This window comes from Fructobacillus broussonetiae (assembly GCF_018437275.1).
Taxonomy (GTDB): domain Bacteria; phylum Bacillota; class Bacilli; order Lactobacillales; family Lactobacillaceae; genus Fructobacillus; species Fructobacillus broussonetiae.
The window spans coordinates 1-57,671 of sequence record NZ_JAAMFK010000008.1; the positions used below are offsets into that span (position 1 = coordinate 1).

Genomic DNA, 57,671 nt, shown 5'->3' on the forward strand with positions numbered 1-57,671 from the left:
ATTAGCCAATCAGCAAGCTGACTGGCCGTTCCTCGTAAGGAACAATAATTAGTATACGGATTTTAGGTGGTTCCGTCAACAACTTTTCTAAAAAGATTGAAAAAGTTACAGTTTACAGACTCTAAATAAGAAGAGCGGGGAAATATTCGCTTCCCCGCTCTTTGATTAAACAAATTTGTTTTAAATGTTCGGTTTTATGATGACCATTCGATTGATTGGCCATCTCGACCATCTTTTACCAAGATTCCCATTTCCTTTAGACGGTCACGGAGTTCATCAGACTTCGCGAAGTCTTTTTCTTCTCGTGCCGCCTTGCGCTCTTCCAAAATCGCCTTTGCTTCTTTTGGTAATTCGCGTTCTTCTTCAAAGTTATCAATTCCGAAGATGTGTAACCATGAAGCAAGTTCGTCCTTGACCCGAGAAATCGTAGACGCAGTAGCCGATGACGTGAGCATCTTATTTCCAAGAGTGATCAACTCGAACATTACCGTCAGGGCGTTCTCCACGTTGAAGTCGTCATCCATCGCTGCAACAAAACGTTCCTTTAATAAGAGAACTTGCTTTTCAACATCAGAATCAACATCCCCGTTGTCATCCGCCTTCGCAATAAGGCCGCGCATCGTCCGGTAAATTTTATCCATCTCCGCTTGGGCCTGATCCAGACGATCACGGGAGTATGCAACCGGACGGCGGTAGTGCGTCTTCGTCAGGAAGTAACGCAAACCTTGTGGATCAATGCTGTCATCTTCAAGCAAATCGTGAATCGTCACGAAGTTGCCGAGGGACTTCGACATCTTCTCATCGTTTACGTTCACAAACCCATTGTGCAACCAGTAGTTCACGAAGCGTTCGTCGTGGTATGACTCGGACTGCGCCAATTCGTTTGTGTGGTGTGGAAAGGCCAGGTCGATTCCACCAGCGTGGATGTCGATGGTGTCACCGAGAAGCTCGTCAATCATAACGGAACATTCGAGGTGCCAGCCCGGACGCCCAGGTCCCCAAGGTGATGGCCAGGCTGTCACATCCGGACGAACTTCCTTTTTCCACAGTGCAAAGTCTGTCGGATCGTGTTTTTCATCCTGGTCGTCGTCTTCCAAACGGCCAGCCGCATTCTTTTTCAACTCATCCATGTTTTGGTGAGAAAGCGTGGCGTAGTTTTTGAACTGGTTCGTCTTGAAGTAAACATCCCCGTTCACTTCATATGCTTGGCCTTCTGCCATCAACTTCTCAACGAAGGAAACCATTTCTTCCATGTACTGTGTTGCACGCGGGCGAGTGGTAGCAGGTTCCACGTTCAAAGCGGCCGCATCTTCCAAGAAAGCGTCGGCGTATTTGTCTGCCACTTCTTCTTCCGTGAGCCCCTCCTTTTTCCCTTGGTTGATCACCTTATCGCCAAGATCCGTAAAATTGGACACGAAGTTTACGTCCAAACCACGCCACTCGAAGTACTTACGAATTGTATCGAAGGCCACCGTCGAGCGGGCATTTCCGATGTGAATGTAGTTATACACTGTCGGACCACAGAGGTACATCGTCACCTTACCGTCTTGAATGGGCGTAAACGTTTCTTTTTCTAAGCTGTAAGTGTTGTATACCGTCTGCATAAACATGAGTCCTCCAATGTTTTCTACATTATAACAAAAAGTGGCTGTTCTCACGGATCAAGAAAGCGAAAAACAGCGTTCCTTTTGACTATTTTGGAAAGTTCAAATTAATATCCGTTCGTATTATTAGTTATGATATACTGTTACTTACCATATATATTAACTAACACCTTGCTATTATTTCGATCATACAAGTTTTAAAGAACAACCTTAATTCATAGGTAGATCATAATAAAAAATAGATCAGTAGATAGTTATAAAAGAGATCATTTGTTAATAGCCATTATGTTCACACATGATTCGAAATAAAAGCAAAAGAAAAAACCACCTGTAGTTTGAGCGCTTAGGTGGTTTTTTTGATTTATTCTTCCGTTGAATTTCGTTCAATATACAAGAGGATAAGTCCTGCTAGTACAGCAAATTCGAAGTTCACGAAAGCCAAAAACAATTGGTCTGCCATATATACTAACCTTCACCTTTCCGAAGAAGGTAAGTACGTTGACCATTATATTCTATTGATAGCATCGCCCGTTTCCCTCTCTGCTAAGGCTAACTACCAATAAAAACTACTATACCTCGTTAATGTAACATTCGCAATATTTCAAATTGTACTCTTATAATATACAAAAGCAGCTCGCCGAAGCGAACTGCTTTTCTTCTATATAAACTTATGCGAGGTACTTTGCCTTCACATCTGCCATCGTCTTCAAGACGTCATCCTTGTTCAACAAAACAAGCAATTCTGGCAAGTTTGGTCCCTGAATTTGGTGTGTCGTTGCAATTCGGATTGGGTTCCAAAGGGGACGTCCCTTGATTTCCAATTCGTTTTGGATGGCACGAATCGTTGCCATGTAAGTGGCCGCGTCCGTGTCTTCAGGCAATTCCGTGTAGGCCTTTTCCCATGCGGCAAAGACCTTACGTCCATCTTCAGAGGTCAAGTATTCGACCATTTCGTCGGTAATATCACCCAATTGGAAGAATGGTTCGCGCATCAAGTCAACGATTTGGTGCGTATATGAAATACCGTCAACACCGGCAACGTCGATGGCTTGAACGAGCCAGTCGTGCTTCGTCTTGGCTTCGTCTTCGGTGATGAACCCTGCCTTGACCAATTCTTCGATCAATTGTGGCATGATCTTATCCTTGTCACGACGAATCCATTGGTTGTTAATCCATTCCAACTTCTTTTGGTCGAACTTGGCGTTGGCCTTTGACAAACGGTGTTCGTCAAACATGTTCTTGAATTCTTCCAATGAGAAGATTTCGTCTTCACCCTTTGGTGACCATCCCAAAAGGCCGATGAAGTTATCAAGGGCTTCTGGTTGGTAACCGAGTTCACGGTATTGTTCGACGAACTGCAAGATATCGTTGTCACGCTTTGACAACTTCTTACCAGTTGCGGCGTTGATGATCAAAGCCATGTGCCCGAAGTGTGGGATGTCCCAACCGAAGGCATCGTAAATCATCATCTGCTTTGGCGTGTTTGAAACGTGATCGTCTCCACGCAAAACGTGGGTAATCTTCATCAAGTGGTCGTCGACCGTAACGGCAAAGTTATAAGTAGGCATACCGTCGGCCTTTTGGATAACCCAGTCACCACCGACTTCTTTTCCACCGATTTGAATTGAACCCTTCACGATGTCGTCCCACTTGTACATCTTGTCTTCTGGAACACGGAAACGAACAACTGGCTTCAAGCCTTGGGCTTCGAATTCAGCGTACTTGGCTTCACGTTCTTCCTTTGACATGCCTTCGTATTCGTAGACGTAGTGTGGTGCTTGCTTAGCCGCTTGTTGGGCTTCACGTTCAGCAGCCAATTCTTCTGACGTCTTGTAGGACTTGTAGGCCAAACCACGTTCGAGCAAATCGTCGATGAATGGTTGGTAGATGCCCTGTTCGTTACGTTCTGATTGACGGTATGGTCCGTATTCACCTGGGTTTGCAGGTGATTCATCCCAGTCCAAGCCCAACCACTTCAAGTTGTCGAGCTGTGACTTTTCACCATCTTCAATGTTACGTGATGAATCGGTATCTTCGATACGGATTACAAACGTTCCGTTGTAATGGCGGGCAAAGAGCCAGTTAAAGAGCGCCGTACGGGCGTTTCCAATGTGTAAGTACCCCGTTGGTGATGGGGCATAGCGGACGCGAAAGTCGTCAGTCATGTGTACTTATCTCCTAAAGTCAGCTTGCGCTGTAATTTTCTCTTAATTAGTATACAACAAAGTTTTTTGTCTTTCAGGGACAATCCCTGATTTCTCTAAGGCTACTTAGCCCAAAGCAATCTTCAATGCCTCTTTGATGGTGGATACACCGATGACTTCGAGGCCGTCGGGTACTTTCACGGAGGCTAAGTTATTCTTTGGAACAACGGCGCGCGCAAATCCGAGCTTGCGCGCTTCCTTCAAACGCCCTTCGAGGTAAGACACTGACCTGACCTCACCGGTCAGACCAAGTTCACCGACGAAGACGTCCGAGGCCGGCGACTCTTTATCTGAATAGGACGAGGCAATCGCCACGGCGATCGCCAAGTCAATGGCTGGCTCGTCTAACTTCACACCACCAGCCGCCTTCAAGTAAGCGTCTTGGTTTTGCAAAAGCAAGTTGGCCCGCTTTTCAAGTACCGCCATGATCAAAGACACGCGGTTGCGGTCCAAACCAGTTGCGGTCCGCTGGGCGTTCCCAAAGACAGATGGCGTAACCAAAGCTTGTAATTCAACCAATATTGGCCGTTCACCTTCAAGCGTGGCGACAATAGCCGAGCCGGTCGCTCCGGCGAGGCGTTCTTCCAAAAAGATCTCAGAAGGGTTGGCCACCTCGGCCAATCCCTTATCACGCATCTCAAAGATTCCCAGCTCATTTGTCGCTCCGAAACGGTTCTTCACCGCCCGCAGGATTCGATACTTGTAGTGCCGGTCACCCTCGAAGTAAAGCACCGTGTCGACCATGTGTTCCAAAATCTTTGGACCGGCGATTGCGCCGCCCTTCGTCACGTGACCAACGATGAAGACGGAAATGTTATTCGTCTTTGCAATTTGGAGAAGGTCCGCCGTCACTTCCCGAATCTGAGCAACCGATCCAATTGGCGACGTCAAATCCGGTTCCTGCATCGTCTGCACGGAATCGATGATCAAGTAGTTTGGCTGCAGGCTTTCCACCTGCTTCTTGATGGCTTCCATGTCCGTTTCCGGATACAAGTAGAAGTCATCCCCACCGACGTCCAACCGGTCGGCGCGCATCTTTACCTGCGTGGCCGACTCTTCACCGGTCACGTAGAGCACCTTTCCGTGGTTGGCCAACTGTCCTGAGACCTGGAGTAAGAGCGTGGACTTTCCGATTCCCGGATCACCACCAATCAAAACCAGCGTTCCTGCAACGACCCCGCCACCAAGCACACGGTTCAATTCCTTCAGCTCGGTTGTCACCTTTGGCGTTTCTTCCAAAGACACCTGGTTGATCTTTTCAACCTTCGCGGCTTTTCCGTCGATTCCCACGCGGCTCTTGCGCGACTGCGTTTCGGGTTGCACCTTTTCTTCAACGAAGGTTCCCCACTCGCCACAGTTTGGGCAGCGGCCCAAGTAACGGGCCGAGATGAAATCACAGTTCGAGCAAATAAATTGTGTTTTTGATTTCGCCACTTAACTTAGGCCTCCCCAGTTGAACCAAAGCCACCGGAACGAACCGTCTTGATGGCGTCTTCGTCCTGGTCGGCAAGCAAGAACGGCAAGAAGAGTCCCTGACCAATGCGGTCACCCTTCTTGATTTCAAGATCTTCGTCTCCGAAGTTCAAGAACTGGAAGAAGATGTGCCCTTCGTTCTTTTCGTTGTTGTAGTAATCACCGTCGATGATGCCGACACCGTTTGACATGATCAACTTCTTCTTCATTGGGCCAGATGAACGGGATACTAATTGCAAGTATTCCCCTTCTTGCATGTAGGCCTTGATTCCAGTCGGCACCAAAGTTGGCTTTGCTGATTGTTGCAATCCCTGTGCCGGAACCACGATGTCTTCTGCGGCTTCAAAGTCATAACCGGCCGCCTGCATCGTTGAACGCTGTGGCAAGTTGATTCCTTGCCCCTCGTACTTGCTTACAATTTCAAATCCGCGTGCTGCCATGTCTTATCCACCTTTTTCTGATAAAATTTTATTTAATAGCTTTATTATACGTTAAAAGTTGTCATTCAAAAAGGAGGGATTCCATGGCGATTATTCAAAGGCCCGGCTGGTTTTACTACGAAAAAAACGGTGAACGTTTAGGTGAGGTTTCCTACCTAAAAGAAGGTCACGGACCGATTTTGACCCTTAACCACACCTACGTCGACCCATCCCTGCGTGGCCAATCGATCGCCCGCGAATTAGTCGATGCCGTCTGTGACCTGGCTCGTTCTGAAGGCAAAAAAGTCAAACCCGACTGCCGCTATGCCGCCGTGCTCTTCAAACGTTTTAAAGACGAGTATGCAGACGTTGCTTTAGAACCGGGTGACAACGCCAATTCCTGCCCAATCAATTAAATCATTTACGTGTCCTAACCCGACAGAAAAACGCCCTGGAAAACAGGGCGTTTTTTGTTGGTCTTTTTATTTTTCCTTCTATATTTAAATACGTAACGCGAGCCCTTTTATCACATTCCTAAACGGAATATTTTTAGCCGAAATACCTGCTATATTAGGCTTAGTTAAGCACGTAAGAACAAAATAAGAAGGAGAAAATAATGAACAAAACAATCAACCTTAAATTTTCATATCCCAATGAAAGAGCAGTTGTTGGAGAAAAACTCGGTAAGCAAGTATTCAAAAAGCAAATCGATGCAGTGATGACTGAAGAGGATTGGGAAGGAAACATTACCATCCGCTTTCCTGACTCAGTTATCATTATTGGTCTTTCTTTTTGGGATGAATTTGCCAAATTACTGCTCGATAAAATTGGATACACCGCAGTAATGGACCGCGTCACCTTCGTCACGTCATCCGATAAATTAACGTCCGATTTATACCGGGATCTTATCTAATAACACTTTATAAGAAACGGAGAACACTAAAACATGGAAACAGTAATTAATCTAGAATTTGATTGCACGAATATCAGAGGGCTAGCCGGTGAGGAAGAAGGAGAGCAAGCCTTCAAAGAACAGGTTGAACCAAGATTGACCGAAGAGGCTTGGGAGGGAAACATAACCATCCGCTTCCCGGAGCCCATAATTATTATCGGATCATCTTTTTGGGAAGGGTTTGCACATCCTCTTGTGGCAAAAATTGGTGTTAAAGGTGTTAACGAACGAGTAACTTTCGTCACCTCATCCGAACGACTCACGCAGGAGTTATACCAGTTCCTCATTTAGCAATCCTAAACACAACATAAAACCCGAATAAAAACAAAGGAGAATCAGCACAATGAACTTATACAACCTTTTAACTTTTTTACCGACATTCATCATCTGCATCGCAACATGCATGACACTCTACCTAGCGGAAAAACGATTGAAATCGAACCGAGAGATGGATTTTTCACGCCCCCTTTACCAAAACTACCTTCTAAGTGAGCTGCCTAACGCTCTTACTGAGTATGAAATTGGGCAATACAGCAAGTTGTCGGTGGAAACGTTTTCCACTAAGTTAAAGCATTTTAAGAAAGATATTCGCTATTTTCAATATGCTCACAATAAGATCTATCAAGACGTGTCCAATTCCATCGCTTGCATCGATCGAATTCTCAGCCAAGAACCCGGTTCAAAAAGCATCGGTAAGACAAGCAGTGAAATCTCAGACCTGCTCCACAAAATCTACAAAGCCTTTCTCTTTGACCTGCCCGATGACCACATCGACTCCTACTTCAGGTTAAAGTGAGCAAATAAAAAAGCCCCAGCTAACACTGGCGCTTTTTTGATTAGGCTTCCAATTCTTGGACGCCCTCGGATTGGACTTTTTTATCTGCCAAAACAATAACAATGACCGCAATAATCGCAACCGGAACGAACATCAGCAAAACGTTTCCCCATGAGTCCGCCACCAGGTCGTCGTTAATCGAGTCCTGCAAATCAAAGAGGAAGTGCAGAATCGCTCCCGCCCAAATCGTGTTCGACAGGATACGGATGGCTGCAAAGAGCAAGCCGAAGCAAGTCGCGTAAAAGACCTGCTGGAAGATGGCTTCGTTTGGCCCCTGACCGAAGTTCGTGAAGTGCAGGCAGCCAAAGAGCAAACTCGTCACAAAGGACACGTAAAGCAAGCGGTGCTTCTTCACATCGTAGCGGTTAAAGATACGTTGAAACAAGTTAAAGAAGTAGCCGCGAACGAGGTATTCTTCAAACACACCGGCACCAAGAGCCACGAAGACGCAGGAGGCCATTTTATTGGCCGAGAGGTGGGCAATTTTGCCCAAACATTCGACGTTTCCGTTCACCACGTACATCACGAGGTAGACGAGGACAATAGCGATGACCGACAATTGCATCGCTTTGGACGACCAGGTAAAACGGCGATCAAATAGTCGCTCCTGATTCGTCGCGCGACGAACGAAACGGACAACGAAAAACATGATAATCAACATCACGGCTGCCATGCGAAGCGTCCACTTCAGAGACATCATATCTGGGTAGGCTGGGTAAAAAAGCATCCCCAGTAGCGTCAGGAAGAAAATGGCCAGACCGTGGTATTTTTTGTCTGGATTGGTTGCAGTATATTTGGGCATAAAGTTCTCTCTTATTAATACGCATCAAAAGCGTAATTCTCTTATCAATACCAAACTATTCTAACAGAGTTCATTTAAAAGATGGGCCGTTTTCGATTCCAGTCGAGAATAATTCGCTGCCATTCGCGCAGAAAAACAAGCCATTATCTGAAAGCAAAATAAAAAGCCCCAGCCTTCCATCTTAGAAAGCCAGGGCTTTTTAAACAATTATTGTTCGGTTTTGACTTTGCCCAAAGTAGCAATCAACAACCAGCTGACAATCAAAAGACCGCAAGTCACCAAGAACGTCTGGCCATAGGCCGAAACCAAGATTGCCTTCATGTTCGCGCCGGCCTTCATGCCCTTCATCTTGTCTGAGATATTCAAAGACAACACGTTCGTCAGCAAGACAACCGCCATCGAGTTCACCAGCTGCATCGCCGAGTTCACCATTGGCGTTACTCGTGACACCGCAGACTTTGGTGCAACACTTAAGTTATACGTGTTCACCTGCATCATGGTCATTCCCTGTCCAAAACCAAGAACGATAATCATGAGGACCAATTGCTCTATGGACGTGTCCAAGCTTACTTGTGACAACAAGGCCATCGCGGTGAACATCATAAATACACCAGGCAAAGCAGCCGCCCGAACGCCCCACTTATCGAAAAGCTTTCCTCCGATAATCATACCTGCAAAAGAAGCCAACGCCTGTGGCGCTAACATCTCACCGGCGTGCAGAGCAGAGAAGCCCTTTGCCGTTTGAAGGAATAGAGTCAATAGCAACCCGCCACCAAAGTAAACCAGCTGGTTCAACCAAGTTGCCGTAATTCCGCGGGTAAACTTGGCCGAAGAAAAGGCTTGAACCGCCATCAACGGGTCATCTTCCTTCTTTTCGTTGAAGTAGAAGAGCACGATCAAAATCAAACCGGCAATCAATAAGCCGCTTGTTCCAAAATCCGTTAAGGCATGGCTCTTCAGACGGTAAATCCCGTCCAAGACAGCTAAGAAACCTGAAGGTGCTAAAAGCATCCCCTTCCAGTCCAACTTCTTATCGGCAATCACTTGCCCCTTTGGAATGAACTTCAAAACCATCAAGAACGCCAACGCCCCGAATGGTAAGTTAATCAAGAAGATGGCGTGCCATGAAGACACGTCAAGCAAGTAACCACAAAGCAAAGGACCGGCAATTGGTGCCACAACCATAGGCAAGCCAAGCAGACCCATCAAAGCTCCGCGCCTCTCATTTGGCACAATCTTCCAAACCAAAGCCATTCCAATCGGTCCAACGAGCCCTCCGGCAATTCCTTGCAAGACGCGGAAAGTAATTAACCACTCAATCGAGTTCGCCATCGAGCATAAAACGGACGTGAGAACGAATAGGGAAATTGCTGAACCAAAGGCAACCTTAGCCGTCAAGCGGTCTGAAAGCCAACCTGATAAAGGCGTTACGGCGGCGATGGCAAAGGTGTAGGCCGTGATGGTCCACTGTGCGCTATCAAGGGTTACGCCAAATTGATTTTGCAGCGTTGGCAAGGCAATATTCATGATGGTGGTATCCATCATAACAAGCAACATACCCAAAGAGACCGTGAGGACACTTGGAATGATTTTTAATAATGAAAATTCTTCTTTTGTTTCTGTCATTTTCTTTTCCTTTCGCTGACCTTTGCCAGCAAAGTTATCAAATTAGTCATCTGGGTGCCTTTAAACTAACACCGTTAGATAACTACGAAACAAACTCTAACACCGTTAGATAGAAATGTAAATAAAAAACGATAAATTATTTATCGTCTTCTTCAATCTTCTTTTCAATTCCGTCAGTGATCGAGGACAATGCCCAGTTCAGCATGTCTTTTGACCCCATTTTACCGAGTATTCCTTCTTTGGACATGCGCGCCAAGATATCAAATTCCGCAAAACGATCAATCGCACCCTCATCATACTGTTCAGTGCTTTGACGCAGGTAATCTTTTTCAAAGGTTTGCACATAGTCTTGAATCAAGAGAATGGCGTACAACTTTTCCTGGTCAGATAGCGGCAAGGGCTCAACGACCGACAACAATTCATTTGTTAACTTCAAATAGCTTCTCGTGTGTGGCGGAATAACGTTTAAGAGCTCGACTGAATAGGGGTGTTGGCGCACCTTTTCAGACAGGGCCTGCGCGTTTTGCTTCAACCGACTCTTCCAGTCGCCATCTTTTGCAAAAGAAGAAAGCGACTCTTCGATGACTCGGTTAGCCATTTCTTCTAAGAGGGCGCCTTTGTTTGGGATGTGCCAGTAGAGTGTGGCAGCTTTGATGCCCAGGACATCGGCTAGCTTTCGCATGGACAAACCAGCCAAGCCATCTTTTGCCAGCATATCCAATGCCACATCAACAATCTTATCCTTTGTCATCCGTTCGGCCATCGAGTCCCTCCTTTCTAACATTTAAAGCAATGATTTACTAAAAAACATCATAACACAGGCACAGAAAAAAGCCCCAGCCTTCCATCTTAGAAAGCCAGGGCTTTTAAAATTAAATCTTACTTCTTGTCTTCTTCAATCGCTGAGATGACGACCTTGCCGTCGACCATGTCGGCAGACAATGCCTTCTTGTCAGGGTTGTCGAGGTAGAAGTCCGTGACTTGGTCACGAATCTGTTGTTCGATGACGCGGCGGAGTGGACGAGCCCCGAGTGCTTCGTCGTAGCCATCGTCAATCAAGTGTTCTTTGACTTCGTCAGAAATGGTCAACGTCAAATCCTTCTTAGCCAAAGTCTTGTTGACGTCGTCCAACATCAAGTTAACGATTTGCTTCAAATCGTGCTTCGTGAGTGATGAGAATTCAACCACACCGTTGAAACGGTTCAAGAATTCTGGACGGAAGAAGTTGGACAAGCGGTCCATCAATTCTCCTGATTCGGCGTTCTTGTCACCAAAGCCAGCGTTAGAAGTTGCAATGACCACCGTGTTCTTGAAGTTGACCACGTTTCCTTGACCATCAGTCAAGCGTCCGTCATCCAAGACTTGCAAGAGCAAAGTCAAAACTTGTGGGTTAGCCTTTTCAATTTCATCCAAGAGGACAATTGAGTAAGGGTTACGACGAACCTTTTCAGTCAACGTGTGGGCGTTATCATCGTATCCAACGTATCCGGCAGTAGCACCAATCAACTTCGAAACAGCCGTTTGATCAGAGTATTCTGACATGTCCAAACGGATGATGGACTCCTTCGTTCCAAAGAGATCCTTTGCCAATTGCTTTGCCAATTCCGTCTTACCAACACCAGTAGGTCCAACAAAGAGGAATGATCCGATTGGACGGTTTCCTTCATCGAATCCTGCACGGTTACGACGGATGGCACGAGCCACCATGTTAACGGCTTCATCTTGTCCGATAACCTTACCAGCCAAGCGCTTGTCGATTTGCTTCAAGTGTTCAATATCTGAGGCACCCATTTGTGATACTGGGATACCCGTCAAACGTTCAACGGACTGGGCAACATCGTTTGCCGTTGCTTGAACTTTCTTCGCTTCCTTCGCGTTTTCAAGTTCGTGCTTGATGTCTTTAATTTGCTTCTTGATTGACAAGGCCTTCTCGTAGTCCTCTTCTTGAACCACACGGTCTTGTTCAGCCTTCAAGTCATCCAAACGCTTTTCCAAAGAAACCTTATCGGTTGCTGGGTTTTGCGCTGACAAGTGAGCGGCCGTCATATCGATCAAATCGATGGCCTTATCAGGCAATGAGCGTTGTGGGATGTATTGAACGGAGTAGTCCACGGCGGCCTTCAAGACATCGTCAGGTAAGGTTACGTTGTGGTGCTTTTCGTACAATGGTGCGATTCCCTTCAGAATCTTCAACGTGTCTTCTGCAGAAGGAGCGTTGACCTTCACTTCGTTGAAACGACGAGCCAAAGCTGCGTTCTTCAAAATGGTATTGCGGTATTCGTCCTGGGTGGTTGCACCGATAAGTGACAACTCACCACGTGACAAGGCTGGCTTCAAAATGTCGGCCAAGCCCTTACCACCTTCTCCGTCACCGGTTGAACCGGCACCTAAGATTTGGTGAATTTCATCGAAGAACAAGACGACATTTCCGGCCTTCTTTACTTCGTCAATGAGCTTTTGAACGTTTTCTTCAAAGGCGCCACGGTACTGCGTACCAGCTTCCAATTGTGAAATATCAATGGAGTAAATCTGCTTGTCTTGGATTGCTGCTGGAACATCCCCAGCCACAATGGCTTGTGCCAATCCTTCGATGACAGCAGTCTTACCAACACCGGCATCTCCGACCAACACAGGGTTGTTCTTAGTACGGCGTGACAAGATTTCAGCAGTTTCTTGAATTTCCTTGTTCCGGCCAATGACTGGATCAAGCAAACCATCCTTTGCTTCTTGTGTTAAATTGCGACCGAGCTTTGAAAGCATGCCGTCCTGCTTGATCTTGCCCTCTTGGTTTGAAGCACGACCGTTACCGGCAGCTTGTGCTTCTTCCATGTTTGGCAACTTTCCGGTTTGCTTGTAGTATGCAAACTCTTCAGGAGTGACTTCGCGGCCGTTAATTAAGTAGCGGCGGTTTTCTGAATTCATGCCTCCCAGGTTGCCCATCATATTATCGAAAATATTGTTCATATCGGAACCGAAGTTCTGATTGTTAAACGGATCGTTTTGGTATGCCATATTCTTTTACCTACCTTTATATAGTTTTAGTGAATGTTATTTTGGCAACAGCGCATTCATGAATCGGTTACGAGTCGTCCTCATCGAGCTGGTATGCGTTTTCCAACTCTTTAAGTACCTGCCACATCGCCAGGTGCTGTGCCTGGGCGAGCGCGTCCAAATCGCGAAGATTCATCGACGTCGCTTTGGACTGGTCCTTATTGAAAGAACGATGGATGGTTGTATAACCATAGCCGGAGTTTTTGGAAACCCGGTAAATCGTAAGGGATTTGTCTGCTAAGTAACGTTTAATATTAAAGCGGACCATATCTTTCCTCCTTTGATTCTGTCATTTTCTTTACCATCCTGTAACCTCCTCGACATATAGTATAGCACATCTATGGTATAACACAAGTGTGCTATATCTATTTTTTCAAAAATCCCTTAAAATAGGTTATAACAACGCCAGGCAAAGCGCATTTCCTGGCTTTTCTTTTTTAAAAGTCAAACCCGCACCACCAAAAAAACTCCAGCTCCAACAAAGGATAACCATGGCCAATCAACGTTTTGAAATCGAATTACCCGACAAGGTGGTATCAGACCTTGAGCTAAAAGACGGCGAGCAGATTGATTTGCAGTTGAGCAACCATTCCTTTAAGGTGCTCCCCCGCCGCGATGAACACCAGAATCAGCAGCTGTCGATCCGACGCTTCATCCTGCCATCCGTGCTGGCAACGGCCTGCTTTATTTTCTACACCCTTTGGCAGCAGGATAACCTCGTGGCCTTGACCGGACGCGACTCCATCGCCACCTGGGTGATTCTCTTCGGGGAGTTGACCGGTATGGGAACCTTTATGTACACCCACCTTGTGTCGGTTAAAAACGAGGCGGACCCATTAAAGAAGAAAACGGCGTTACGACTCACGCCAACCCTCTTTGTTTCCTTCGCTCTTATCCAGGCCTTTTCGATGCTGGCCTTCTTTTGGGTGATTGGCTACCTGTTTCAGGCCGTTTACTTTGATTCACTGACTGCTTCGCTTCTATTCTTCACCTTCGTTTCGGTTGTGAACTACGCGATGATTTATTCGGCAATGTTGGTGTCGACCACCTTCATGATGGCAACGCTCATCGTTACCATCTGTTGTGGGGTGCTTGCTTCGATGGTGACGAATTCAAGCTTGCTGTGGTGGCAACACAACTTCTCCTTCTTGGGAACGGCGCAAGCACAATTTTCATGGACGTTCAATGCAACGCTCATGATTTCGGGCTTGCTCTGGGGAACGTTGATCGACTACCTCTTCGTGCCGATTCAAAAGCGCCTGCCCAAGAACTGGCGGTTGATTGCACTGCGCGCGTTTTTGACTTTTGACGCCATCTGCTTATTTGCCATTGGCGCATTGCCGAACAACCCAGGCGTGTTGCACATCGCACACGACACGGCGGCCAACCTTCTCATTTTGGGAACGGTGCTGCCGATGGTGATGATGCACGTCCTCTTGCCGAACGCGACGAAGGAATTCAACCTCTTCTCCATCGGTACGGCGACGGGAATCGCGATCGCCTGTGCGCTCTTCTACCTCATCCGCTACTTGTCACTCACGGCCTTTGAAATCTTCGTGTTGACGATGGGAATCTCATGGTTGTTACTGCTGATGCAAAACATCCACGAGCTGTTCGAGCTGAAGGAAAATACTTATACAATTAATCTGAAATCTGTCTCATAGGAGAAAACATGTCAGAATACCAAGCAAAGAAAAAGGGCTTTAAGTCTTCATATAAAAAGCACGATGATGACCATCGGGGTGGATACCGAGGCCAAAAACGTGACGGTTTTTCTCACGGGAAAAACGGCCGCAAGCCTTCCGGCCAGCGTCCTTACCAAAAGAACCAACAGCGTGACGTCCTCGTCAAGATTGGCCAGAAGTTCCCCCTCACGATTAAGCGGATTGGGATTAACGGTGAGGGAATCGGATACTTTAAGAAGAAGATTACCTTTGTGCCCGGCGCTCTACCTTGTGAAGTGATTACCGCCAAGGTCACCGCTGTGACCGACAAGTTCCTGGAAGCCCGCGTGGTCACGGTTCGAAAACCGAGCCCGGACCGTGTGGAGCCAAAAGACCCTGCCGCCAACCTCGTTGGTGGCTTCGAACTCGCCCACTTGGCTTACCCAGCACAGCTTGCCTTCAAGAAGGACTTGATTGACCAAGCTTTGGAAAAATTCCAACCCAAGAACTACGAAAACATCAAGATCTTGGACACGCTTGGAATGGAAGACCCTTACCACTACCGAAACAAGGCATCCTTGCCAATCCGCAAGCTGAAGGGAGAACTCACGATTGGTCTCTACAAGCGTGGCACCCACGACCTGGTCGACCTGCCAGAGATGGCAACCCAGGACCCGGCTTCATTGAACTTGATTCGTGCCCTTGGTCAAATCTTGGACAAGCACTCCCTTCCTTTCTATAACGAAAAGACGAAGAAGGGCTTAATCAAGACCCTGGTCGTCCGCACGAACCAGGAAGGCTTGGCGCAGGCAACCATCGTGACAACGGAAGATGAATTGCCATCCCGCGATGAGATTGTGGCTGACATTCAAGCACACCTTCCCGAAATCACCGGGCTCTTCCAAAACGTGAACGAGGGTGGCAACTCCCTTATCTGGGGTGATGAAACAAAGAAGATTTGGGGTTCTGACTACCTCCAAGAAGACATCTTGGGTCTGACCTTCAACTTCTCGCCACGCGCCTTCTTGCAGTTGAACTACGAGCAGATGGAAAAGACCTACGAGGTCGCCTTGAACGCGCTTGATCTGCAAGCAGACGACACCTTGGTCGACGCCTACTCCGGTGTTGGAACCTTGGGTCTTTCCATGGCCTACAAGGTCAAGGAAGTGCGCGGAATGGAAATCATCCCCGAAGCCGTAGAAGACGCCAAGTTGAATGCCGAAGAAAACGGCATCGAAAACGCCTTCTACGAAGTTGGTTCGGCTGAAAAGGTCTTTCCTAAGTGGGCCCGCGATGGTTTCAAGCCAACAGCCTTAGTCGTTGATCCACCCCGTCCTGGTTTGGACGATGCGTTGAAGCGCGCCATCCTGAAGACGAAGCCAAAGAAGTTCGTTTACATCTCATGTAATCCATCCACTTTGGCCCGCGACCTGAAGGACTTGGACTCCGCCTACCACGTTGACTTCATTCAACCCGTCGACATGTTCCCCCAAACGCCACGTTGGGAAGGGGTCGTTAAACTCACCTTGCGCTAGGTCTTAAAGCACGTTATTCTGTCTTTAACACCCCATCACTTGCAAATAAAAAAGGAGGCAACATGCACCATCGCAATGGACAGTTCTACGAACTGACAACAACGCAATTCTTGTTCTATTTCATCTTTTCGTTGACCTTGGATGGATTGGGAAACGGAATGTCTGTCTCCACGAATTTGGGTTCCGCCCCATGGACGGCCGGTTCTGCGAACTTGGCTCACTGGACTGGATTACCCATTGCCCTCTTCTTGGCATTGACCTCCGTTCTGGTGGCTACCGCGAACATTTTCTTCTCGCGCAAGTTGGACTGGAAGCGTTTCTTCGGAAACATCCTCTTCGGTGTGATGTTCTCCTTCTTGGCAGGTATCTTCACGACCCTCTTCATTAACGCCGGCATCCCAAAGAGTCCACTCTGGTTTAAGGTGATTTTTGACATCGTGGGGCTCACCATCGTTGGGGTTGGAATTTCCATCTACCAGCGGGTAAACGTCATTCTCCACCCAATCGATGATTTGACCAACATCCTGCGCTTCTCCTACTTTAAGGGATCCGCGCCAAAGGCTCAGATGAGCAACTTCATCGTGGCCATCTTCATCTCATTAACTTGCTGGTTATTCTCTGGAACGATTGTGGCCCTGAACTTCGGAACGGCCTTCGCCTTCTTCTGCCAGGGTTCCATCATCGCCTTCTCCGACCGCTTTGTTTTCCCAAGCCTCGTCCACGGAAACATGGCGAAGTCTCACAAGGACATCCCACAACAATAAGCTGGGCGCCAACAAATAAACAATAAAAAAGCAAAACAAAAAGCCGACTCGCTTGAGTCGGCTTTTCTTTATGCTATTCAATTATGCTTTAAAAAATCGCTTTGAAATGTCATGAACGACTGGATTGTTTAACACAAAGTAGGTCATCACCAATTGAATTGGGAAGAAGATGATGTTCTTCGGCAAGCGGGTCGCCATCATCGAAAAGTAAACGGACCAGGATTTGTGGGCCGAATACAAGATGGTCAACGCCGCTGTATTGATGATTAAATTAACCACAATCGTGATTAACAGCACGGCGAGAATAACCTTCCACCAAGCAACCTTTGCGTCCTGCTTTTCCTGGTAGAAAAGAGACCCGTAGATTAGCCCGGCAAGAAGTACTCCGATGGCCATCACCGGTGACCAGTGACCGCCACCAAAGAAAGTGGTTTTGACGAAGTCCAAAAGGACCATCGTCATGGCTGTCCACAGCGGGCCGAAAAACTTTCCCATCAGGCTGGAAGCCAGAAAGACAAAGGAAATCCGAAGAATCTGCGTCGTGATGGAAAGCCGGCCCAAGATAAAGGACATGGCAATCAAAACCGACAGCAAGACCAGCTGTTGGACGGTGAGCTTGGGCAGCGCCCAAACCTTAAAAGACGTGCGTGTCTGATTGTTCATATGATTGAACCTCCTCAAAGAAGCGTCCACCTATTGTTGGTGAATGCGGAACTCGCACCGCACATTCCTGTTTCGTCGCTTGTTCACATTCCGTTCCAAGCGCACTTAACGCACGAGTTCCTACCCCATAAATTTTATGTGTTGCATCTGCAGCTGCAACTTATTTATTATACCAGTTTTTAGAAGGCCGTTTCTGTCTTAAAAAAGTGTTATTCAGTTTTCGAATAAGGATAATAAAAAAGTCAAACCCGGACCGGGTCTGACTTTTCCGTTTCTATTTAATGATACAAAATCAAAGCCGAAGCCTTCGTCATGGACTGTGCGTACTGCACGTCAATAATTTCGTGGTCCTGGTTTTGTAACTCTTCGAGTGCCTGGTTCAACTTTTGCGTGAACTCTTCTTCAGACACTTTTCCTACAACGAGTTTGCTTAGCATGTTCTCGCCTTCTTTCTATGTTCACTTCGAGTATAGCACTCAAAATAAAAAACACTAGTCAAAAGGCTAGTGTTTTTTCATTACATCTTTGCTTCCAAGTCCACGTCAGGGTACTTGTCCTTGAACCAGTTCAACGCGAATTGGTTTTCAAACAAGAATACCGGACGGTCGTAGCGATCCTTCACGAGCATGTTACGTGAAGATGCCATCTTTTCATCAACTTGGTCAGGATTAATCCAACGAGCAACCTTTGAACCGATTGGTTCGAATTGGATGGCCACGTTGTATTCGTTTTCCATTCGGAACTTGAACACTTCAAACTGCAACTGTCCAACGGCTCCAAGGATGTACTCGTTTGAGTTCCAGGCCTTGTAGAGCTGAATCGTTCCTTCTTGCACCAGCTGGGTGATTCCCTTGTGGTAGGACTTCTGCTTCATGACATCCTTCGCGATGACCTTATTGAAGTACTCAGGCGCAAAGGTTGGCAAGTCAGGGTAAGTGATTTTCTTCTTACCAGAGTAAATCGTGTCACCAATTTGGTAGTTACCCGTATCGTAGATACCAATGATATCCCCGGGCACGGCGTTTTCAACGTTTTCACGTTCTTCAGCCATAAACTGGGTCACGTTGGCCAAACGGAGTTTCTTCCCTGTTCGAGAAAGCGTGACGTCCATCCCCTTCTTGAACTCACCAGAAACGATTCGCGCAAAGGCGATGCGGTCACGGTGACGGGGATCCATGTTGGCCTGGATTTTGAAGATGAAGGCGGAGAACTGATCGGAATCAGGCGTGATCTTTTCGTCGTCCACCGTTTCAATTCCGGCTGGTTGTGGCGCGTACTTCAAGTACTCTTCCAAGAATTCCGTCACACCGAATCCGGCCAAAGCGGAACCGAAGAAGACAGGCGTCAACTTTCCGTTTTGAACAGCTTCTTGGTCAAAGTCGTTTCCGGCTTCTTCCAAGAGTTCCACTTCTTCCATTCCTTCTTCACGAATTTCTGGGTGGTCCGTGGCGTTCTTAAACGGAATCATGTCCTTTTCTTGCAAGTCGTAGATTCCTTGCAAAATTTGTCCAGAACCGATTGGCCAGTTCATTGGGAAGGCTTGGATACCAAGCGTTGATTCAATTTCGTCAACCAGGTCAAAGGGTGAACGGGCATCACGGTCAATCTTGTTAAAGAAGGTGAAGACCGGGATTCCACGCTTTGAGACAATCTCAAAGAGCTTCTTCGTCTGGGACTCGATACCCTTGGCGGCGTCGACAACCATGACAACGGAGTCAACGGCCATCAATGTCCGGTACGTATCTTCAGAGAAATCTTCGTGACCAGGGGTGTCCAGGATGTTAATTCGCTTACCTTCATAGTCAAACTGCAAAACAGATGACGTAACGGAGATTCCACGTTGCTGCTCAATCGCCATCCAGTCGGACGAGGCCAATTTCTTAGAGCCACGTCCCTTAACTGTTCCGGCTTCACGAATCACTCCCCCGTGTAGCAGGAGTTGTTCCGTCAAGGTTGTCTTACCCGCATCGGGGTGAGAGATGATGGCGAATGTGCGCCGTGTTTTTAGTTGGTCTTTAAAGTCTGTCATAATGTCTTTATTCTACCCGAAAAAAGCAGCCAGGGCTAGAGACGATTATGTCCTAGTGGCTGCTTTTTTGATTTAGAGGAATGGCTATTCTTCTTTATGAGAGATGAGTCTAATTAACGTTGCTCGTCTTTGTAACGATCAACTTCGGCTTCGGTCCCAAGAACAAAGTGTCCTTTTTCAACCTCAACCATGTGACGTTCTTGACCGTCCTTTTCAAAGGATGGGTCGTAAGATTGTACGCGGCGGGCCTTTTCCTTCACAGGGTCCGGTTCAGGAACCGCCGAAAGCAAAGACTTCGTGTACGGGTGCAAGGGGTGGTTGTAAACCTGGTCGGCTGTTCCCAGCTCAACCAACTTACCCCAGTGCAAGACTCCGATTCGATCCGACAAGTACTTCACCATCGCCAAGTCGTGGGCGATGAATAAGTAAGTTAAACCGTGGTCCTTTTGCAACTTAGCAAGCAAGTTAACCACCTGGGCTTGAACGGAAACGTCCAAGGCCGAAATTGGTTCGTCGGCAATGATGAACTTTGGCTTAACGGCCAAAGCACGGGCAATTCCGATTCGCTGCTTCTGACCACCGGAAAATTCGTGGGGGTAACGGGAAGCGTGGTCTTCGTTCAAACCAACCATGTGGAGCAAGTCCAAGACCTTTTGGCGGCGCTTTTTCTTGTCCTTTGAGTAACCGGCTTGGTCCAAACCTTCGCCCAAAATGTTTTCAACCGTCAAGCGGCCGTTCAATGAAGCCTGCGGGTCCTGGAAAATCATCTGCGCCTTGTGGCGGAATGCGGCCAGTTCCTTTTTCTTCATCGTTTGAACGTCTTGACCTTCAAAGTCAATTTCACCTGAGTCCGTGACATAGAGCTTCAAGATGGAACGACCGATGGTCGTCTTTCCTGAACCTGATTCACCAACCAAACCGAAGGTTTCCCCTTCGTAAATGTCAAAGGACACGTTGTCGAGGGCTTTGTTTTCGTTTTTCTTACCCTTGTTGAAGGTTAAGTTCAGATTTTTAATTTCAATCTGCTTTCTTGCATCTGGATTTTGCATGTTAACCCTCCTTTACAAAGTGTTCCTGCCAGTAGGACTGGCGCTTAACGATTTCAGCTGGTGGCGTCACCTTAGGTGCGCGTTCGTCGAGCAACCAAGTGGCCGCTTCGTGGGTGGCTGACACTTTGAAGAACGGTGGTTGCTTTTCGTGGTCAATTTGAAGCGCGTAGGCGTTTCGGTTGGCAAAAGCATCACCCTTTGGCGGATACAAGAGATCCGGTGGCGTTCCAGGAATGGCATGCAGCGAACCAATGGCCGTTGACGTCGTTGGCATTGAAGAAAGCAAGCCCCACGTGTACGGGTGCTTTGGGTTATAGAAAATCTCGTTAACCGTACCCTTTTCAACGATTTTACCGGCGTACATCACCGCCACGCGATCGGCGACGTCAGCGACAACACCCAAGTCGTGGGTGATGAAGATAACGGACATGTTCCGCTTCTTCTGCTGGGCCTTCAACACGTTCAAGATTTGTGCTTGAATCGTCACGTCCAGGGCGGTCGTTGGTTCGTCGGCAATCAAGATATCTGGTTCAGCTGCCAAAGCGATAGCGATAACGGCACGTTGACGCATACCTCCAGACCACTGGTGAGGATAGTCGTTCAAGTGCTTTTCAGCATTAGGAATGCCAACTTCCTTCATTAATTCCAAGGTGGCGTCAGCCGCTTCCTTTTCCTTGTAGCCCAAGTGCTTGATCATTGGTTCGGCAATCTGGTTTTTAATGGTCATTGTTGGATCCAACGAAGTCATGGGATCCTGAAAGACCATGGCAATCTTTGAGCCACGAACCTGGTCCCAATTCTTTTCTTGATAGGAAGCCAAGTTGTCGTCTCCAAGAAGGATTTGACTCCCCTCTTCAACTGTCGCGTTCTTGGCGTTCAAGCCAAGCAAGGTCCGCGTTGTCACCGACTTCCCCGAACCAGATTCCCCGACAATCGCCAAGGTTTCACCGGAGAAGAGTTCAAAGTCAACCCCGCGGATGGCTTTGATGGTTCCCGCGTATGTTTCAAAGGAGACCGCTAAATTTTTTACAGTTAAAATTGGCTGTGACATACAAGCCTCCTATTCGTCTAACATCTTTGGATCAAAGGCATCCCGCAATCCGTCTCCGAGGAGGACGAAGGCAAGGGATACAAGAACTAACAGCGTTGCTGGAATCAAGATTTGGTATGGGTAGTATTCCAACATTTGTTGCGCGTCGGCAATCAGCGTTCCAAGAGAAGCTGTCGGTGCCTTCACACCCAAGTTGATGGCGGACAAAACCGCTTCAAACATGATGGCCGCTGGAATGGTCATCATGACCTGAACGATGATGGTTCCGGCCATGTTTGGTACCAAGTGCTTAAAGGCAATCTTTGGACCGGATTCACCAAGCGTTTTAGCTGCCAAGACGAAATCACGTTCCTTGATGGTCAAAGTCTGGTTTCGAACCTGACGGGCCATCCCCGTCCAGTTGGTCAAGGCGATGGCCAAGATGATGGAACCAATTCCGGAACCGAAGAGCATGGCCAAAAGGGTAACAACAACCAACGTTGGCACGGCGGAAATAATTTCGATCCCACGCTGCATGGCCGTATCGGTCTTACCACCAAACCAACCAGAAACCAGACCGTAGGAAACACCGACGATGAGGTCGATGGCCGTGGCTGCTAAGGCAACGAACAACGAGATTCGAAGCCCAACCACGACACGCTTTCCAAGCGAACGTCCTAAGTTGTCCGTTCCAAGGATGAACTTTTCTTCGACGTTGTTTTGAGCGTAGACGTCAGTCCGATCAGCATTCCCAAGCACATGACCGGTTCCATTCCAGAATGGAATTGGAAGGCCAGACTTTGGTGGCAAGTTCTTGTAACGGGCCGCCTCGTTCGTGTTGAACTGGTTGGCATCGTTTTGTGAGGTAACCGCCGTTGAACCAATAGCAAAGACAATCGTTGCCGCCAAGAAGTAAAGAGAGATAACCGCCAGCTTATTTTTCTTCAATCGGTGCCAGACGGACTGCCAGAAAGACAATGTCGGCTTATTAATTTTTTCCGAGGCGGCTTCGTTTTTGATGCCGACCAAGTCAAAGGGGTGTGTGGCTTCCATGGCTTTCCTCCTAGTCCAAGCGAACGCGTGGGTCCACGATCGCTGTCAAAATATCAGTAATCAAGATCATGACCATCAACATCAGGGCGTACACGATGGTTGTTCCCATGATGACGGGGTAATCCTTTGTTGGGATGGATGAGACGAACTGCTGTCCGATTCCAGGAATTGAGAAGATGTTTTCAACCAGGGTTGAACCCGTTAACAGGTTCGCCGTCATCGGTCCAATCAGCGTCAAAATCGGAATCATCGAGTTTCGGTAGGCGTGCTTTTGGATCACTTGCCCTTCTCCGATTCCTTTGGCCCGGGCTAGCTGAATGTAGTCCGAGTGAAGAACGTCGATCATTTCAGAACGAACAAATCGCGTCGTGATAGCGGCTGGCGTTACAGCCAAAGCCAACGTTGGCAAGATGGTCTGTGAAAATGAATCCCCCCATCCAGAAACAGGCAACCAACCGAGGTTGTATCCGAAAACGAACAGCAAGACAATCGCCAAAATAAAGGATGGTGTTGAGATTCCAAGGGTTGAAAGGACACCGAGGATTCCGTCGGCCTTCTTGTTTTGGTTCTTAGCTGAAACGGCTCCAAACCACAAACCAGCAAGCACACCGACAACCAGGGCCTGCAATCCCAACTGAGCTGAGATTGGCAACCGCTGACCAATCAGCATCGAAACGAATTGGTTTTGGTACTGGAAGGAAGTCCCTAAGTCCCCGTGCAGCAGGTTGATTAAGTAGTCCCAGTACTGAACTAAGACTGGCTTATCCAAGCCATAGGTCGCATTCAACTGCGCAATGGTGTCTGCAGAAAGCTTTGGGTTGTTGTAGGGGGTTCCGGGTAGAACCTGCATCAAGAAGAAAGTGGCCGTGACCACAATCCAGAGCGTTGCAATCAAAATCAACGTTCTTTTTAATATATAGCGTGTCATGGTGAGTTCTCCTTTTTCCTGCTATGTACGAAAAACGGCCGAAGCCGCCTTTCCTAATCGGATTACTTACGGTGTGCGTAAGTCAAATCCAACGTTAACCCAACCGGGTTTTCAACGATGCCCTTCACGTTTGAACGTGAGAGTGACGCTGTCTTCCATGAGTAGAGTGGGTTGATGCTTGCGTGGTCCATCAAGGCCTTTTCGCCGTCCTTGAAGTCCTGTTCGCGAGCAGATGGGTTGTTTGAATCAACTGTTGAAGCCTTTTGGTGGGCTGCGTAGTATTCGTTGTTATCAAAGTGACCGTTGTTAAATCCGGCATCCTTTGATGCAAAGAGGTCGTAGTACGTTGATCCATCTTGGTAATCCCCGTTCCAGTTCGTCACGACGATGTCGAAGTCACCAGCCTGTGAATCCTTCAAGCGTTGCTTGAACGGCACAACCTTTTCCGTTACTTCGATGTCTGAACCAAACGTTGATTCAAAGGCTTGCTTGATGTAGTCAACCGTTGCCTTTGCGATTGGTGAATCTGCATCGGTTTCAAGGGTAACCTTCATCTTGCCTTGGCCAACTTCTGCAATTCCTTGCTTGAAGAGTTCTTGGGCCTTTGCCTTGTCGTACGTGTAACCCGGCTTAACGAAGTCTGACAAGTCCTTGCCATCCGCTGTTTCCGTCAATCCCTTTGAAACGAATGATTGAGCGGCATCACGTGAACCACCGGTTGCTTGCTTTGCCAATTCCTCACGGTTCGTTGCCAAGTTCAAGGCTTGACGAATCTTTTCATTCTTCAAGAAGACGTTGTTCTTTTGGTTGTATTCCAAGTAAGTTGCCGCAGCCAATGCAGAAGTCTTCAAATCCTTGTTGGACTTGTTTGCTTGGTACATTTCAGCTGAGTTGGCGATTGACGCGCGGTCAAGCTTTCCTTGCTTGTACAACTTGATGGCCGTTTCAGGGTTCTTAACCACTTGCCAGTTGATTGTCTTTGTCTTAACGTTCTTGGCATCCCAGTAGTTTTCGTTCTTGACCATCTTGAACTTGTTGTTTGTACCATTCCAACCTTCAAGCTTGTAAGCACCGGAATAGATTTGCTTGTCAGCAGTCGTTCCGTACTTGTCCCCTTGCTTCTCAACAAAGCTCTTCTTCTGAGGAGCGAACGTTTCAAAAGTGAGCAAGTACTTGAACTGTGGACTTGCTTGATCCAAGTCAAAGGAAATCGTGTTGCCTTCAGCGTGAACACCCAAGTCACTTGGCTTCTTTTCACCAGCTGCGATTGCCTTCGCGTTCTTTACTGGAGCAATCAATTCAGCGTATTGAGAAGCCGTCTTTGGATCGGCAATTCGTTGCCAGGAGTAAACGACGTCATCGGCGGTCAACTTTGAACCATCGGACCACTTCAAACCATCACGAAGTTCAACGGTGTATGTCTTACCATCGTCAGATACCTTGTATGACTTGGCCAAGTTTGGTTGAACCTCGCCCTTGTTGTCAGTGCGCAACAAGTTGGCTTCCGTGTTTCCCAAAATCGTTCCGGAATTGGCATCCGTCAACTTTGACGTGTCCAATGTTTGGATTTCTGCTGGAATGGAATAGTTCAATGTATCCTTATCCGCGCTTGGGTCAGATCCCCAGAGACCAGCTGCGTGGGTTCCACCACCAACAGCCAAGACAACAACTGCCGCCGTCGTCCATTTTTGCCATTTTTTCATCTTTCAACCTCCTGGCTTTTAACGTTGAATTAATATTAGCATAGATATTTTAATTTTAAAATAATATTTTAATAAATTGCTCATAAAACTTCCTTAAGTTTATTAACAAAAGGAAACAAACGCCTACAAATAAGCATTTTTATCTTAAGAACTTTTTGAAAAATAAATGATAAAATTCCTCATTTTCTTTAATTAAGAGAGCAAAAAGAAACATCCCGGTTCGGTTTTGACTTTTAAAGCGCACAAAAAAAGCACCCATCACTGGGTGCTTTGATGAATGATTTACTTGTCTGGGTTTTCCTTGTGGGAAAGCGCCGCAACGTTCAACGTTTGATCCGCGAGGTCCTTTGTAAAGGACACTTCGTGGGAAACGATGATGGCGTTTCCTGGGAATTCCTTGATGGCCTTGTACAAGGCGTTCTTGGTTTCTTCGTCCAGGTGATTGGTTGGTTCGTCTAGGATTAAGAAGTTCGATGGCTTCATCTCCATGATGGCCAACTTCACCTTGGTCTGCTCTCCTCCGGAAAGCTGGAAGAGCGGCTTCTTCGCGTTTTCAGCGTTGATACCTGCTCCCGCCAAGCGCTGACGAAGTTCCTTTGGCAGAATCGTTGGGAAGAGGTCTTGCATCGCCTCAAGAGGCGTCTGCTGGTCGTTGTCCCAGTCCAGGTCCTGGTCAAAGTAGTTGACGATGGCAGATGGTGAGAATTCCACGCGTCCACCGAGCTTTGGAATATCGCCCAGGATGGACTTAATCAAAGTAGACTTACCAGCCCCGTTAAATCCGGCAAAGACAATCTTCTTTTCCGCGTTCATATAGAAGGAAACGGGATCCAAGATTGGTTCTTCGTACCCAACGGACAGTTCGTCGACCGTTAAGGCTTCCGCTGACTGCGTGTTTACGTATGGGAAGTTGAAGTGGGACTTCAAGTTTTCTTGAGGTGGCTCCACCTTCACCATGCGGTCCAACATCTTTTCACGAGAACGCGCCATCTTTGACGTGGAGGCACGGGCCTTGTTCTTCGCGATGAACTTTTCGGCCTTGGCGATTTCCACCTGTTGCTTCTCGTAATCACGAATTTGCTGTTCGGCGCGTTCTTCCTTCTGGCGCATGGCCTTCTTGAAGGAACCACGGTACTTCGTGATTTTTCCAAAGGAAACGTCCGCAATCGCGTTTGTCACCTGGTCCAAGAAGTCAAAGTCGTGGGAGATGATCATCGCCGCACCCTTGAAGTCTTGGAGGTAGCCTTCCAGCCATTCGATGTGCTGAACGTCCAGGAAGTTGGTTGGCTCATCGAGGATGATGACATCGTCTTCTTCCAAGAGAAGCTTGGCCAAGATGGTCTTGGCACGCTGTCCACCAGACATGTGCTCCAACTCACGGTCACGACCGATGGCTTCCAAGCCCAATCCGGAAATGACGCGTTCGATTTCCGTATCGACGTCGTAAAAGCCAGCAGCGTCCAATTCTTCTTGGAGGCGTCCGGCCTTTTCCAAGAGCTTGTCGTCCGCCGTGGAGGCGTACTTCTCGTACAATTCCGTTGCCCGGTCTTGCTTATCGTATAAGTCTTGATAAGCCGTGTGCAAGAAGTCCACGAGGGTCATCCCCGCTGGAATTTCCGCGTACTGGTCCAAGTAACCAATCTTTAAGTTCTTGGCCCACTCGATTTTTCCCTCGAGTGGCAGCACTTGTCCGGTTAAGATGCGGATCAAAGTAGACTTACCGGCACCGTTTTGGCCGACAATTCCCATGTGCTCACCAGCCTGGAGTTCCAAGCTTGCGTCTTCGTATAAAGTTTTTTCTGCGTAGGCCATTGACAGGCCAGTTACTTCTAATAATGCCATAGAGCAATCTTACCACATTTTAGGGCTTCTCCATAGCATTAAGAAGGCATTCGCCGTATACTGGAATTATAATTCTTAATGAACAAGTCAGTTCCGAACAGGCCCCAGTGCCCCTTGTTACTTTATAAAAAGCAAACCTGACCACGCCTTATCGATCAACTAACCGAAAGGACCCCTCATGAAAGTTCGAAAGCTCAACCACAAAACCATCCCCGCACAAGATCAAAACCGTGCCTACCGATTCTGGCGGGACGTCTTTGACTTGCCGCAGGGCGGCAGTCAACAGGACCGCATCCTCTTGGTTGATCACGAGGAACTACACTTCGTTTTGGCTGACTCCCTTCCTGCAGCTCCCGAAGACGACTTTGAGCTCTTGGTACGAGACCACGTCGCCGAATTAAAAAAGCACTTCAAAAACAACTTCGTGCCCATCCTTAATGAAGAGGCGCGCTACGGAAACAAGGTGGCATTAACGGTTAAAGATTCCGAGGGCAACACTGTGGTCGTCGAGGGAAACGAGGACTAAAAAGGATGGTGCGGGGCTGACTTGGGAAGGGTAAAAAACTTCAATTTTTTTAGTAAAAACGCTTGCCCAGTTTAGACCTGCATGCTACAATAATATCTGTTGTTTAAAGCTGGTCAGTTAGCTCAGTTGGTAGAGCAACGGACTCTTAATCCGTGGGTCCAGGGTTCGAGCCCCTGACTGACCATCAACCAAAAAGACCAACACTTCGGTGTTGGTCTTTTCTTTTACCTAAAACACAGCAAAAGAAAAAGCCCGAGGGATATTCCCTTGGGCTTTTTGCTTGAGAAGCATATTCTTACTGACGGTAAACGTAGAATGGCAAGTTTCCACCATTTTGAGCCGCTTCGTAATCGTAAACGTGATCGAAGTTCCAAGTTGAAACCGCCGTTCCCTTTTGTCCGCTCGTTGCGTAGTTAACGGAGATGGCGTTCGTGTCATCGACCATCACTTGAACGTGACCTGCAGCACCACCTGAAGCACCACGGGCACCCCAGATAACGATGTCACCACGTTCTGCTTGCCATTCTTGGCTTGAAGAGATCAAGTGGTAACCGTTTTGTTGCAAGTAGCTGTGCATTGAGTCGGTGTTATACAACCATGCTGGCTTTGAAGCACCGGCTTCGTACAGGGCTTCTACCATGGCACCTGAACAATCGGCCGTTCCATCAGAACCGTTACGTGATCCATACATTGAGTATGTCAACTTACCACGATTGTTTTCAAACCAGTTAATCAACGCTTCCGTATCAACACGGTTTTGTTGTGCCGGCGTTACGTTTGCTTGACTAGGTTGTGGAGCCGGAGCTGGCGTAGGAGCTGGCGCTTGTGATGCTGGTTGTGGAGCAGGCTGTGGCGCCTCTGAACTGTGCGTGTTGTTCTCTTGGTCATCAGGAGCCATCTTGTTACTGATACCTTCAACATCTGAATCGTCACCATTGTTACCGGCGTTGTTGTCCGTTGCTTCTGATGCTTGGTTATTGTTTGAACCGTTGTTATCAGATGAAGCGGCTGCCTTGTTTTCCTGTGAGTCCGTGTTGTTTTCTGACTGCTTGTTTTGTTGCGCCGCATTCCACTGTGCCTTATTTGCTTCGTATGAAGCCTTTGCAGCTTGTGAAGCACGTTCGTCAGCAGACGCCTTATCGTTTTGTGATGAGACTTGGCTGTTTACTTCGCCTTCGTTGACCGTGTTTGAAGCAGGCGCTTGGTTGTTGTCTTGCTGAACCATGATCATGTTTTGATCACCGTTACCGAAGTCAGCTTGCTTTTCGCCGTCCTTCAAGTAACCAGCATCCTTCAAACCTTGGATAACTTCTGCTTGCTTGTCCATCTTTTGACCGGCAACCAAGAGACCTTGGTCTTGCAAGCCAAGTTGGTTAGCAGCGTCATCCGTTGTGATACCAAAGGCTTGGGCGATTGTGGTTAACGTGTCACCCCACTTCGTTTGGTAGTCGTTGATGCTTGAAACGCCTTGGTCTTGGATAGCCGCCTTCACTTGGTCGACTGAGTTGGCCGCCCATTTTGAAGTTGACTTGCTTTGACCTTGGTCGTCCACTGAGTTAGCGGAAGCGGTCATTCCGTTTCCAACAACCGTTGCACCCAAAACGGCACCAGTTGCTGCCAAAGTAGTTGCCCCAGCAGTCACCATAAGGCGCTTGCTGAGCTGTTTCATCTTATTCTTTTCTGTCATAATGAAACCTCCATTTCATGTTAGACTGCATTACTTCTCCTCAATAGCATAGCAGACTTCCCCCTCTAAAAAGAGCTTTAGCTAGGCTTTTATACATTTTTTAAACTTTGCTTAACCATCTTTATAAATACAGAAACAATTTCAATTATGTGTCGTTTGCGACACGAAATTGACCTGTTTTGACAAAGCCCTGTGTTTTCCTTTTCAAAGTCAAACCCGGACCTCATACTGAGCTTGAACAACGGAGGAAAAGAACATGCCACACCCACGTCCAAACGATCGTGCTTCTCCAAATCTAACTCAAAATAAAAAGCCTTCCGGCTTTTTGAGTGACTTATTCGATGTTTAATGACGATGAATGCCCTGGTCCAGCTTGTTTTGGATCATAGAAGGCAATCGCCGCGTTGACTGCTGCTGGCCCCTGACCAAATCCCGTGGCAATCAAATCCGCATGGCCTTCATAGGAAGATAAATCGCCGATTGCAAAGAGCCCCGGTTCCTTTGTTTCCATCTGATTTTTTACAGCCAATCCCGCCTTGTCCCAGTCGACGTCGATTTTCCAATCACGCTCGGCCTGACCATTGGTCTTGAAGCCGTATTGGACAAGAAGGTCATCCACTTCGATGCTCTCAGCAACTTCCTTTTCCTTTGTTAAAGAAAGGTTCAGTTTCAAGCGACCGTTTGCCGTTTTGACTGCGGATAACACCTTGTAAGGCGTCTTCTTTTCCACAGCGGAATTTTCCAGCTCTTTTACCGATTGTTCCAAAGCGCGGAAAGAATCCCGGCGGTGAATCAAGGTCGTTTTCTTCGCACGCTTTTCGATTTCGTTTGCCAGGTCCACAGCAGAATCACCACCGCCAAGAACCGCGACTTCTCGTCCGTCATAGGCGTTTAGGTCAGGTGCGAAGTAGGCCAGTCCGTGACCGAGCAATTCTTCTTCGTTTTCAACTTGTAAGCGGCGGGGTGAAAAAGCACCCTTGCCTGAAGCAAGGATGACGGCCTTCGCCAGCATCGTTTCATCCCCATTTACTTCCACTACGAATTCATCGCCGACCTTTTCCAAGTTCGTCACTTTGTGGTTGGTCAAGACAGGCAGATCAAACCGTTTGCTCTGCTCTTCCAAGCGTTGAATTAATTCCCGTCCGGTCATTCCCGCCATCGCTGGAACGTCCCAAATCTTTTTATCTGGATAAAGCGTTGTCACTTGCCCACCAATTTCCGGCAAGGCTTCTAAGACGGCGACCTTAACGTTTCGAAGTGAAGCGTAATAACCCGCAAAGAGCCCGACTGGACCAGCGCCAACTATCAAAATGTCGTACGTTTTATTCATACACAATAACCTTCGTTCGTATTTAACTGGATAAATTGCTATTTTTTACCTATATTGACCATTAATTTGCTATAATAACGTTAACAAAGAAAGGACTTTTCCCATGCCGAAAGTAAAAATGATTCTTGACCTCGATACTGGTGTCGATGACGCCTTAGCCCTTGCCTACGCGGTTGGACACGAAGATATCGATTTAATTGGAATTATTGCTTCCTATGGAAACAACTTAACTTCCGTTACTGCTCAAAACTCACTTGATTTGCTCGACCTTCTCGGTCAAAACGACGTTCCCGTCTTCTACGGTGCCACGCACTCAACGACGACCGATGACTTCACGGTCATGGAAGTTTCAAAGACTATCCACGGCCAAAATGGTGTCGGTGATGTCTTGGTTCCGAAGTCTAAGCGCGCCGTTTCAGAACAATCCGGTGTGGACTTCTTGATTGAAGCCGCTCACAAGTACCAAGACGAACTCGTTTACTTGCCAACCGGACCATTAACTAACTTGGCTTTGGCCCTGGAAAAGGACCCAGAAGTTGGAAAGCTCATCGGACAAACCACTTTGATGGGTGGCGCCTTGACTGTTCCTGGAAATGTCACGCCATTCACCGAAGCAAACATCAACCAAGATCCTGAAGCCGCAGACATCGTCTTCCACCAACAGGACAAGTTGACCATGGTTGGGCTGGACGTTACGTTACGTACCTTGCTGACAAAGCAACACACTGCTGAATGGCGCAATCTTGGAACAACCCAAGGAAAGCTCTATGCAGATATCATGGACTACTACATCGATGCCTATTATAACCTAGACATCGACAAACGTGGAGCCGCATTGCACGATCCACTCGCCGTGGCCGTTGCCGTTCAACCGGGTTACGTGGACACCATGCCATTGAACATGAAGGTCACAACGGATAAGAAGACGGGTGACTACGGTCGTACCATCGGTGACACAGATCAATTGCTTGATCCATGCCACTCGCAAGCAGCCATCTTAGTTGACCAAGAACGTTTTGTTTCTGACTTCCAGAACATGATGAAGAAGGTCTTAGCCTAAAATTTAAGCATCAAAAAAAGCCCCAAATCCATGGGGCTTTTTCCTTTGCATTTTTATATCGCTTACTTCTTCAGGCGATTTTCGTAAACCTTGCTTTGTTCTTCGTAACCAGGCTTTCCTAGGAGCGCAAACATTGCGGTCTTATATGCTTCAACACCCGGTTGATTAAAGGGGTTGATGCCAAAGAGGTATCCAGAAATTCCAACGGCCATTTCGAAGAAGTAAATCATGTAACCCAACGTGTAGGCGTCTTGCTTTGGCAAGTGAACAGCCAAGTTTGGAACACCACCATCGACGTGGGCCATGACAACACCTTGGAAGGCCTTCGTGTTCACTTCATCAATGGTCTTTCCCTCAAGGTAAGCCAAACCATCGTTGTTTTCAGCTTCGATTGGCAAGTCCAAGTTAGAAAGAGGGTTATCCAACTTCACAACCGTTTCAAAGAGGTCGCGACGACCTTCTTGGATGTATTGACCAAGGGAGTGCAAGTCCGTTGAATAGTTTGCAGAAGAAGGGTAAATGCCCTTTTGATTCTTCCCTTCAGACTCACCCATCAACTGCTTCCACCATTCAGACAAGTACTGCATGCTTGGTTCCCAGTTAATTAAGAGCTCGGTTGTATACCCCTTGTCGTAAAGAATCCGACGGATTGCGGCATACTTGTATGCGTCGTTCTTCTTCAAATCCGAATCTGTGTATTCGTTTTTCGCATCTGCCGCCCCTTGCATCAAGGCGTCGATGTCAGCCCCAGAGGCAGCAATTGGCAACAAGCCGACGGCCGTCAAAACGGAGAAGCGACCGCCAATTCCATCAGGAATCGTGAAGGTTTCATAGTTTTTCAAAGCAGCTTCGCCATGCAGGGCGCCCACGTTAGCATCCGTCGTGGCGTAAATGCGCTTTTTGGCACCTTCTTCACCATACTTCTTTTCAAGTAACTGCTTGAAAACTCGGAAAGCCATTGATGGTTCCGTTGTCGTTCCGGATTTAGAAATCACGTTCACCGAAAAGTCCTGGTCCCCCAAGACGCGAATCAAGTCATTCAAGTAAGAAGCAGAAGTTGAGTTTCCAGCGTAATAAATCTTCACGCCGTCACGTTCTTCATCCGACAATTCGTTTGAAAACATTGGGTGCAAGAAATCAATGGCCATTTTGGCACCGAGGTATGAACCACCAATTCCGATGACAACCAGCGCCTTTGATTCGGACTTAATTTTCTGTGCAGCCTTCTTGATGCGGTCAAATTCCGCCTTATCATAAGTTTCTGGCCAGTCGATCCAGTCCGTGTAATCCGCACCGGCTCCAGTTCCATTCCGCAAGGTTTGGTCAGCCATCGTAACAAGTGGTTGCATCTCATCTAATTCGTGATCAGCGACAAACGGTGCGATGTCTTTTGATTCAAACGTAATGTGTGCCATGTATTAACCTTCTTTAAGTGTTCTATCGTACTCTTATTATAACTTTTTGAGTGGTTGTTTTTCCAAAGCTTTTTCGCATTTCTCTTTGGATTTAACGTGCGCCTAGTCCAGCCTTATTCGGACAAAAAAGCACTAGCAACAATGGCTAGTGCTTTTAGCATTGATGATTAGCCCGCCTTGACTTCGGCAAGTTTTTCATCAATCATTTGAAGAACCTTTTCCTTAGCAGCTGGGTCTTCGACAAAGTTTAATTCATCCCCGTTGATCAACAACTTTGGTGAACGATCGTATTGGTCAAACCAAGCTTCATAACGTTCGTTTAAGTCCTTGTAGTACTGGTACAAGTCCGGATCTTGTTCAACCTGTTCGAAAGGACGACCGCGTTTTTGGATGCGCTTTAACATCGTTTTTAAGGACACACGGACGTGAATCAAGAGGTCCGGTGTCTTTAACTGATGTTCCTCATCAACTTCTTCTAAGACGTTGTTAACGAGGTCCTTGTAGATTTCTACCTCAGTTTGCGTCGCACGACCCAGGTCAGCGTTCAACTGGAAGAGCAAAGCGTCTTCAAAGATTGAACGGTCCAAAATGGCCGTTTCTTCCTTTTGCGCTTCCATGATTTGTTCGAGACGTGTGTTCAAGAAGTACACTTGGAGTAAGAAGGCGTACTTCTTTGGATCTTGGTAAAAGAGTGGCAGGATTGGGTTGTTATCCACGCTTTCGTAGTAGGCTTTTCCGCCCAGGTGTTCCGATAAGATATCGGTCAAACTCGTTTTTCCGGCACCGATGGTCCCTGCCAATACAATCATATATTCATCTCCTAAAACTCACTTTCTTTAGTATAGCAAAGGAAAGAAAAAGATAGCAGTCTTGACATTCATAAATTCTTCAAATAAAAAGCACCAGCGCTGTGCTGGTGCTTTTTTGAAGCTTATTTATCACTTTGGTTACGATTTCAAAGACTGGTTCAACTTCACGGTCACCGTCTTCTTTTCCGTACCACGGTAGTAGGTCAATTTAACCTTGTCGCCCACCTTGTGGCTGTGTAGCTTTTCCCGCAAATCAGCCTGCGAGCTAACTTTTTGTCCATCGATAGCAACAATGAGGTCGTACTTCTGCAACTTCGCCTTTGCAGCCGGTGAACCATCATTGACTTGGTAGATAACGACACCACCAGCCAAGTCAGTTGGCAACTTCAACGTGTCTTTTTGTTCGTCTGCTGGGACCTGCGAAAGGTTAATCATCGAAATTCCAAGTGCCGGACGTGTAACGGAACCGTACTTGACCAGCTTGTTCACGATATCAACCACCTGGTTAGAAGGAATGGCAAAACCAATCCCTTCAACAGCGGAACCTGAATTTGAGCTAGACAACTTCATGGAGTTGATTCCAACGACTTGTCCGGCCAGATTAATCAAGGCACCACCTGAGTTACCAGGATTAATGGCCGCATCCGTTTGGATAACCGTTGATCCGCCATAGTTTTGACTTGATTCAGAATCTGAGTTTACCAGGCGCTTTGTTGCCGAAACAATTCCTTCCGTTAAGGAAGAAGCATACTGTGAACCAAGTGGAGAACCAATTGCCAACACCTTTTCACCGACAGAAAGAACATCGGAATCGCCAAAGGATGCGGCGGACAAGTCACTCGTATCAGACACCTTCAAAACAGCTAAGTCCGTTAAGGAATCCTTTCCGACGAGTTCAGCAACCTGCGTTTGGTTCCCGTGAGTGATGATTTGAATCTTTTTAGCACCATCGATCACGTGGTTGTTGGTGACGATGAAGGCGGACCCATCCGCCTTCTTGTATACAACACCAGAACCTTCTGAAGATTCTTCGGTTTGATTCTTAAAGTTAATGACGGAAACCACGGCGTTTGCAACCTTGTTATATGCCGTGGAAGCAGTATCAGAGGAAAATAGCTTTTCAGTTTTGCTCGACTTGAGGGCGACTTTGGTATGGGTAACTTGATAGTTTTGGTAGATTTCTTGACCAGCAAGGACAGCTGACCCACCAATTAAACCGGCAAAGGCCCCGGCTAAAATTAACTTTGTAAGCTTATTTTCCATATCAAATCTCCAAATTTTACTGCTATCAGTTTAGCGAATCCCAATTAACTATAAATTAAGACAATTCACTAATCATCCCAGTTGTTATCAGACTGAAGCAATTCATCATCAACAAAGGCAAGTTCCAATTTGAAAGTTGAGCCGACACCTTCTTCTGACTCCACCCAAATTTTACCACCGAATGTTTCAATCACTTCCTTCGAAATGGCCAACCCTAATCCAGTACCACCCATGGCACGAGAGCGGGACTTATCCACTCGGAAGAACCGATCGAAGACGCGCTCTTGGTCCTTCTTTGGAATTCCAAGCCCCTGATCAGAAATCGCCACTTGGACGTTTTCACCATGCTTTTGAAGGGTTACCGTGATGGTTCCACCATCCGGTGAATACTTCATCGCGTTGTTCAACAAGTTATCAAGCACTTGCATAATTTTGTCGTGATCAACGTCAACCCAGTACTCTTCTTCTGGAATGTGTCGCTCAATCTTAAGCGGCTTCTTGTTCAGCTCGTTGTGGTCATTTGACAAAATCATGTCAAAACGGTCCAGGACAAAGTTCATTAAGGCGTTCAAGTTCACCAATTCCGTCTTAACTTCCATTGTTCCTTGGTCCATTCGAGACAATTCAAGCAAGTCTGAGACCATTCGCGTCATTCGACCCGTTTCATTTTGGATAACGGACAAGAAGTTGTCCATCACCTCTGGGTTCTCCTTCGCCCCTTCTACAAGGACTTCCACGTAGGAAGTAACCGTTGTCAATGGTGTTCGAAGTTCGTGGGAAACGTTTGAAACGAAGGCTTTTCGTTCTTCTTCGGTCTTCAACTGAACCGTAACGTCGCGCAGAATCAAGATTAAGGCATTAATCATTCCAGAAGGATCCTTAATCATTGAAATTCGAACTTCAATAATTCGATCACCCAAATCCATCGTGAACGGCTTTTTCGTTTTAATTAAGTCACGAATGTTTTGGTATTCTGGCATGTCCAAAATATCAAAGACGGGCTTTCCAAGTGTTTCGTACTCGTTGATCTTCAAGTAATTGGAAGCCACTTGGTTAATGATGGTTAAACGACCACGCGCATCCGTCAGTAAGACTCCGTCGTTCATGTGGTGCAAAACAGAGTAGAGACGGTTCTTTTCGTTTGAAATCATTTCCGTTGATGACGCAATCTTTTGCGACATCACGTTAACCGACTGTGCCAACTGAGCGATTTCGTTCGAACCGCCAATCTTGTTGACCATGGCGTAATCACCAGCGGTAATTCGAGCCGTCTGTTTGGAAATTTGTTCAATTGGTCGTGTCACTGTTCGCGAAAGGATAACCGCTAAGTAGAAGGCGGCCACCACCGTCAAAATACCGGCCAAAATAAAGAGCCACATAATTCGACGGGCATTCGCGTAGATTTGGTGAAGGTTTCCATAGACAACGACGGCCCCGACCGTTTTGCCCTTATCGCCCTTCAAGACATTTGTCACAATGACTTCTTGTCCACGGGCGCCATCGTTTGTTCGAACTTTTCGGTAGGCCAGATCACCACGCAGAGCCAACTTCGTGTTGGTATCCAAACGTTTTGTGACTGTCCCCTTCTTCTTCAGTTCTTTTTGATCGGTCACAACTGATCCATTTTGATCATAAACCACGACGTTATCAACCATTCGATCGTCAAAGTCAATGACGGCCCGGTGCATCGTGTTCTGTGCGTCTTCACTATCCGGTTTGTTCAATCCGTCAATCACCTGATTTTGGATGTAAGACGGCATTGTCAGCTTATCTTGGGAAGAAACTAAATCAGAATGTTCGATTTGATGAACGAAGAAAACACCAATCGATTCAAATAAGACGACAAAAAAAAGGACAAAAACCAGTGACATCCGGAAGCGAATTGATTGTAGAATACTTGAAAAAATCTTCATTTTCGCACTTCGGCTACTGCCTTGTCCCCCTTAAATTGTGTTTAGTTTGCTTGCTTACCTGATGAGAGATAGTATCCTACTCCACGACGAGTTCCTAACCATACTGGGTGAGAAGGCACGTCTTCAATCTTTTCACGCAAACGACGAACCGTAACATCGACGGCACGCACATCACCAAAGTAGTCATAACCCCAAACTTGACGAAGCAAGTTTTCACGGTTCATGACTTGGCCAATGTGTTGCGCCATGTAAGCCAACAATTCGAATTCACGGTGTGTCAATTCGACATCAACGCCGTCCTTTGTCACCATGTAAGTCTTGGTATGGATAACCAAGTTACCCAATTGGATATCATCTTGGTTTGTGGCGTTATCATCGTTTTGGCCTTGCGTGTGACGGTTACGAAGGTTAGCCTTAACACGGGCAACCAATTCACGGTTTGAGAATGGCTTCGTAATGTAATCATCAGCTCCCATTTCAAGTCCGATAACCTTATCGATTTCGGAATCCTTGGCCGTTACCATGATAACCGGTGTCTTATCCTTCGCACGAATCTGGCGGAGCACTTCGATTCCTTCGATTTCAGGCAACATTTGATCCAACAAGACCAAGTCAGGATTTTCAGACTTGTACAAGTCCAAAGCTTCCTTACCGTCAGCTGCTGTAACAACTTCGTATCCTTCTTTTACCAAGTTGAATTTAATGATATCTGAAATAGGCTTTTCGTCATCTACGACTAAAACCTTATACATAACCCCACGCTCCATTTAAAAAATTACTATATATGAGTAATTGTAACACAGTTGTGGCGTATGTTGACTTTTTTACTAAAATTGCTTCCATAAAAAAAGACCCTAATTTCGGCGCGCATGCCTCTACTAGGGTCTTTTGGTTCAATATCACGTTGATTCGTAAGATAAAAACGTCATATTTGTACCAGAAATCACTTATTTCATTTATTGATTGCGACGACGGAAACGGTGCTTGAACATTGGTGAGATGGCTTCGTTCATGGATACACGACGAATGGCTTCACCAATCAATTCACCAACTGACACAATTTCCAACTTGTCGAACTTCTTTGAGTCAGGCAAGTTGATGGAGTCGGTCACGATAACCTTCGTGAAGACGGAGTTTTGTAAGCGTTCCAAAGCGGGTCCTGAGAACACCGCGTGAGATGCTGCAACGTAAACTTCCTTGGCACCGTGTTCCAATACCAATTGAGCACCTTGGGTAATCGTACCGGCCGTATCGATCATGTCGTCGACCATGATGGCCGTCTTTCCAGCAACATCACCAACGATTGAACCAACTTCGGCAACGTTTGGCTTTGGTCGTCGCTTGTCGATAACAGCAACAGGTGCGTCCAATCCAAGCATGTTGTTCAAGTTACGGGCACGGGTCATTCCACCATGGTCAGGTGAAACAACAACGGCGTTTTCCTTGTCGGCAATCCCCGTTTCAATCAAGTAGTCAGCCAAAAGTGGCGCACCTTGAAGGTGGTCCATTGGCAAGTCGAAGAATCCTTGGATTTGCGCAGCGTGCAAATCAAGGGCCATGACACGGGTGGCACCAGCACGTTCGATCATGTTGGCAACCAACTTGGCCGTGATTGGTTCGCGTGAGCGAGCCTTGCGGTCCTGACGAGCGTATCCATAGTATGGCAGAACAACGTTGATTTGTTCAGCAGATGCCCGCTTCAAGGCATCAATCATAATCAAGAGTTCCATCAAGTTATCGTTAACCGGTTGTGACGTTGACTGGATAACGAAAACATTGGCACCACGAACAGATTCTTCGATGTTAATCTGTACTTCACCGTCAGCGAAGCGCTTAACGGAAATATCAGAAAGTGGCACACCAACTTCGGCTGCGATCTTTTCAGCTAAAGGATGATTCGATGACAGGGAAAAAAGTTTAAGATTTGACTGTGACATAGACTACTCCAAGCGTAAATTGACTAATTCAATGTCTATTATACCAATAATTGACGCAAAACTGGATAGAAAAAAGGGCGATTTTCCATCGACCTTTCCTTTTTCAGATGCCAAAGTCAAACCCGGTCCTTACTTGTTTAAAGCGTACTTGTTAATGGCGTTCGCCACACCATCATGGTTGTTGTCCGTCGTTTCAACGTTTGCCGTTTCTTTAATCAATGGCACGGCATTTCCCATTGCTACACCGATTCCAGCAGCCTCAATCATCGTCACATCATTTTCCTGATCTCCGATGGCCATTGTTTCTTCGGGTTTGATTCCGAGCTTATCCGCCAAGGCCAACATCGCCTTCCCCTTTGAAGCAATTTTGTTCATAAATTCCAAGTTATTTGGCGTTGAACGAACGACGTTCGCACGGTTCTTCAAGTCCGCTGGAACAGAAGCTTGGACACGGTCCATTTCGTCTTCTTCACCAATAATCATTGCCTTAACGAAAGGTACATCCTTTAATTCCTTCACAGAATCAATCGTCTTCAAGGGCAATTGAACGACGTAGTTTTCTTGAGCGACAAAAACGTTTGATTCACGATTCAACGTGTAGGCGTATTCGTCTGATTCAACTTGCAAGTAGGCCTTTTCTTTTTGTGCATAAGCCAAGGCTTCCTCAAACAAATCCCACGGCAATGATTCATGGTAAACGTCCGTTGCATGATCAGTTGAACGTGCAACACCACCATTGTGCGTGATGACATACTTGTCGTTAGCAACCAGTCCTAAGTCAGAAATAACCTTTTTCACACCTGTTGCAGGTCGTCCCGTTGTGATAACAACATAAATGCCAGCTTCAGTTGCTTCCGTAACAGCCTTTTTCACGGCCGGCGTAATCTCTCGGCTGTCATTCAAAAGTGTTCCGTCGATATCAATCGAAATTAATTTAATCGTATTCATAGCGGTTTTCCTTCCTCAATTAGGGCTATTATAGCAGAATTCATCCGTCTTTTTTGTATAAAAAAAGAGCCAGCTTTCGCTAGCTCTTTTGAAGGGAGTGTTCAGCTTACTTCAAAGCTGACCATTGCCACTTCGTAAATTCTTCAATGTCGCGACCTTCTTCACGGGTAACCTTGAAGTGCTTTGCCAAGATGTCATCCATCTTTGAGATGAATGTGTCGGCAGCAGCTTGGTCGATTACGCCACGTCCTGAAAGGACTTCAACGGCTTCCTTGGCTTGGTGGAAGCGGTCAAGGTGTGAGTAAACACGCATGTCGTAAGTAGTGGTGATGTCACCATCTTCACGGTAACCGTGAACGTAAACATCTCCGCGGAACTTACGTTCGAAGAAGAATGATTCAACCAAGTCTTCGTATCCGTGGAATCCGAAGATAACTGGTGTATCAGCTTGGAAGTACTTGTTGAATTCTTCAGCTGACAATTCACGTTCGTCGTTTCCAGCAGCTTCAGACTTCTTTTGCAAACGAAGCAATTCAACAACGTTTACATAACGGAACTTAACTGATGGGAATTCTTGGTTAACCAACCACAAGGCGGCCAACGTTTCGATCGTTGGTTCAGTACCTGCAGAAGCAAAGGTAATGTCGACGTCACCTGATGGTGCAGTAGATGCCCAGTCGATTGTCTTCAAACCTTCGTTAGCAAGGACTTCAGCTTCAGCAGCTGAGAACCATTGTTGACGTGGTTGCTTTGAGATAACCAAGTGGTTAACCTTTGAGTGTTCTGAGAAGGCACGGTCCATCACAGCCAACGTTGCGTTACCATCGGCAGGCAAGTATTGACGGATGAAGTTTGACTTCTTTTCAGCCAAGTGAGTCAACATACCAGGATCTTGGTGAGTGTAACCGTTGTGATCTTGCTGGAATGCAGTTGACGTTGAGATGACGTTCAATGATGGGTAATCGTTACGCCATGCTTGTTCTGATGCGTGACGCAACCACTTGAAGTGTTGCGTAAGCATTGAGTCAATAACACGCAAGAATGATTCGTATGATGCGAAGATTCCAACACGTCCAGTCAACGTGTAACCTTCCAACCAACCTTCAGCTTGGTGTTCTGACAATTGAGCATCCAAAATACGACCTTCTGGAGCTTCGAATTGGTCGTTAGGGTTCTTCACTTCTTCCATCCATTGACGGTTAGTCGTGTCGAACAATGACCAGAGACGGTTTGACATCGTTTCGTCAGGTCCGAAGAAACGGAATGACTTAGGGTTCATTTGCATTACCTTTTCAAGGTAAGTTGACAAAGTGAACATGTCCATGTTGTGGTTTGCGTCAGGCAACAACGTTCCACGGTTATCATCGTTGATATCGTTTACGAAGTTGTGCCAGTCTGGCAAGTCCAAGTCCTTCAAAGCTTCGCCGCGCTTACGTCCACCGTTCGTGATTGGGTTAGCAGACATACGCTTGTCGCCCTTAGGAGCGATCGCCTTCAATTCATCCTTCAATGAACCATCAGCGTTGAACAATTCTTCAGGCTTGTATGAATTCATCCATTCTTCGAATTGTGGCAAAGTTTCCAAGTTGTTTTGGCCAAGTGGCAATGGAACTTGGTGGGCACGGAATGAATCTTCGATTGGCATTCCCTTAAGGTCGTGTGTTGGTCCACCCCAACCCTTAGGCAAGCGAGCGATGATTACAGGCCATGCAGGAATCGTACCATCTTCGTACTTTCCGTTTTCACGGGCATCCTTTTGGATAGCTTGGATGTCTTCGATGGCTTCGTCCATAACCTTAGCAGTCTTTTCGTGGTAAGCCATGTAGTCGTGGATGTCGTCGTTTTCGATGAAACGAGCTGAGAATCCAAGACCCTTGAAGAAGTTTGTGATTTCTTCGTCTGACATACGTGAGAAGATCGTTGGGTTAGAAATCTTAAATCCGTTCAAGTCCAAGATTGGCAAAACAGCACCATCGTTCTTGGCGTTCAAGAACTTGATTGAGTGCCATGAAGTCATTGATGGACCAGTTTCGGCTTCACCATCACCAACAACTGCGAAAGCAATTTGGTCAGGGTTATCCAAAACAGCACCGTAGGCGTGAGACAATGAGTAACCCAATTCTCCACCTTCGTGCAAAGAACCTGGTGTTTGGGCCGTCATGTGAGAACCAATTCCACCTGGGAATGAGAAGCGCTTGAACAACGTTGACATACCCTTCAAGTCTTGTGTAACTTCTGGGTAGTCTTCCGTGTATTCACCATCGAGGTAGGCGTTCGTAACCATAACCTGGCCACCGTGTCCTGGACCACCGATGTAGAACATGTTCAAGTCATACTTGTTGATCAGACGGTTTGCGTGAGCGTACAAGAAAGTTTGACCAGAGATCGTTCCCCAGTGCCCGATAGGCTTAACCTTCACGTCTTCAGCTTGAATTGGCGTCTTAGTAACTGAGAACAATGGGTTTGACTTCAAAAAAATCATCCCAGCTGACAAGTAGTTGGTTGCGCGCCACCACTTATCAACGAGTTCCAAGTACTCTTTTGAGTTGTAATCAACCATGTAAATAGTACTCCTTTTTTCTTTACACGAAGGACGCTTATGCGTTCCTCCGATTAAATATTTACAAGTACATTATATCGAGTGACAAATGGTGATTCAAGAAAAACCAGCCCTTGGAAGCAACTTTCTCGATTTTGGTTGCATTTAAATTATAATTGGACCGGTCCAATTATAAGAACTTGATTTTCTTATTCTGAACCAAGGGAAACAAAAGCGTTATAGCGCAGGTATTCGTAATGCAAACGCATATTAGCGTACTCAAGCGGCGTTCCGTCATCCATAAAGAAGATTCCTTCCATGATGCCAACGGGCTCTGTTTCTTTCAGTTGCAAAAGCTTCTGCTCTTCGTCGTTTGAAGGCGCACACATCACGGTCATGAAGGATCGCGTCACCTTGCGTTGCTTTTCTTTTTCGACGTAGCCATAGATGGACTGGGTAACATCCCCCTTCTTCAATCCCGGAAGGAGGGCGATTGGCACGTAACCGTACTCAATCATAAAGGGAACACCATCCAACTTACGCAAACGCTTAATTTCATAAACAAAATCACCGTCATTTAAGAAAAGAGCGGATTGTTGTTCTGGATTGGCCTGAATCACGCGAAAGTCGAGCAGCTCAATGGATGGTGCCTGTCCGTTGATTCGAAAAGAATCGGACACACCCAAGTTTGATCCTTCGTGCTGGAAGATGGCTTGGTTCTTTAAATAGAGCGGGTTGACGAAGGTTCCAGAACCACGCTTCTTGAAGATGATCCCCTGCTGAACCAAAACGTTAAGCGCACGCTTGATGGAAGAGCGGGAGACGTCGTAGTCTTCTGCCATCGTCCGCTCGTCAGGCAGCTTCAGATCAGGGTATGCTCCCTGGTAAATTTTTGATTTGATGTCGGCTTGAACAGCCACGTATTTTGCTTCTGTCATGCCTCTATTTTAGCATGAATTGGTCGGACCAGTTTAAAAACTGGTTGCCCGGACCGGGTCTGACTTTGCCATTTTGTGCTAAAATAACCCTATGGCAAAGAAGAAAAAAGATAAAAAAACATTACCCGAACAAGTTCTAAAAAAGCATGGGGTGGCTTTCGAGCCGATGAAGCTGAACGCCCTTGAGCTGAGTGAAGAGGAAAAGGCCGCCCGTTTTGCGGAGTTGGGCATTCAAGAGTCTGACATCTATAAGACTTTGGCTGCTAAAGGTGATAAAACGGGGCCCGTCGTTGCCGTCGTGCCCCTCACCGAACGCCTCGACATGAAAAAGCTCGCCTCTGTATCTGGGAATAAGAAAGTGCACATGCTCCCTCAAAAGGAACTGGAAAAAACCACCGGCTATATTCACGGGGCAAACAACCCCGTTGGTATTTGGCAGAACAAAGGCTTTCCAATTTACCTCGCCAAACAGGCTGAGGACAAGGAATTCTTCCTCGTTTCTGCTGGGGAACTCGGGCACTCTGATAAAATGAAGCCAACAGACTTAGCGGCCATGATTGGCTCTTCTTTTGAGGACCTTACCGAAAACTAGAACAAACAAAAAAGCACATCGCTTGATGTGCTTTTTTTATTGATATTAATAACCGTTACTTGTTTCAGGCGGAATTGGTGGCAATGGTGCACCTCCGTAAGGATTTTCATCCCGATAGCCTGGTGCCCGGTCGGCGAACTTAAAGGTTGGCTTGTTGAACATCAACGTCGCCGTTCCTCTGGCTCCCGCACGGTTCTTTTCCAAGATAACTTCGATGGGAACAGATTCTTGTTCTGGCTCTTGTTCAGCAGGTCCAGCATCATCTTCGCCATCGTTACGGTAGTAATCATCACGGTACAAGAAACCAACGATGTCGGCATCCTGTTCGATTGATCCAGATTCACGCAAGTCAGAAAGAACCGGACGCTTGTCCGTTCGCTGTTCGACACCACGAGAAAGCTGTGCCAGTGCAACGATTGGTGTGTGCAATTCCTTCGCAAGCTTCTTGATGGAACGAGAAACTTCAGAAACGGCCTGCTGACGACTCTCGGTGTTTCCTGACTCAATCAGACCCAAGTAATCAATCACGACCATCCCCAACGGATGCGGATTAGCAATTCGTTCTTCTTCTGACATACCCGCAAGCAAATCTTTTTCAAGTTGGCGCAACTTTGCACCAATTTGAGCGATTCGAATTCCAGGCGTATCGTCCATGTAAATCTTCATCTGCGACAAAGAGTTTGTGGCAACCGTCAACGTCGACCAATCGTCCTTTGTCATCTGTCCAGTCGTCAAATGGTTGGAATCAATTCCACCCTCTGCGGCAACCAAACGAGTAACCAAATCAACGGCACCCATTTCCAGTGAGAAGATAACGACAGGTACCTTTTCGGACTTAGCGGCATTCCGTGCCATGTTCAAAACAAAGGCTGTCTTACCAACGGCTGGACGGGCACCAATGACAATCATTTGATCCTCACGGAATCCGTGTGTCAACTTATCAAGCTCTTGGTACCCCGTTGCCAAGCCAACGATATCAGAATCGTTTTTTGAAGCCTCTTCCAAGTTTTCGTTGAATTCAGCAATAACATCCTGGATGGAACGAAGCTCATCGTTCCCCTGGTTCGAAGCCAATTGATCCACTTCGTGTGACACTTGTTCCAACAACTCAGTGGAATCTTTACCTCCGTCGTAGGCAAGTGACATGGACTTCATTAGGGATTCAATCAAACGGCGCAAAACCGCTTTTTCATGAACGATGGCTGCGTAGTGCTTCAAGTTAGCAGCAGACGCAGTTGATTCAGACAGTTCAGAAAGATAGGCTAACCCACCTACGTTTTCGAGTTGTCCCTCACCGTTCAACTTGTCTTGCAAGGTCAAAATATCGATTGGCCGGCTTTCAGCGACAAGCAGGTGCATTGCCTTGAAAATCTCTTGGTGCGCGCTTCGGTAAAAATCCTTGGCCTCCAAGATTGATTCAGCAGTGCTCATTGCCGTCTCAGAAGAGACATCAAAGAAAATCGCCCCAAGGACGGCTTTTTCAGCTTCGATGTCTTGAGGCGCTTGGCGATATTCGTTGGCCATTAATGAAACGTCGGCCATAAATTACCCCTCTTTAACGTGTACGCGAAGTTCAGCTTGAACTTGCTTGTGCAACTTAACAGGTACTGACGTGAAGCCCATGGCGTGAATTGGTTGGTCCAACAACAACTTACGCTTGTCGATCTTCACCTGGTATTGCTTTTCTAATTCAGCGGCGATTTGCTTTGTTGAAACAGCACCGAACAAACGGCCATCCGTTCCCGCCTTACCAGGAATCGTCACAACCGTCTTTTCGTCTTCCAACTTCGCCTTCAAATCTTTAGCGGCGGCCAATTCAGCAGCAGCTTGCTTTTCTTCGGCCTTTTGGCGACCCTTAACGGCCCCCAAATTCTTTCCAGTGGCAGGTTCAGCCTTCTTGTTCTTAATCAAGAAGTTGTTGGCGTATCCATCAGGAACGTTCTTTACTTCGCCCTTCTTACCACGACCTTTTACATCTTCCAAGAATACTACTTGCATATCTGCCTCCTCTAAGGGGACTTCGTCCCGCATTCTTTTCTTTATTATACAGCAGCTTTTAGTTAGCCGCTTCCTCTTCTTCCTGACCTTCAATGGCTTCAACTAACTTGTCGTACGCTTCGTTTGTTGTGACATCTGCCATTTGTGTGGCGGCGTTGGACAAGTGTCCACCACCTCCCAAGTCTTCCATGACCGTTTGAACGTTAAAGTCACCGTTTGAACGCGCCGAGATTCCAACACGTCCGTCGTCGCGCTTTGTCAAAACAAAGGATGCCTTAACACCTTCAATTTGCAATAACTCATCGGCTGCCTGGGCGGTAATCACACCAGGGTATACCGTCTCGTTATCACCGACTGAGATAGCTGCTTCATTCTTCACTTCGGCAGCTGAGATTAATTCAGCACGAGCCTTGAAGTCAGAGAACTTTTCCTTCAAGAAGGATTGAATCAATTCACTATCGGCACCGTTAGCACGCAAGTAAGAAGCGGCGTCGAAGGTACGTGAACCAGTCCGTAAGACAAAGTTCTTCGTATCCACTTGGATACCACCAAGCATGGCCGTTGCTTCCAATCGTGTGATTGGCGCACTCTTTTGGTTTTGGTACTGCAACAATTCCGTTACCAATTCTGAAGTAGAAGAAGCATACGGTTCAATGTATGAAAGAATTGGCTTTTCAGTCAATCCGTTTTCAGCCAAACGGTGGTGGTCAATAACCACCAAGTGTTCGTCTAGTTTGTGCAGTAATTCTGGTGCACCCGACAAGGCTTCTCGAGCATGGTCAACCAAAATCAACAACGAACGATCCGTTGCACGTTCAAGGGCATCTTTTTCAGAGATGACAGAGGCACCCAAGTTGACACCAGGTTCCGCGTCTTCCGGATCCGTGTTTCGAACAGCCTTCAACAAAGACTGAATGTCCGAGTAAATTTTTTCTTCGTCAACCACGACAAAGGCCTTGCGTTCGCGCGTCTGGCTAAAGCGCCAGAGTCCCATGGCTGAACCAACAGCATCCAAGTCGGGCATCTTGTGTCCAACAACAAATACTTGGTCAGCCTGGTCAATCAATTCCGCAACGGTCTGTGAAATCACACGGGCACGGACTCGCGTCCGCTTTTCCATTGGGTTAGTCGTTCCACCATAGAAACGTGCAGGTGCGTTTTCAGCCTTCACAACAACCTGATCCCCACCTCGACCAAGGGCCAAGTCCAAGTTTGTTTGTGCCAGTTGAACAAGGGAGTTAATGTCTTGTTCTCCATAGGCAATTCCCATTGATAACGTCAAAGGCGAATTCTGTTGTGCCGTTGCTTCACGCACAATCTTCACGATTGAGAACTTATCGTCTTCAGCCTTCTTTAAGTCTTCTTGGTAACCCATCAAAAGGTATGAAATTGGTGAAAGGCGACGAACATAGAGACGGTAATTCTTTGACCAATCCGTCAACTGTTCCGTCACTTCCGTACGCAACTTTGACGTTTCAGAATCGAGCATTCCCTCAGTTACTTCTTCGTAGTTATCAACGGATACAATTCCCGTAACCAAGCGGTGGTCATCCAAGTCCTTTTTCAAAGCGACGTTTTCGGAACTATCCATCAAGTAGAGGGCCCCAAGGTCTTCTTGGTAGTTCACGACAAAGGAGCGATTCAACCAGTTAACGATTGTGACTTCTTCGTCTTTTTTCATCGCTTCACCGATTTCCGGCTCCACTTCTGAAAGGTTTGAACCGATTAAATCACGTTCCTTCAAGAGCTCTTGGAGATAAGGGTTAACCCAAACCACACGATCACCATCCAGCAAAACGATTCCAAGTGGCATCTGCAAGATTGCTTCTTGCTGGCTATTTTTCACTCGGTAGGTCAACTCATCCAGGTAGGATTCTGAGTCCTGGCTGGACAAGATTAATTGGCGAAGCAAAACAGCCGCCATAATAATCAAGATGACAAGCCAAACGAGTCCAAACACAATGCTGTACATGCTTGCAAGCACCAATGACAGCAAGGTAACAAGTGCCGCCATTGAGAGCGACATGATAAAAGTTTTATTTTGTTGGTAGCGGAATAAAGCACCAATATTTAGAAATGTTTTCATAACTGCCTCAAATTTCTTTGAATGTTAGCCCTATTTTACCATATCCTGGCGTACACGATTAAAAGTCAGAAGGAAAAGGAAGCCAGAAACGCCTTTAAACAGGCGATTTAAAGAATTTTGTGCACAAAAAAACCAAGACCTAAGTCTTGGTTAAATACCATTAGTCTTCAGTGACGAATGGCAACAAGGCCATGATACGGGCACGCTTGATAGCTGCCGTAACCTTGCGTTGGTTCTTTGCTGAAGTTCCAGTCACACGACGTGGCAAGATCTTACCGCGTTCTGAGATGAAACGTTCCAACAATTCTGTGTCCTTGTAGTCGACGTATTCGATGTGGTTAGCTGCGATGTAGTCAACCTTACGACGACGGCGTGGTCCACCTTGTGGGCGACGACGTTGTGGACGTGCGTTTTGTTCTGACATGAGAAGCTCCTTTCGTAAAAGAATTTTTAGAATGGCAAATCGTCATCTGAGATGTCGATTTCCGAATTTGTGTTGGCTGCAAATGGGTTTGCGTTACCAGCACTTTGATTATTGCTTTGGTTGTTACTTGCAAATGAATCCGCTTGGCCACCACCAAAACCACCGTTCTGGAAGTTTTGACCTTGGTCTGAAGAACCATTTTGAGCACGGCGACGTTCTGAATCAGCCTTTGACTCCAACAATGAGAAGTTGTCGACAGAAACTTCAGTCACGTATACTCGTTGGCCAGCGTTGTTCTCGTAGTTACGAGTTTGCAAGCGACCTTCGATTGCAACTTGGGCACCCTTACCGGTAAAGTTGGCAAAGTTTTCCGCTGCCTTCCGCCAGATAACGGCGTTAATGAAGTCAGCTTCGCGATCCCCGTTGGCGTTCGTAAAGTTACGGTTTACGGCAAGCGTAAATGAACCAACTGCAACACCTGATTGGGTATAACGCAATTCCACATCACGGGTTAACCGTCCAATTAATACAACTCGATTGATCATCTTTTAGGTCCCTCCCTGTGGAATGCCTGATTACTTTTCGTCAGTCTTAACGATCATGTGACGCAAGATATCAGCTGAGATCTTTGCCAAACGGTCGAATTCATTAGCGGCGTCGTTAACGTCTGCTGAGAATTCAACTACGTGGTAAGTACCTTCGCGGTAACCAGCGATTTCGTAAGCGAAACGGCGGTTAGCGGCCCAGTCAGCTGACTTAGCAATAGTCGCACCGTTGTCAGTCAAGATACCGTCAAAGCGTTCAACGAGCGCCTTCTTGGCATCAGCTTCCATGTCAGGGCGAATAATGTATGTTAATTCGTATGCTGTAGTCATAGATTTTTCCTCCTTTTGGTCTCTGGCAACCCGAATTGGTTGCAAGGAGTGCGTACAGATTTCTGTACTCACGTCTATTAAATATACTAAATTTTTAGTCTTTTGACAAGGGGTTTGAAAAACCGTGAAATTCAGCCTCTTCCTCCCCTACGCTGGATTATACGTAAAAAGCCAGCGACTATCGCCGCTGACTTTTAAAAAATTATTTTATGCGCCTTTTTCAGCTTGTTTCAAACCAATTCCCGTCAAAGCAGAAAGCAATGAAAAGATTGGTGAGAGCAAGGCCACGAAAGTGAAGGGCACAAAGGAAAGCACTGAAACGTGAAGTGTTTGGCTGGCAAAGGCACCAGCAACTCCCCAAGGAACAAGGTAGTTTGCGATGGCACCGGAATCTTCCATGGCACGGGACAAAGCCAAAGGCGACAGACCAAAGCGCTTGTAGTCATCTTTGAAGAGCTGCCCTGGTAGCATGGTTGATAAGTACTGTTCACCGACTAAGAAGTTCGTCATAATTCCTGTCACCAAGGTGGCAAAAACGAGCGACCGTTGGGACTTCAACTTTGACACGAGCGGGTTCATCACCGCTTTCAAAATATTAAGATGTGACAGTACACCACCCAAACCGAGTGCCAGCATAATCAACATGATTGTGTCCATCATGGCAACCATTCCACCACGGTTCAACAAAGCCGCCAAAGTGGCGTTGTGCGAAGGCGTTTTGTATCCACTAACAATGAGGTTTGATAGTTGTTCTAACGAATGACCATTTAATAAGAAAAAAACGGAACATACAACAACATTAATTAACAAGGCCGGAATGGCCGGAACCTTCTTAATAGCAGTCACCAAGATGAGTAGGATTGGAACAATCGCCCACCACGTTGGCGTGAGCAAGTGAGTTAGGGTCAACCCCTGGGTTGTTGTTCCGCCGTGCTTCACATCAGAGCCAAAGAAGAAGGCCAAAATCAAGGTCACCGTGAAGGCAGGAATCGTCGTCCACATTAAGTTCTTCAAGTGGGCAAATAAATCCGTTTCAGAAACGGCAGCCGCTAGGTTTGTTGAGTCGGACAACGGTGACGTCTTATCACCGAAGATGGCACCGGAAAGAATGAATCCGGCTACCAGGGCAGGATTGAATCCGAGCGTGATACCAATCCCCATCAAGGCAACACCGACGGTCGACAAGGTTGTAAAAGCAGACCCAATCACCGTTCCAACAATTGCGGAAGTGATGAGCGCCGTTGGCAAGAACCAGTCAGGATTGATCAACTTGAATCCTGCCCAAATCATCGTTGGGATAACACCGGTTCCAAGCCAAAGTGCAATCATAGCACCAATCAAAAGGAACAAGAAAAGTGGCGTGAGCCCAGGTTCAATCCCCTTGATCAATGCTTCTTGTGCTTCCTTGAAAGAAACACCTTTCAGACGCATCATCAAAACGACCCAGGCAATAGCCACCAACAATGGCGCGATTGGCGCCAAACCAAGACCGATAATACCACCGGCCAAAATAAGGATAACCCCAAGGAGCAAAACGCTCGCAAAGGTTCGATTAACTGTTTTATTCATATTTAGTACCTATTAATAATTAAGCTTTGGTTGATTTCTTTTTTGAAACCATCAAATATAAACCAAAGTTCACGAGGACCATCCCCGCAAAGACGGAGATAAAGAGGGCGTCAAACCATCCGTGGTCGAGCATAATTCCACCATAGACCGGTCCGAGCATTCGACCAAGTGAAATCATCATGCCGACAAAGCCCTGAGCTTGCCCAGAAACTTCCTTTGGCGTCACTTGTGAAACCCAGGCTGGAACCTGTGGCGAAGCAAGCATTTCACCCAACGTCAACAACTCAAAGACCAAAACGATTTGCCAGAACTGGTTAACAAACAACATCAAAATGAAGGACGTCGCGAAAATCAGTCCACCCGAAATAACAGAGATGGCATAGTTTCTTTTGTTAGCCCAGTTTGAAATCATCTTCTGGAAGACGATGATCGTCAAACCATTCAAAACCCAGAGGTTCGCATAGTGGGCTGTTGAAATACCAATCTTATACAGATAGTTAGCCATGACCGTTTCCCAGAGCATATAGGAAAGATACATCAATAGAAGAAAGGCGGCAATCCACAAAAGAAGTGGCGTCATCTTCAACTTCGCCTTCTTTGCTGCCCCATCAAACTTAATGGCTTTTTGGAGGTCTTCTGGATCCGCAGTGACCGTGTCGTTTTGAACTTCTTCAACGCTTTCTTGCACCGGTTCGGTATCAACGTTAAAGAAGATGGCAACGATAATTCCCAACACCGCATACAAGGTCGAAGCAATCAACATCAACCACGAGAAACCATAGTTGAACAAATAACCGACAACCAATGTTCCAAAGACAACGCCAACATTTAGCATGATATACATGTTGTTGAAAATGACTCGAGTTTGCTTTCCAGTCACCGTCGTGGCGTAGGCGTTTAGCAAAGTCGTAATCGCACCAAGCCCAATGGAAACCAGCCAAATTAAGATGGCAAAGACTGGCCAGCCATTATAGAAGAAAAGGGCAAAGACGGATAAGAAAGCCAAAACAGAGGCACCAATCAAGGATGGATAAGGCTTCCAACGATCAAAGAGTTGGCCGGCAATAAAGGCTCCGCAGACATTCATCAAAGCGGCAACCAAGAGAACTAAACCAGAGGTCGTTAGCGACTGGCCCAGATTCAACGTCATGTGCAGCGTTGTTACTGGCCAAATCATGGCGTGTCCAGTGTTGGCTGCCAAGTTGGCAATCAACAGCCACTTTTCATTTAACTTTTTACGATTTGTTTCGACCATCCGCTTCCTCCTTATCCTGCTTGGCATTTGGTTTTTTCAACTTTTTTAGAAATTGATATACTGCTTCTATTCTAACAGGGACGGGGACCAAAAAGGGCAGAACTTTAACATTCCCAGCCTTATCGTAAAGTAAGCGGTTGCATTTTTTATTTTTTTAAGCCTTTCAAACTGATTTTTAACGTTGAATCGTTTATAATGAAGAGGATAAGAGAAAAGAGATAAAGGGGATTCATATGGTTGCTGAATTAAAGACCTTAATTACGTTCTTTGGTGCTACTGGTGATCTCGCCAAGCGCCTGCTTTACCCATCCGTTTTCAACTTGTATAAGAAGGGCTACTTGCAAGAGCACTTCGCCATCGTTGGAACGGCCCGTCAAGACATCACGGATGCTGAATACCAAGATATGGTTCGCCAATCTGTGTCAGAAGGACAAGACAAAGAACAAGTGGAAGCCTTCTTGGCCCACTTCTCATACGAAGCTTCTGACGTTACCGACGCAGCTGGATACGCTTCTTTGAAGGAAGAAATCGAAAAGGCTTCTGCCAAGTTCGGCGTGAAGGGTAACCGCATCTTCTACATGTCTGTTGCGCCTCGTTTCTTCGGAACGATTGCTCAGTTCTTGAAGTCTGAAGGTCTTTTGGCTGATGAAGGTTACAACCGCATCATGATTGAAAAGCCATTTGGAACTTCATACAAGACGGCCGAAGAATTGCAAAACCAATTGACATCTGCCTTCTCTGAAGACCAAGTTTACCGAATCGACCACTTCTTGGGTAAGGAAATGGTGATGAACATCGCCCCACTCCGCTTCGGTAACCCAATGTTGAACTCAGCTTGGAACAAGGATTACATCAAGAACGTTCAAGTTACTTTGGCGGAAACGCTCGGAGTTGAAGAACGTGCGGGATACTACGACCAAGCCGGCGCACTCTTGGACATGATTCAAAACCACACGATGCAAATCATCGGTTGGTTGGCCATGGAAGAACCAAAGGACTTCTCCGACGTTGCTATCCGAGAAGCTAAGAACCAAGCCTTCTCTTCTTTGGAAATCTATGATGAAGCCGGCGTTAACCGTTACTTCGTTCGTGGACAATACGGTGCGGGAAAGCAAGAAGGTCACGTGGCTTACACAAACGAACCTGATGTTCCTAAGGATTCAAAGACGAACACTTACATCGCTGGAGAATTGCACTTTAACACCCCACGTTGGGAAGGCGTGCCATTCTACATCCGTTCTGGAAAGCGCATGACGAAGAAGACGACCCGTATCGACGTTGTCTTCAAGGCCGGTGCCTTCAAGTTTGGTGGTCAACAAGAACCACAAGAAACTGTTTTGACCATCGTTGTTTCACCTGACGAAAAGATCACGATGTCATTGAACGCCAAGGAAGTTGCGGATAACTTCTCAACGCAAACGGTTAACTTGGGTTGGGCCCCAACGGCTGAACAAAAGGCCGAAACGCCAGCACCATACGAACGTATGATCCACGACTGCTTGGACGGAAACGCTTCAAACTTTGCCGACTGGCACGGTGTTGCAACGGCTTGGAAGTTCACGGACGCCCTTTCAGATGTTTACGCAGCTGACAAGGCACCACTTGAAATTTACGAATCAGACACGATGGGACCTGAAGCAGCTGACAAGCTCTTGGCCCAAAATGGTGACGCCTGGGTATACCGCGGCGAATAATCACTGAATATTAAAAGACCTTTCCGAAATGGAAAGGTCTTTTTCTTATGCATTCAATTCTTTTTTCATCAAGATATCACGCTGGCGATCATCGCCCAGCACAAAGATATGTTCTGAGAATTCTTCGAAGCCACGCTTTTTGTAAAAGTCGATGGCGGGGGCGTTATGTTCCCACACACCCAACCACAAACGCACCTTGCCAAGCTTTTCTGCTTGTTCATGGGCGATCGAGATGGCCTTCTTACCAAGCCCTTGTCCTTTGAATCGTTTCAAGAAGTAAATCCGCTCCACTTCCAAGGCGTCGTCTAACTCGTGTTCGCTTTGCGCAGCACCGACGTTTAACTTCAAGTAGCCGGCTAATTCCCCCTCAACTTCAAACAAATAAAAGAAAGATTCTGGGTTAGCTAATTCCGCGCCCAGCTTTTCATCCCCGTATGCCTCTTCCAAATACTTCTCAAGGTCAGCGGCATCGTTGTCTTCTTCAAACGTCTCTTTAAAAGTCTGACGAGATATCGTCTGCAATGCCTTCAAATCATCTACATTCGCTTCAATTATTTTCATCTCACACCTTATCCAAATCGAAGGCCTTGTTTTCCAACAGGCCGGTTTCTTCATTAAAAGTACGAAGGAAGTACTTCATATAATCCGCCCTTTTTGCCCCTTCTTTACGACCAGCCGCCGTATTTAACTGGGCCGGCAGTTTGAATAGTTTCTCGTAAAAATGATTCACAGAAGGGTTACTGCTGTTGCGGTAGGCTAGCTTATTTTTAAAACTGGTCTTTGGGAGTGAACGCGGATCAGCGATTGCACGTCCCTTCGCCCCACCGTAGGCAAAGACGCGCGCAATCCCGATGGCACCGAGCGCTTCAATCCGATCGGCGTCTTGGACGTACTTTCCAAGCGTCGATAGTTCATGTTTTTCTTCCAAGTTAGCAGAGTAAGATAAGTGTTGAATGGTGTCCATCACATCATCGATTTGCTCTTTGGAAAAGTCGGCGTCGGACAAGAGTTTTTCCACCGTGTCGATTTGCGACAGCACATCAACAACGACTTTGTCATCAATTGTATCGTGCAAGTACCCGCCCGCGCGCAAAACATTTTCCGTCTGCCCGTCGGCTTCACCGTGGTCTTCTTCATAGAAACGAACCGCCCAGTCAGCAACCCGCTTTGCGTGGAACCAGTCGTGGCCCGAGGCATCCCCATCCAAAGTCTTCTTTGAAAAGGTTTCGATTTTTGCAATGTTCATTGCTCACTCCTTCTCATTCTTTCTGTTATTCCTATTGTAGCGGTGTAAGGTTAACCTTACAAGCTTGTAAGCACAAAAGATAACCGGAATCGTTATACTGGTACAGTAAGCTAAAATATAAAAGCAAAGGAAATGTATTATGGCATTCTTAGAATTAAAGAATATCAAGAAGTCCTACTTCTTAGGACAACAAGAATTCCCCGTTTTGAAGGGAATCAACCTCGACTTCGACCTCGGAGACTTTGTTTCTATTCTCGGAGAATCTGGAGGTGGTAAGTCCACGTTGATGAACATCATCGGTGGATTGGACCGCAACTTCGAAGGTTCTGTTGAAGTTAACGGACAGAAATTAGACCACAAGAAGGAAAAGGCATTAGACAAGTACCGTCGTGAAACGATCGGATACATCTACCAGTCTTACAACCTGATTTCTCACTTGAGCGTTTTGGATAACGTGTTGGTTTCCCTCGAGATGACAACCTTGTCAAAGAAGGAACGTGAAACACGTGCCAAGGAATTGCTCGAAAAGGTTGGCTTGGGCGAACAAATGCGCAAGTACCCTAACCAATTGTCAGGTGGACAAAAGCAACGTGTTGCCATTGCCCGTGCCTTGGCATCCGATCCTAAGATTGTGATTGCCGATGAACCAACCGGTGCCCTAGACGCCCAAAACACCAAGGAAGTTTTGGAACTGTTGAACGAAATTGCCGAAGAAGGCCGTTTGGTTATTACAGTTACCCACTCTGAAGCCGTTGCTTCTGAAGGAACGCGCATCGTTCGCTTGGCCGAAGGTCAAATCGAATCAGACGAACGCATCAAGGCTGCTTACCCTCTTCAAGATAAGGAAATGATTCCTTCAAAGAAGTTGTCCAGTTTGTCTGCTATCCGCAACGCGTTCAAACACTTCAAGTACAACATCAAGCACAACTCCCTCATCATCTTGGGAACATCCATCGGTTTGTTCTCTGTTGTTCTCTTCTCAGGTCTTGGAAACGGTGTTTCCGGTTACATGGGTAACCAAATCACCAAGGTCGCAAATCCCCAAGTGATGTCAGTCTCACGTTATGTGAAGGACGCCGACCAATCACAGTTTGGTGACCAAGATGAGGTTGACACGCCTGCCTTCACGACTTCCCAAATGGATCAGTTGAAGAAGCAAAAGCACGTGAAGTCTGTTGAAGGTTCATACAATGCAGCAAACATTGACGTGAAGTACAACAACCAAACGCAAAAGATGCGCACTGCTCAAAACTGGACGGCTTCTGATTCAACGGATCAAATTAAGGCCGGTCACGCCCCAACGAAGGCCGGTGAAGTTCTTATTGATAAGAAGACCGTTGCCGAAAAGTTTAACAAGGATAACTACAAGGACATCCTTGGTAAGCAAGTTGAATTGTCATACCAGACGATGAACAAGAACAAGGAAATGGTGACGGTTACGATGACCGCTACGGTTTCTGGAATTGCTGAATCTGAAAATGGTACGGCCGTCAACGCCTTGAACACGGATTCAATGGTGAAGGCTATGCAAGCCGCAAACGTTGAAACCGACCCACAGTCAGTATCTGTTAAGATCGACGACTTGGACAACGTAACACCAACTGCTGAAAAGATTGATGCTTTGAAGGACAACAACAACCGTCTTTACAAGACCCAAACGGTTCAAAGCATGATTAAGACCATTCAGACTTACGTCAACTTGGTCACGACGATTTTGGCAACGATTGCCGGCATCTCACTCCTTGTTTCCGCTTTGATGATTATCGTAACGATGTTCATGTCCGTTTCAGCCCGTACTAAGGAAATCGGAATTCTCCGTGCCTTGGGTGAATCAAAGAAGGACATCCAACGTCTCTTCATCGCCGAATCATTGATTACCGGTGTCTTGTCCGCCGTAGTCGCCACTGGAATTGCCTTCTTGGCTCAAAGTGGTGTAAACGGTGCGTTGAAGGGCATCGCGGACTACGCCTTTGTCCAAATCTCAACGGGTAACGTCATCACTGCCTTCGTATTGGCATTGATCATCTCACTCCTTGCTGCACTCTTGCCAGCACGCCGTGCAGCCCGTTTGAACCCAATCGATGCTTTGTCAGCTGACTAAACATTAGTCGACGAAGCGAATCGAAGAAACGCCGAAAGACTCCTTGCTTTCGGCGTTTTTCTTTTTCCTTTTATTGCATACAAAAACGGCATCCGCTAATGAGCGGATGCCGCTTTTGCGTTCAATCCTCAATGCATGGGAGCTTTGCTTGATACTCTCTAAAGAACGGACAGTCAAAAGATTTCTCTAACTCGCGCTTGTACAAGTGACAAAAAGACAAGAGAACAAGCAAATCAGGAA

The 57,671-nt window shown here is 46.8% G+C and carries 52 protein-coding genes, 1 tRNA gene and 1 riboswitch (1 of these 54 running past the window's edge); of the genes, 13 read left to right on the forward strand and 40 right to left on the reverse strand.

The window, feature by feature from the left end:
• Positions 1-194: 194 nt before the first annotated feature.
• The 4 genes from cysS to G6R29_RS05680 all read right to left on the reverse strand — a co-directional run bounded on the left by cysS (position 195) and on the right by G6R29_RS05680 (position 5,721).
• Complete coding sequence (gene cysS / locus G6R29_RS05665) at positions 195-1,604, reverse strand: cysteine--tRNA ligase (protein ID WP_213809388.1); 1,410 nt, start codon at positions 1,602-1,604, stop codon at positions 195-197.
• A 668-nt stretch (positions 1,605-2,272) separates the two neighbouring features.
• Complete coding sequence (gene gltX / locus G6R29_RS05670; RefSeq protein WP_213809389.1) at positions 2,273-3,769, reverse strand: glutamate--tRNA ligase; 1,497 nt, start codon at positions 3,767-3,769, stop codon at positions 2,273-2,275.
• A 105-nt stretch (positions 3,770-3,874) separates the two neighbouring features.
• Complete coding sequence (gene radA / locus G6R29_RS05675; protein WP_213809390.1) at positions 3,875-5,242, reverse strand: DNA repair protein RadA; 1,368 nt, start codon at positions 5,240-5,242, stop codon at positions 3,875-3,877.
• 5 nt (positions 5,243-5,247) lie between these two features.
• Entirely contained in the window at positions 5,248-5,721 is a 474-nt protein-coding gene (locus G6R29_RS05680) for a dCTP deaminase/dUTPase family protein (RefSeq protein WP_213809391.1), read from the reverse strand.
• A gap of 83 nt (positions 5,722-5,804) precedes the next feature.
• Between G6R29_RS05680 and G6R29_RS05685 the strand changes: the two genes are divergently transcribed.
• The 4 genes from G6R29_RS05685 (at position 5,805) to G6R29_RS05700 (ending at position 7,448) form a co-directional block, all read left to right on the forward strand.
• Entirely contained in the window at positions 5,805-6,116 is a 312-nt protein-coding gene (locus tag G6R29_RS05685) for a GNAT family N-acetyltransferase (protein WP_213809392.1), read from the forward strand.
• A gap of 200 nt (positions 6,117-6,316) precedes the next feature.
• Positions 6,317-6,613 (forward strand): hypothetical protein, encoded by a 297-nt coding sequence (locus tag G6R29_RS05690; RefSeq protein WP_213809393.1) that lies wholly within the window; start codon positions 6,317-6,319, stop codon positions 6,611-6,613.
• A gap of 33 nt (positions 6,614-6,646) precedes the next feature.
• Positions 6,647-6,943, forward strand: coding sequence for a hypothetical protein (locus tag G6R29_RS05695; RefSeq protein ID WP_213809394.1), 297 nt, complete (start codon positions 6,647-6,649; stop codon positions 6,941-6,943).
• 52 nt (positions 6,944-6,995) lie between these two features.
• On the forward strand, positions 6,996-7,448 hold the full coding sequence (locus tag G6R29_RS05700) for a hypothetical protein (protein ID WP_213809395.1): 453 nt from the start codon (positions 6,996-6,998) through the stop codon (positions 7,446-7,448).
• A 40-nt stretch (positions 7,449-7,488) separates the two neighbouring features.
• Here the strand turns inward: G6R29_RS05700 and G6R29_RS05705 are convergent, their stop codons facing one another.
• The 5 genes from G6R29_RS05705 to G6R29_RS05725 form a co-directional block, all read right to left on the reverse strand.
• Positions 7,489-8,289: a CPBP family intramembrane glutamic endopeptidase gene (locus G6R29_RS05705; RefSeq protein ID WP_213809396.1), complete on the reverse strand. Its 801-nt coding sequence runs from the start codon at positions 8,287-8,289 to the stop codon at positions 7,489-7,491.
• A 207-nt stretch (positions 8,290-8,496) separates the two neighbouring features.
• Positions 8,497-9,915, reverse strand: coding sequence for a DHA2 family efflux MFS transporter permease subunit (locus G6R29_RS05710; RefSeq protein ID WP_213809397.1), 1,419 nt, complete (start codon positions 9,913-9,915; stop codon positions 8,497-8,499).
• Between the two features lie 136 nt (positions 9,916-10,051).
• A complete protein-coding gene (locus tag G6R29_RS05715; protein WP_213809398.1) occupies positions 10,052-10,678 on the reverse strand; it encodes a TetR/AcrR family transcriptional regulator in 627 nt (208 codons plus the stop codon).
• Positions 10,679-10,794: 116 nt separating this feature from the next.
• Positions 10,795-12,927 carry an AAA family ATPase gene (locus G6R29_RS05720; protein WP_213809399.1) on the reverse strand — a complete coding sequence of 711 codons (2,133 nt, stop codon included), beginning with the start codon at positions 12,925-12,927 and terminating at the stop codon, positions 10,795-10,797.
• A gap of 67 nt (positions 12,928-12,994) precedes the next feature.
• Complete coding sequence (locus tag G6R29_RS05725) at positions 12,995-13,234, reverse strand: helix-turn-helix domain-containing protein (protein WP_213809400.1); 240 nt, start codon at positions 13,232-13,234, stop codon at positions 12,995-12,997.
• 223 nt (positions 13,235-13,457) lie between these two features.
• On the opposite strand from G6R29_RS05725, the gene G6R29_RS05730 reads away from it, so the two are divergent.
• The 3 genes from G6R29_RS05730 to G6R29_RS05740 all read left to right on the forward strand — a co-directional run bounded on the left by G6R29_RS05730 (position 13,458) and on the right by G6R29_RS05740 (position 16,929).
• Complete coding sequence (locus G6R29_RS05730; protein WP_213809401.1) at positions 13,458-14,630, forward strand: DUF998 domain-containing protein; 1,173 nt, start codon at positions 13,458-13,460, stop codon at positions 14,628-14,630.
• Between the two features lie 8 nt (positions 14,631-14,638).
• A complete protein-coding gene (rlmD, locus tag G6R29_RS05735; RefSeq protein ID WP_213809402.1) occupies positions 14,639-16,165 on the forward strand; it encodes a 23S rRNA (uracil(1939)-C(5))-methyltransferase RlmD in 1,527 nt (508 codons plus the stop codon).
• 62 nt (positions 16,166-16,227) lie between these two features.
• Positions 16,228-16,929 carry a YczE/YyaS/YitT family protein gene (locus G6R29_RS05740; RefSeq protein WP_213809403.1) on the forward strand — a complete coding sequence of 234 codons (702 nt, stop codon included), beginning with the start codon at positions 16,228-16,230 and terminating at the stop codon, positions 16,927-16,929.
• A gap of 81 nt (positions 16,930-17,010) precedes the next feature.
• On the opposite strand, the gene G6R29_RS05745 is transcribed toward G6R29_RS05740, so the two are convergent.
• The 9 genes from G6R29_RS05745 to abc-f all read right to left on the reverse strand — a co-directional run bounded on the left by G6R29_RS05745 (position 17,011) and on the right by abc-f (position 27,226).
• Entirely contained in the window at positions 17,011-17,592 is a 582-nt protein-coding gene (locus G6R29_RS05745; protein WP_213809404.1) for a folate family ECF transporter S component, read from the reverse strand.
• A 35-nt stretch (positions 17,593-17,627) separates the two neighbouring features.
• Positions 17,628-17,722: riboswitch (THF riboswitch) on the reverse strand.
• 148 nt (positions 17,723-17,870) lie between these two features.
• Positions 17,871-18,029: a hypothetical protein gene (locus tag G6R29_RS05750; RefSeq protein WP_213809405.1), complete on the reverse strand. Its 159-nt coding sequence runs from the start codon at positions 18,027-18,029 to the stop codon at positions 17,871-17,873.
• Positions 18,030-18,109: 80 nt separating this feature from the next.
• Entirely contained in the window at positions 18,110-19,621 is a 1,512-nt protein-coding gene (locus G6R29_RS05755; RefSeq protein WP_213809406.1) for a peptide chain release factor 3, read from the reverse strand.
• Positions 19,622-19,734: 113 nt separating this feature from the next.
• Positions 19,735-20,670 (reverse strand): ABC transporter ATP-binding protein, encoded by a 936-nt coding sequence (locus G6R29_RS05760; RefSeq protein WP_213809407.1) that lies wholly within the window; start codon positions 20,668-20,670, stop codon positions 19,735-19,737.
• 1 nt (position 20,671) lies between these two features.
• Complete coding sequence (locus G6R29_RS05765) at positions 20,672-21,721, reverse strand: ABC transporter ATP-binding protein (RefSeq protein WP_213809408.1); 1,050 nt, start codon at positions 21,719-21,721, stop codon at positions 20,672-20,674.
• Positions 21,722-21,730: 9 nt separating this feature from the next.
• Positions 21,731-22,753 carry an ABC transporter permease gene (locus tag G6R29_RS05770; protein WP_213809409.1) on the reverse strand — a complete coding sequence of 341 codons (1,023 nt, stop codon included), beginning with the start codon at positions 22,751-22,753 and terminating at the stop codon, positions 21,731-21,733.
• Between the two features lie 10 nt (positions 22,754-22,763).
• Positions 22,764-23,681 carry an ABC transporter permease gene (locus G6R29_RS05775; RefSeq protein ID WP_213809410.1) on the reverse strand — a complete coding sequence of 306 codons (918 nt, stop codon included), beginning with the start codon at positions 23,679-23,681 and terminating at the stop codon, positions 22,764-22,766.
• A gap of 62 nt (positions 23,682-23,743) precedes the next feature.
• Complete coding sequence (locus tag G6R29_RS05780; protein ID WP_213809411.1) at positions 23,744-25,384, reverse strand: peptide ABC transporter substrate-binding protein; 1,641 nt, start codon at positions 25,382-25,384, stop codon at positions 23,744-23,746.
• 282 nt (positions 25,385-25,666) lie between these two features.
• Positions 25,667-27,226: a ribosomal protection-like ABC-F family protein gene (abc-f, locus tag G6R29_RS05785; protein WP_213809412.1), complete on the reverse strand. Its 1,560-nt coding sequence runs from the start codon at positions 27,224-27,226 to the stop codon at positions 25,667-25,669.
• A gap of 178 nt (positions 27,227-27,404) precedes the next feature.
• On the opposite strand from abc-f, the gene G6R29_RS05790 reads away from it, so the two are divergent.
• Entirely contained in the window at positions 27,405-27,752 is a 348-nt protein-coding gene (locus tag G6R29_RS05790; protein WP_213809413.1) for a VOC family protein, read from the forward strand.
• Between the two features lie 111 nt (positions 27,753-27,863).
• Positions 27,864-27,936: transfer RNA gene (locus tag G6R29_RS05795), tRNA-Lys, on the forward strand.
• 111 nt (positions 27,937-28,047) lie between these two features.
• On the opposite strand, the gene G6R29_RS05800 is transcribed toward G6R29_RS05795, so the two are convergent.
• Both G6R29_RS05800 and G6R29_RS05805 read right to left on the reverse strand, forming a co-directional pair.
• Entirely contained in the window at positions 28,048-29,439 is a 1,392-nt protein-coding gene (locus G6R29_RS05800; RefSeq protein WP_213809414.1) for a C40 family peptidase, read from the reverse strand.
• 334 nt (positions 29,440-29,773) lie between these two features.
• Complete coding sequence (locus tag G6R29_RS05805) at positions 29,774-30,769, reverse strand: NAD(P)/FAD-dependent oxidoreductase (RefSeq protein WP_213809415.1); 996 nt, start codon at positions 30,767-30,769, stop codon at positions 29,774-29,776.
• Positions 30,770-30,872: 103 nt separating this feature from the next.
• On the opposite strand from G6R29_RS05805, the gene G6R29_RS05810 reads away from it, so the two are divergent.
• Entirely contained in the window at positions 30,873-31,829 is a 957-nt protein-coding gene (locus G6R29_RS05810; protein WP_213809416.1) for a nucleoside hydrolase, read from the forward strand.
• 62 nt (positions 31,830-31,891) lie between these two features.
• Here G6R29_RS05810 and G6R29_RS05815 read toward each other — a convergent pair whose 3' ends face one another.
• From G6R29_RS05815 to G6R29_RS05855, 9 genes are all read right to left on the reverse strand, one after another.
• Positions 31,892-33,244 (reverse strand): glucose-6-phosphate isomerase, encoded by a 1,353-nt coding sequence (locus G6R29_RS05815; protein WP_213809417.1) that lies wholly within the window; start codon positions 33,242-33,244, stop codon positions 31,892-31,894.
• Positions 33,245-33,411: 167 nt separating this feature from the next.
• Positions 33,412-34,053: a deoxynucleoside kinase gene (locus G6R29_RS05820; protein ID WP_213809418.1), complete on the reverse strand. Its 642-nt coding sequence runs from the start codon at positions 34,051-34,053 to the stop codon at positions 33,412-33,414.
• Between the two features lie 138 nt (positions 34,054-34,191).
• Entirely contained in the window at positions 34,192-35,316 is a 1,125-nt protein-coding gene (locus G6R29_RS05825; protein WP_213809419.1) for a S1C family serine protease, read from the reverse strand.
• A gap of 68 nt (positions 35,317-35,384) precedes the next feature.
• Entirely contained in the window at positions 35,385-37,229 is a 1,845-nt protein-coding gene (locus G6R29_RS05830) for an ATP-binding protein (RefSeq protein WP_213809420.1), read from the reverse strand.
• Positions 37,230-37,270: 41 nt separating this feature from the next.
• Entirely contained in the window at positions 37,271-37,981 is a 711-nt protein-coding gene (gene yycF / locus G6R29_RS05835) for a response regulator YycF (protein WP_213809421.1), read from the reverse strand.
• A gap of 204 nt (positions 37,982-38,185) precedes the next feature.
• Complete coding sequence (locus G6R29_RS05840; RefSeq protein ID WP_213809422.1) at positions 38,186-39,166, reverse strand: ribose-phosphate diphosphokinase; 981 nt, start codon at positions 39,164-39,166, stop codon at positions 38,186-38,188.
• Positions 39,167-39,295: 129 nt separating this feature from the next.
• A complete protein-coding gene (locus G6R29_RS05845) occupies positions 39,296-40,114 on the reverse strand; it encodes a Cof-type HAD-IIB family hydrolase (protein ID WP_213809423.1) in 819 nt (272 codons plus the stop codon).
• A 106-nt stretch (positions 40,115-40,220) separates the two neighbouring features.
• Positions 40,221-42,674 (reverse strand): phosphoketolase family protein, encoded by a 2,454-nt coding sequence (locus tag G6R29_RS05850; RefSeq protein ID WP_213809424.1) that lies wholly within the window; start codon positions 42,672-42,674, stop codon positions 40,221-40,223.
• Positions 42,675-42,862: 188 nt separating this feature from the next.
• Positions 42,863-43,591 (reverse strand): GntR family transcriptional regulator, encoded by a 729-nt coding sequence (locus tag G6R29_RS05855; protein WP_213809425.1) that lies wholly within the window; start codon positions 43,589-43,591, stop codon positions 42,863-42,865.
• A 91-nt stretch (positions 43,592-43,682) separates the two neighbouring features.
• Between G6R29_RS05855 and G6R29_RS05860 the strand changes: the two genes are divergently transcribed.
• Complete coding sequence (locus G6R29_RS05860) at positions 43,683-44,183, forward strand: aminoacyl-tRNA deacylase (RefSeq protein WP_213809426.1); 501 nt, start codon at positions 43,683-43,685, stop codon at positions 44,181-44,183.
• A gap of 45 nt (positions 44,184-44,228) precedes the next feature.
• On the opposite strand, the gene dnaB is transcribed toward G6R29_RS05860, so the two are convergent.
• From dnaB to G6R29_RS05900, 8 genes are all read right to left on the reverse strand, one after another.
• On the reverse strand, positions 44,229-45,725 hold the full coding sequence (dnaB, locus tag G6R29_RS05865) for a replicative DNA helicase (RefSeq protein ID WP_213809427.1): 1,497 nt from the start codon (positions 45,723-45,725) through the stop codon (positions 44,229-44,231).
• Positions 45,726-45,728: 3 nt separating this feature from the next.
• On the reverse strand, positions 45,729-46,181 hold the full coding sequence (rplI, locus tag G6R29_RS05870; protein ID WP_213809428.1) for a 50S ribosomal protein L9: 453 nt from the start codon (positions 46,179-46,181) through the stop codon (positions 45,729-45,731).
• Positions 46,182-46,239: 58 nt separating this feature from the next.
• Positions 46,240-48,267, reverse strand: coding sequence for a DHH family phosphoesterase (locus G6R29_RS05875; RefSeq protein ID WP_213809429.1), 2,028 nt, complete (start codon positions 48,265-48,267; stop codon positions 46,240-46,242).
• Positions 48,268-48,427: 160 nt separating this feature from the next.
• Positions 48,428-48,691: a 30S ribosomal protein S18 gene (gene rpsR, locus G6R29_RS05880; RefSeq protein ID WP_213809430.1), complete on the reverse strand. Its 264-nt coding sequence runs from the start codon at positions 48,689-48,691 to the stop codon at positions 48,428-48,430.
• Between the two features lie 26 nt (positions 48,692-48,717).
• Complete coding sequence (gene ssb / locus G6R29_RS05885) at positions 48,718-49,236, reverse strand: single-stranded DNA-binding protein (protein ID WP_213809431.1); 519 nt, start codon at positions 49,234-49,236, stop codon at positions 48,718-48,720.
• 30 nt (positions 49,237-49,266) lie between these two features.
• Positions 49,267-49,566 carry a 30S ribosomal protein S6 gene (gene rpsF, locus G6R29_RS05890; RefSeq protein ID WP_213809432.1) on the reverse strand — a complete coding sequence of 100 codons (300 nt, stop codon included), beginning with the start codon at positions 49,564-49,566 and terminating at the stop codon, positions 49,267-49,269.
• A 207-nt stretch (positions 49,567-49,773) separates the two neighbouring features.
• Positions 49,774-51,135: a Na+/H+ antiporter NhaC family protein gene (locus tag G6R29_RS05895; RefSeq protein ID WP_213809433.1), complete on the reverse strand. Its 1,362-nt coding sequence runs from the start codon at positions 51,133-51,135 to the stop codon at positions 49,774-49,776.
• A gap of 19 nt (positions 51,136-51,154) precedes the next feature.
• Positions 51,155-52,390: an MFS transporter gene (locus G6R29_RS05900; protein WP_213809434.1), complete on the reverse strand. Its 1,236-nt coding sequence runs from the start codon at positions 52,388-52,390 to the stop codon at positions 51,155-51,157.
• Between the two features lie 233 nt (positions 52,391-52,623).
• Between G6R29_RS05900 and zwf the strand changes: the two genes are divergently transcribed.
• The gene (gene zwf / locus G6R29_RS05905) at positions 52,624-54,084 is read left to right on the forward strand and encodes a glucose-6-phosphate dehydrogenase (protein WP_213809435.1); all 1,461 of its coding nucleotides are present in this window, start codon (positions 52,624-52,626) and stop codon (positions 54,082-54,084) included.
• Positions 54,085-54,129: 45 nt separating this feature from the next.
• Here the strand turns inward: zwf and G6R29_RS05910 are convergent, their stop codons facing one another.
• Positions 54,130-54,645, reverse strand: a complete 516-nt coding sequence (locus G6R29_RS05910) for a GNAT family N-acetyltransferase (protein ID WP_213809436.1) — start codon at positions 54,643-54,645, stop codon at positions 54,130-54,132.
• 1 nt (position 54,646) lies between these two features.
• On the reverse strand, positions 54,647-55,330 hold the full coding sequence (locus G6R29_RS05915; RefSeq protein WP_213809437.1) for an HD domain-containing protein: 684 nt from the start codon (positions 55,328-55,330) through the stop codon (positions 54,647-54,649).
• 139 nt (positions 55,331-55,469) lie between these two features.
• On the opposite strand from G6R29_RS05915, the gene G6R29_RS05920 reads away from it, so the two are divergent.
• Entirely contained in the window at positions 55,470-57,431 is a 1,962-nt protein-coding gene (locus tag G6R29_RS05920) for an ABC transporter ATP-binding protein/permease (RefSeq protein ID WP_213809438.1), read from the forward strand.
• Positions 57,432-57,552: 121 nt separating this feature from the next.
• Here G6R29_RS05920 and G6R29_RS05925 read toward each other — a convergent pair whose 3' ends face one another.
• Positions 57,553-57,671: the 3' end of a helix-turn-helix domain-containing protein gene (locus tag G6R29_RS05925; RefSeq protein ID WP_213809439.1), read on the reverse strand. It continues 199 nt past the right edge of the window; 119 of the gene's 318 nt are visible here — the last part of the coding sequence; the start codon falls outside the window, past its right edge; its stop codon occupies positions 57,553-57,555.

Bases quoted from the DNA above. Each gene is read 5' to 3' on its own strand.
- G6R29_RS05800 (WP_213809414.1), bottom strand. From the start codon at position 29,439: ATGACAGAAAAGAATAAGATGAAACAGCTCAGCAAGCGCCTTATGGTG.
- G6R29_RS05680 (WP_213809391.1), bottom strand. From the start codon at position 5,721: ATGGCAGCACGCGGATTTGAAATTGTAAGCAAGTACGAGGGGCAAGGA.
- G6R29_RS05825 (WP_213809419.1), bottom strand. From the start codon at position 35,316: ATGGAAAATAAGCTTACAAAGTTAATTTTAGCCGGGGCCTTTGCCGGT.
- rlmD (WP_213809402.1), top strand. From the start codon at position 14,639: ATGTCAGAATACCAAGCAAAGAAAAAGGGCTTTAAGTCTTCATATAAA.
- abc-f (WP_213809412.1), bottom strand. From the start codon at position 27,226: ATGGCATTATTAGAAGTAACTGGCCTGTCAATGGCCTACGCAGAAAAA.
- G6R29_RS05775 (WP_213809410.1), bottom strand. From the start codon at position 23,681: ATGACACGCTATATATTAAAAAGAACGTTGATTTTGATTGCAACGCTC.
- cysS (WP_213809388.1), bottom strand. From the start codon at position 1,604: ATGCAGACGGTATACAACACTTACAGCTTAGAAAAAGAAACGTTTACG.
- G6R29_RS05815 (WP_213809417.1), bottom strand. From the start codon at position 33,244: ATGGCACACATTACGTTTGAATCAAAAGACATCGCACCGTTTGTCGCT.
- G6R29_RS05915 (WP_213809437.1), bottom strand. From the start codon at position 55,330: ATGAACATTGCAAAAATCGAAACCTTTTCAAAGAAGACTTTGGATGGG.
- G6R29_RS05720 (WP_213809399.1), bottom strand. From the start codon at position 12,927: ATGGCATACCAAAACGATCCGTTTAACAATCAGAACTTCGGTTCCGAT.
- G6R29_RS05740 (WP_213809403.1), top strand. From the start codon at position 16,228: ATGCACCATCGCAATGGACAGTTCTACGAACTGACAACAACGCAATTC.
- ssb (WP_213809431.1), bottom strand. From the start codon at position 49,236: ATGATCAATCGAGTTGTATTAATTGGACGGTTAACCCGTGATGTGGAA.
- gltX (WP_213809389.1), bottom strand. From the start codon at position 3,769: ATGACTGACGACTTTCGCGTCCGCTATGCCCCATCACCAACGGGGTAC.
- rpsR (WP_213809430.1), bottom strand. From the start codon at position 48,691: ATGTCAGAACAAAACGCACGTCCACAACGTCGTCGCCCACAAGGTGGA.
- G6R29_RS05765 (WP_213809408.1), bottom strand. From the start codon at position 21,721: ATGTCACAGCCAATTTTAACTGTAAAAAATTTAGCGGTCTCCTTTGAA.
- G6R29_RS05895 (WP_213809433.1), bottom strand. From the start codon at position 51,135: ATGAATAAAACAGTTAATCGAACCTTTGCGAGCGTTTTGCTCCTTGGG.
- G6R29_RS05790 (WP_213809413.1), top strand. From the start codon at position 27,405: ATGAAAGTTCGAAAGCTCAACCACAAAACCATCCCCGCACAAGATCAA.
- G6R29_RS05755 (WP_213809406.1), bottom strand. From the start codon at position 19,621: ATGACAGACTTTAAAGACCAACTAAAAACACGGCGCACATTCGCCATC.
- G6R29_RS05810 (WP_213809416.1), top strand. From the start codon at position 30,873: ATGCCGAAAGTAAAAATGATTCTTGACCTCGATACTGGTGTCGATGAC.
- G6R29_RS05830 (WP_213809420.1), bottom strand. From the start codon at position 37,229: ATGAAGATTTTTTCAAGTATTCTACAATCAATTCGCTTCCGGATGTCA.
- rplI (WP_213809428.1), bottom strand. From the start codon at position 46,181: ATGCAAGTAGTATTCTTGGAAGATGTAAAAGGTCGTGGTAAGAAGGGC.
- G6R29_RS05820 (WP_213809418.1), bottom strand. From the start codon at position 34,053: ATGATTGTATTGGCAGGGACCATCGGTGCCGGAAAAACGAGTTTGACC.
- G6R29_RS05855 (WP_213809425.1), bottom strand. From the start codon at position 43,591: ATGACAGAAGCAAAATACGTGGCTGTTCAAGCCGACATCAAATCAAAA.
- G6R29_RS05860 (WP_213809426.1), top strand. From the start codon at position 43,683: ATGGCAAAGAAGAAAAAAGATAAAAAAACATTACCCGAACAAGTTCTA.
- G6R29_RS05745 (WP_213809404.1), bottom strand. From the start codon at position 17,592: ATGAACAATCAGACACGCACGTCTTTTAAGGTTTGGGCGCTGCCCAAG.
- dnaB (WP_213809427.1), bottom strand. From the start codon at position 45,725: ATGGCCGACGTTTCATTAATGGCCAACGAATATCGCCAAGCGCCTCAA.
- G6R29_RS05695 (WP_213809394.1), top strand. From the start codon at position 6,647: ATGGAAACAGTAATTAATCTAGAATTTGATTGCACGAATATCAGAGGG.
- G6R29_RS05875 (WP_213809429.1), bottom strand. From the start codon at position 48,267: ATGAAAACATTTCTAAATATTGGTGCTTTATTCCGCTACCAACAAAAT.
- G6R29_RS05920 (WP_213809438.1), top strand. From the start codon at position 55,470: ATGGCATTCTTAGAATTAAAGAATATCAAGAAGTCCTACTTCTTAGGA.
- yycF (WP_213809421.1), bottom strand. From the start codon at position 37,981: ATGTATAAGGTTTTAGTCGTAGATGACGAAAAGCCTATTTCAGATATC.
- G6R29_RS05840 (WP_213809422.1), bottom strand. From the start codon at position 39,166: ATGTCACAGTCAAATCTTAAACTTTTTTCCCTGTCATCGAATCATCCT.
- G6R29_RS05760 (WP_213809407.1), bottom strand. From the start codon at position 20,670: ATGCAAAATCCAGATGCAAGAAAGCAGATTGAAATTAAAAATCTGAAC.
- rpsF (WP_213809432.1), bottom strand. From the start codon at position 49,566: ATGACTACAGCATACGAATTAACATACATTATTCGCCCTGACATGGAA.
- G6R29_RS05750 (WP_213809405.1), bottom strand. From the start codon at position 18,029: ATGCTAAGCAAACTCGTTGTAGGAAAAGTGTCTGAAGAAGAGTTCACG.
- zwf (WP_213809435.1), top strand. From the start codon at position 52,624: ATGGTTGCTGAATTAAAGACCTTAATTACGTTCTTTGGTGCTACTGGT.
- G6R29_RS05900 (WP_213809434.1), bottom strand. From the start codon at position 52,390: ATGGTCGAAACAAATCGTAAAAAGTTAAATGAAAAGTGGCTGTTGATT.
- G6R29_RS05725 (WP_213809400.1), bottom strand. From the start codon at position 13,234: ATGGTCCGCTTTAATATTAAACGTTACTTAGCAGACAAATCCCTTACG.
- G6R29_RS05690 (WP_213809393.1), top strand. From the start codon at position 6,317: ATGAACAAAACAATCAACCTTAAATTTTCATATCCCAATGAAAGAGCA.
- G6R29_RS05710 (WP_213809397.1), bottom strand. From the start codon at position 9,915: ATGACAGAAACAAAAGAAGAATTTTCATTATTAAAAATCATTCCAAGT.
- G6R29_RS05770 (WP_213809409.1), bottom strand. From the start codon at position 22,753: ATGGAAGCCACACACCCCTTTGACTTGGTCGGCATCAAAAACGAAGCC.
- G6R29_RS05705 (WP_213809396.1), bottom strand. From the start codon at position 8,289: ATGCCCAAATATACTGCAACCAATCCAGACAAAAAATACCACGGTCTG.
- G6R29_RS05910 (WP_213809436.1), bottom strand. From the start codon at position 54,645: ATGAAAATAATTGAAGCGAATGTAGATGATTTGAAGGCATTGCAGACG.
- G6R29_RS05805 (WP_213809415.1), bottom strand. From the start codon at position 30,769: ATGAATAAAACGTACGACATTTTGATAGTTGGCGCTGGTCCAGTCGGG.
- G6R29_RS05700 (WP_213809395.1), top strand. From the start codon at position 6,996: ATGAACTTATACAACCTTTTAACTTTTTTACCGACATTCATCATCTGC.
- G6R29_RS05845 (WP_213809423.1), bottom strand. From the start codon at position 40,114: ATGAATACGATTAAATTAATTTCGATTGATATCGACGGAACACTTTTG.
- G6R29_RS05730 (WP_213809401.1), top strand. From the start codon at position 13,458: ATGGCCAATCAACGTTTTGAAATCGAATTACCCGACAAGGTGGTATCA.
- G6R29_RS05715 (WP_213809398.1), bottom strand. From the start codon at position 10,678: ATGGCCGAACGGATGACAAAGGATAAGATTGTTGATGTGGCATTGGAT.
- G6R29_RS05850 (WP_213809424.1), bottom strand. From the start codon at position 42,674: ATGGTTGATTACAACTCAAAAGAGTACTTGGAACTCGTTGATAAGTGG.
- G6R29_RS05685 (WP_213809392.1), top strand. From the start codon at position 5,805: ATGGCGATTATTCAAAGGCCCGGCTGGTTTTACTACGAAAAAAACGGT.
- G6R29_RS05780 (WP_213809411.1), bottom strand. From the start codon at position 25,384: ATGAAAAAATGGCAAAAATGGACGACGGCGGCAGTTGTTGTCTTGGCT.